The sequence below is a fragment of the Plantibacter sp. VKM Ac-2880 genome (assembly GCF_015351235.1).
GTDB lineage: Bacteria > Actinomycetota > Actinomycetes > Actinomycetales > Microbacteriaceae > Plantibacter.
In genome coordinates this window covers 1557557-1613897 of the sequence record NZ_JADKSJ010000001.1, presented here as the reverse complement: position 1 = coordinate 1613897, position 56341 = coordinate 1557557, and the positions used below count along the sequence as shown (strand labels likewise).

At 70.1% G+C, this 56341-nt stretch carries 54 protein-coding genes and 1 tRNA gene (2 of these 55 cut by a window edge); 21 read left to right on the top strand and 34 right to left on the bottom strand.

Translation table 11 applies throughout. The features are described 5' to 3' along the window. Positions 1-314, top strand: partial view of a LysR family transcriptional regulator gene (locus ITJ57_RS07790; RefSeq protein ID WP_056007356.1) — the 3' portion only. The gene continues 34 nt to the left of window position 1, outside the view; 314 of the gene's 348 nt are visible here — the last part of the coding sequence; its start codon lies beyond the left edge, outside the window; its stop codon occupies positions 312-314. 42 nt (positions 315-356) lie between these two features. Here ITJ57_RS07790 and ITJ57_RS07785 read toward each other — a convergent pair whose 3' ends face one another. Next, a complete protein-coding gene (locus ITJ57_RS07785; protein WP_194669542.1) occupies positions 357-1526 on the bottom strand; it encodes a hypothetical protein in 1170 nt (389 codons plus the stop codon). A 121-nt stretch (positions 1527-1647) separates the two neighbouring features. Between ITJ57_RS07785 and ITJ57_RS07780 the strand changes: the two genes are divergently transcribed. From ITJ57_RS07780 to ITJ57_RS07765, 4 genes are all read left to right on the top strand, one after another. Next, complete coding sequence (locus tag ITJ57_RS07780; RefSeq protein WP_194669541.1) at positions 1648-2166, top strand: hypothetical protein; 519 nt, start codon at positions 1648-1650, stop codon at positions 2164-2166. A 56-nt stretch (positions 2167-2222) separates the two neighbouring features. Next, complete coding sequence (locus ITJ57_RS07775) at positions 2223-3074, top strand: hypothetical protein (RefSeq protein WP_194669540.1); 852 nt, start codon at positions 2223-2225, stop codon at positions 3072-3074. 203 nt (positions 3075-3277) lie between these two features. Beyond that, the gene (locus ITJ57_RS07770; protein WP_194669539.1) at positions 3278-3616 is read left to right on the top strand and encodes a hypothetical protein; all 339 of its coding nucleotides are present in this window, start codon (positions 3278-3280) and stop codon (positions 3614-3616) included. 121 nt (positions 3617-3737) lie between these two features. Beyond that, positions 3738-4451: a hypothetical protein gene (locus tag ITJ57_RS07765; protein ID WP_194669538.1), complete on the top strand. Its 714-nt coding sequence runs from the start codon at positions 3738-3740 to the stop codon at positions 4449-4451. Between the two features lie 175 nt (positions 4452-4626). Here the strand turns inward: ITJ57_RS07765 and ychF are convergent, their stop codons facing one another. Beyond that, the gene (ychF, locus tag ITJ57_RS07760) at positions 4627-5700 is read right to left on the bottom strand and encodes a redox-regulated ATPase YchF (RefSeq protein ID WP_056778371.1); all 1074 of its coding nucleotides are present in this window, start codon (positions 5698-5700) and stop codon (positions 4627-4629) included. Positions 5701-5832: 132 nt separating this feature from the next. On the opposite strand from ychF, the gene ITJ57_RS07755 reads away from it, so the two are divergent. Both ITJ57_RS07755 and rmuC read left to right on the top strand, forming a co-directional pair. Beyond that, complete coding sequence (locus tag ITJ57_RS07755) at positions 5833-6414, top strand: exonuclease domain-containing protein (RefSeq protein ID WP_194669537.1); 582 nt, start codon at positions 5833-5835, stop codon at positions 6412-6414. A gap of 58 nt (positions 6415-6472) precedes the next feature. Further along, positions 6473-7852, top strand: a complete 1380-nt coding sequence (rmuC, locus tag ITJ57_RS07750; protein ID WP_194669536.1) for a DNA recombination protein RmuC — start codon at positions 6473-6475, stop codon at positions 7850-7852. Positions 7853-7932: 80 nt separating this feature from the next. Here the strand turns inward: rmuC and glpX are convergent, their stop codons facing one another. Continuing rightward, complete coding sequence (gene glpX, locus ITJ57_RS07745; protein WP_194669535.1) at positions 7933-8931, bottom strand: class II fructose-bisphosphatase; 999 nt, start codon at positions 8929-8931, stop codon at positions 7933-7935. 74 nt (positions 8932-9005) lie between these two features. Beyond that, entirely contained in the window at positions 9006-9977 is a 972-nt protein-coding gene (locus tag ITJ57_RS07740) for a fructose-bisphosphatase class II (protein ID WP_194669534.1), read from the bottom strand. A gap of 76 nt (positions 9978-10053) precedes the next feature. Between ITJ57_RS07740 and fbaA the strand changes: the two genes are divergently transcribed. After that, a complete protein-coding gene (fbaA, locus tag ITJ57_RS07735) occupies positions 10054-11079 on the top strand; it encodes a class II fructose-bisphosphate aldolase (RefSeq protein ID WP_056007380.1) in 1026 nt (341 codons plus the stop codon). A gap of 63 nt (positions 11080-11142) precedes the next feature. On the opposite strand, the gene ITJ57_RS07730 is transcribed toward fbaA, so the two are convergent. Then, positions 11143-11745, bottom strand: coding sequence for a DUF6264 family protein (locus tag ITJ57_RS07730; RefSeq protein WP_194669533.1), 603 nt, complete (start codon positions 11743-11745; stop codon positions 11143-11145). After that, on the bottom strand, positions 11742-12773 hold the full coding sequence (locus ITJ57_RS07725) for a 4-hydroxy-3-methylbut-2-enyl diphosphate reductase (protein ID WP_056011366.1): 1032 nt from the start codon (positions 12771-12773) through the stop codon (positions 11742-11744). Before ITJ57_RS07725 ends, ITJ57_RS07730 begins: the two co-directional genes overlap by 4 nt. 134 nt (positions 12774-12907) lie before the next feature. Between ITJ57_RS07725 and xseA the strand changes: the two genes are divergently transcribed. The 5 genes from xseA (at position 12908) to ITJ57_RS07700 (ending at position 17214) form a co-directional block, all read left to right on the top strand. Then, entirely contained in the window at positions 12908-14167 is a 1260-nt protein-coding gene (xseA, locus tag ITJ57_RS07720) for an exodeoxyribonuclease VII large subunit (protein WP_194669532.1), read from the top strand. A gap of 9 nt (positions 14168-14176) precedes the next feature. Next, positions 14177-14413, top strand: coding sequence for an exodeoxyribonuclease VII small subunit (locus ITJ57_RS07715; protein WP_194669531.1), 237 nt, complete (start codon positions 14177-14179; stop codon positions 14411-14413). Beyond that, the gene (locus ITJ57_RS07710) at positions 14410-15105 is read left to right on the top strand and encodes a DUF4245 domain-containing protein (RefSeq protein ID WP_194669530.1); all 696 of its coding nucleotides are present in this window, start codon (positions 14410-14412) and stop codon (positions 15103-15105) included. The genes ITJ57_RS07715 and ITJ57_RS07710 overlap by 4 nt, the downstream gene beginning before the upstream one ends. Further along, positions 15102-15743, top strand: coding sequence for a carbonic anhydrase (locus ITJ57_RS07705; RefSeq protein WP_194669529.1), 642 nt, complete (start codon positions 15102-15104; stop codon positions 15741-15743). The genes ITJ57_RS07710 and ITJ57_RS07705 overlap by 4 nt, the downstream gene beginning before the upstream one ends. 67 nt (positions 15744-15810) lie before the next feature. Further along, positions 15811-17214, top strand: coding sequence for an aspartate ammonia-lyase (locus ITJ57_RS07700; protein ID WP_082455866.1), 1404 nt, complete (start codon positions 15811-15813; stop codon positions 17212-17214). Positions 17215-17284: 70 nt separating this feature from the next. Here the strand turns inward: ITJ57_RS07700 and ITJ57_RS07695 are convergent, their stop codons facing one another. The 4 genes from ITJ57_RS07695 to ITJ57_RS07680 all read right to left on the bottom strand — a co-directional run bounded on the left by ITJ57_RS07695 (position 17285) and on the right by ITJ57_RS07680 (position 21544). Continuing rightward, on the bottom strand, positions 17285-17875 hold the full coding sequence (locus ITJ57_RS07695) for a prepilin peptidase (RefSeq protein WP_194669528.1): 591 nt from the start codon (positions 17873-17875) through the stop codon (positions 17285-17287). Between the two features lie 98 nt (positions 17876-17973). Then, a complete protein-coding gene (locus ITJ57_RS07690; RefSeq protein WP_370582263.1) occupies positions 17974-19377 on the bottom strand; it encodes a PhoH family protein in 1404 nt (467 codons plus the stop codon). A gap of 221 nt (positions 19378-19598) precedes the next feature. Further along, positions 19599-20765 carry an aminotransferase class V-fold PLP-dependent enzyme gene (locus tag ITJ57_RS07685; protein ID WP_194669526.1) on the bottom strand — a complete coding sequence of 389 codons (1167 nt, stop codon included), beginning with the start codon at positions 20763-20765 and terminating at the stop codon, positions 19599-19601. Then, a complete protein-coding gene (locus ITJ57_RS07680) occupies positions 20762-21544 on the bottom strand; it encodes an isoprenyl transferase (protein ID WP_056007401.1) in 783 nt (260 codons plus the stop codon). Before ITJ57_RS07680 ends, ITJ57_RS07685 begins: the two co-directional genes overlap by 4 nt. A gap of 73 nt (positions 21545-21617) precedes the next feature. Between ITJ57_RS07680 and ITJ57_RS07675 the strand changes: the two genes are divergently transcribed. After that, positions 21618-22334, top strand: a complete 717-nt coding sequence (locus tag ITJ57_RS07675; protein WP_194669525.1) for a hemolysin III family protein — start codon at positions 21618-21620, stop codon at positions 22332-22334. Positions 22335-22379: 45 nt separating this feature from the next. On the opposite strand, the gene ITJ57_RS07670 is transcribed toward ITJ57_RS07675, so the two are convergent. Further along, entirely contained in the window at positions 22380-22700 is a 321-nt protein-coding gene (locus tag ITJ57_RS07670) for a hypothetical protein (RefSeq protein WP_194669524.1), read from the bottom strand. Then, positions 22697-23572 carry a mycothiol conjugate amidase Mca gene (mca, locus tag ITJ57_RS07665; protein ID WP_194669523.1) on the bottom strand — a complete coding sequence of 292 codons (876 nt, stop codon included), beginning with the start codon at positions 23570-23572 and terminating at the stop codon, positions 22697-22699. Before mca ends, ITJ57_RS07670 begins: the two co-directional genes overlap by 4 nt. A gap of 167 nt (positions 23573-23739) precedes the next feature. On the opposite strand from mca, the gene ITJ57_RS07660 reads away from it, so the two are divergent. Next, positions 23740-24219: a DUF4307 domain-containing protein gene (locus ITJ57_RS07660; RefSeq protein ID WP_194669522.1), complete on the top strand. Its 480-nt coding sequence runs from the start codon at positions 23740-23742 to the stop codon at positions 24217-24219. A gap of 152 nt (positions 24220-24371) precedes the next feature. Then, positions 24372-24863, top strand: coding sequence for a transcription elongation factor GreA (greA, locus tag ITJ57_RS07655; protein ID WP_285040615.1), 492 nt, complete (start codon positions 24372-24374; stop codon positions 24861-24863). 92 nt (positions 24864-24955) lie between these two features. Here greA and ilvA read toward each other — a convergent pair whose 3' ends face one another. After that, on the bottom strand, positions 24956-26212 hold the full coding sequence (ilvA, locus tag ITJ57_RS07650) for a threonine ammonia-lyase (RefSeq protein WP_194669520.1): 1257 nt from the start codon (positions 26210-26212) through the stop codon (positions 24956-24958). Further along, positions 26209-27531 carry an AI-2E family transporter gene (locus ITJ57_RS07645; protein ID WP_194669519.1) on the bottom strand — a complete coding sequence of 441 codons (1323 nt, stop codon included), beginning with the start codon at positions 27529-27531 and terminating at the stop codon, positions 26209-26211. The genes ilvA and ITJ57_RS07645 overlap by 4 nt, the downstream gene beginning before the upstream one ends. Before the next feature lie 106 nt (positions 27532-27637). Here ITJ57_RS07645 and ITJ57_RS07640 point away from each other — a divergent pair, with 106 nt between their 5' ends. Further along, positions 27638-28912: a DNA glycosylase AlkZ-like family protein gene (locus ITJ57_RS07640; protein WP_194669518.1), complete on the top strand. Its 1275-nt coding sequence runs from the start codon at positions 27638-27640 to the stop codon at positions 28910-28912. Between the two features lie 109 nt (positions 28913-29021). Then, positions 29022-30566: a hypothetical protein gene (locus ITJ57_RS07635; protein ID WP_194670413.1), complete on the top strand. Its 1545-nt coding sequence runs from the start codon at positions 29022-29024 to the stop codon at positions 30564-30566. Between the two features lie 71 nt (positions 30567-30637). Here ITJ57_RS07635 and ITJ57_RS07630 read toward each other — a convergent pair whose 3' ends face one another. From ITJ57_RS07630 to ITJ57_RS07610, 5 genes are all read right to left on the bottom strand, one after another. Continuing rightward, on the bottom strand, positions 30638-31522 hold the full coding sequence (locus tag ITJ57_RS07630) for a M48 family metalloprotease (RefSeq protein ID WP_194669517.1): 885 nt from the start codon (positions 31520-31522) through the stop codon (positions 30638-30640). An 18-nt stretch (positions 31523-31540) separates the two neighbouring features. Further along, positions 31541-32107, bottom strand: a complete 567-nt coding sequence (locus ITJ57_RS07625) for a LemA family protein (RefSeq protein ID WP_056007430.1) — start codon at positions 32105-32107, stop codon at positions 31541-31543. Between the two features lie 134 nt (positions 32108-32241). After that, positions 32242-33552: a D-arabinono-1,4-lactone oxidase gene (locus tag ITJ57_RS07620; RefSeq protein WP_194669516.1), complete on the bottom strand. Its 1311-nt coding sequence runs from the start codon at positions 33550-33552 to the stop codon at positions 32242-32244. Next, positions 33552-34796: an alanine racemase gene (locus tag ITJ57_RS07615; protein ID WP_194669515.1), complete on the bottom strand. Its 1245-nt coding sequence runs from the start codon at positions 34794-34796 to the stop codon at positions 33552-33554. Before ITJ57_RS07615 ends, ITJ57_RS07620 begins: the two co-directional genes overlap by 1 nt. Further along, positions 34796-36040, bottom strand: a complete 1245-nt coding sequence (locus ITJ57_RS07610) for an MFS transporter (protein WP_194669514.1) — start codon at positions 36038-36040, stop codon at positions 34796-34798. Before ITJ57_RS07610 ends, ITJ57_RS07615 begins: the two co-directional genes overlap by 1 nt. A 287-nt stretch (positions 36041-36327) precedes the next feature. Between ITJ57_RS07610 and ITJ57_RS07605 the strand changes: the two genes are divergently transcribed. After that, positions 36328-38544, top strand: a complete 2217-nt coding sequence (locus ITJ57_RS07605) for an Ig-like domain repeat protein (protein ID WP_194669513.1) — start codon at positions 36328-36330, stop codon at positions 38542-38544. Between the two features lie 66 nt (positions 38545-38610). Here ITJ57_RS07605 and ITJ57_RS07600 read toward each other — a convergent pair whose 3' ends face one another. The 15 genes from ITJ57_RS07600 to mfd form a co-directional block, all read right to left on the bottom strand. Further along, positions 38611-38922 carry a rhodanese-like domain-containing protein gene (locus ITJ57_RS07600; RefSeq protein ID WP_194669512.1) on the bottom strand — a complete coding sequence of 104 codons (312 nt, stop codon included), beginning with the start codon at positions 38920-38922 and terminating at the stop codon, positions 38611-38613. Positions 38923-39195: 273 nt separating this feature from the next. Next, positions 39196-39444, bottom strand: coding sequence for a hypothetical protein (locus ITJ57_RS07595; RefSeq protein ID WP_194669511.1), 249 nt, complete (start codon positions 39442-39444; stop codon positions 39196-39198). A gap of 104 nt (positions 39445-39548) precedes the next feature. Beyond that, complete coding sequence (locus ITJ57_RS07590) at positions 39549-39764, bottom strand: Lsr2 family protein (protein WP_194669510.1); 216 nt, start codon at positions 39762-39764, stop codon at positions 39549-39551. 36 nt (positions 39765-39800) lie between these two features. Then, positions 39801-39874: transfer RNA gene (locus tag ITJ57_RS07585), tRNA-Leu, on the bottom strand. A 102-nt stretch (positions 39875-39976) separates the two neighbouring features. Continuing rightward, the gene (locus ITJ57_RS07580; RefSeq protein WP_194669509.1) at positions 39977-41515 is read right to left on the bottom strand and encodes an NAD(P)/FAD-dependent oxidoreductase; all 1539 of its coding nucleotides are present in this window, start codon (positions 41513-41515) and stop codon (positions 39977-39979) included. Positions 41516-41581: 66 nt separating this feature from the next. Beyond that, complete coding sequence (locus ITJ57_RS07575) at positions 41582-42808, bottom strand: S8 family serine peptidase (RefSeq protein ID WP_370582261.1); 1227 nt, start codon at positions 42806-42808, stop codon at positions 41582-41584. Between the two features lie 101 nt (positions 42809-42909). After that, positions 42910-43431, bottom strand: a complete 522-nt coding sequence (locus ITJ57_RS07570; protein WP_194669507.1) for a DUF501 domain-containing protein — start codon at positions 43429-43431, stop codon at positions 42910-42912. Positions 43432-43469: 38 nt separating this feature from the next. Next, positions 43470-44279, bottom strand: a complete 810-nt coding sequence (locus ITJ57_RS07565) for a septum formation initiator family protein (protein ID WP_194669506.1) — start codon at positions 44277-44279, stop codon at positions 43470-43472. Between the two features lie 74 nt (positions 44280-44353). Continuing rightward, the gene (gene eno / locus ITJ57_RS07560) at positions 44354-45634 is read right to left on the bottom strand and encodes a phosphopyruvate hydratase (protein ID WP_056007454.1); all 1281 of its coding nucleotides are present in this window, start codon (positions 45632-45634) and stop codon (positions 44354-44356) included. Between the two features lie 116 nt (positions 45635-45750). Then, the gene (locus ITJ57_RS07555; protein WP_194669505.1) at positions 45751-46749 is read right to left on the bottom strand and encodes an endonuclease/exonuclease/phosphatase family protein; all 999 of its coding nucleotides are present in this window, start codon (positions 46747-46749) and stop codon (positions 45751-45753) included. 143 nt (positions 46750-46892) lie between these two features. Further along, positions 46893-48200 carry a histidine--tRNA ligase gene (hisS, locus tag ITJ57_RS07550; protein WP_194669504.1) on the bottom strand — a complete coding sequence of 436 codons (1308 nt, stop codon included), beginning with the start codon at positions 48198-48200 and terminating at the stop codon, positions 46893-46895. Between the two features lie 52 nt (positions 48201-48252). Beyond that, complete coding sequence (locus ITJ57_RS07545; RefSeq protein ID WP_194669503.1) at positions 48253-48933, bottom strand: MazG family protein; 681 nt, start codon at positions 48931-48933, stop codon at positions 48253-48255. Then, positions 48930-50381: an aldehyde dehydrogenase family protein gene (locus ITJ57_RS07540; RefSeq protein ID WP_194669502.1), complete on the bottom strand. Its 1452-nt coding sequence runs from the start codon at positions 50379-50381 to the stop codon at positions 48930-48932. Before ITJ57_RS07540 ends, ITJ57_RS07545 begins: the two co-directional genes overlap by 4 nt. A gap of 53 nt (positions 50382-50434) precedes the next feature. Next, the gene (locus ITJ57_RS07535) at positions 50435-51403 is read right to left on the bottom strand and encodes an alpha/beta hydrolase (protein WP_194669501.1); all 969 of its coding nucleotides are present in this window, start codon (positions 51401-51403) and stop codon (positions 50435-50437) included. A 72-nt stretch (positions 51404-51475) separates the two neighbouring features. Continuing rightward, positions 51476-55099: a transcription-repair coupling factor gene (gene mfd / locus ITJ57_RS07530; protein ID WP_194669500.1), complete on the bottom strand. Its 3624-nt coding sequence runs from the start codon at positions 55097-55099 to the stop codon at positions 51476-51478. 125 nt (positions 55100-55224) lie between these two features. Here mfd and folP point away from each other — a divergent pair, with 125 nt between their 5' ends. Beyond that, positions 55225-56163, top strand: coding sequence for a dihydropteroate synthase (gene folP, locus ITJ57_RS07525; RefSeq protein WP_194669499.1), 939 nt, complete (start codon positions 55225-55227; stop codon positions 56161-56163). Positions 56164-56186: 23 nt separating this feature from the next. Continuing rightward, positions 56187-56341, top strand: partial view of a pyrimidine reductase family protein gene (locus ITJ57_RS07520; RefSeq protein WP_194669498.1) — the 5' end (the start) only. Its footprint extends 631 nt past the window's final position; 155 of the gene's 786 nt are visible here — the first part of the coding sequence; its start codon is at positions 56187-56189; its stop codon lies off the right edge, out of view.

Genomic DNA, 56341 nt, shown 5'->3' with positions numbered 1-56341 from the left:
CCGCGGAAACGCTCCACTTCGCAAAGGCGGCGAAGGAGCTCGGTGTGCCACGCAGCACCGTCGTCGCCGACGTCCGGAAGCTGGAGGAGATCCTCGGCGCGGAGCTGTTCGCCCGCGACGTCGAATCCACCCAGCTGACCGATGCCGGCTCCGCGTTCCTCATCGACGCCCGGCGTCAGCTCGACGCCTCGGCCGCGGCCGCCGCGAAGTCGGCTCCCGCTCCGGGCGGCAAGGCCAAGGCCAACAAGGGCAAGGGTCGGGCTCCGAAGGTCAAGGGTGAGCCCCTGCCGTACAAGAAGCGCCAGGGTCGCTGAACCGGACCTCGCGCGACAATCCTCCGCTGCGAGGGTGCTCGGTCAGCGGTCGAGCGACTCGGACTCCGTGTGTGCGAGCCGCAGCAGCTCGCCACGCCGCTCCGCCTCGTCCCTCGCCGATCGTGCAGCGGCCGTGAGCCTGGCGACGTGGACCGGCGGTTCAGGATCGATCGCGGCGCCGAGTTTCGCGGCGCCGGCGAACCCGTCGAGTTGCACGACGACCGCCTCCCGGTACCCGGCTGCGATCCCGGCGGAGAGGTCACGCAGGCCCGCCACACCGACGGGCCCGTCCTCGACCGCCATCGCGACGAGCACGATTCCCCCGCGCACGCGCGTGCAGACGGCGCCGGACGGGATCTCACGGAACACGGCCTCGGCGAGCAGCGCTTCGAGTTCTCCGGCCGAAGCCAGACCGTAGGCACGCCGCAGGTCCCCGTACCCGTCGATGGCCACCTCGACGACGGCGAGCCGTTCGCCCGGCTCGAGCCTCGTCCGGAGCGCGGTCGCCTCGACCTCGAAGGCCCGGCGACCCACGGTGCGGATGCCCTCGCGTTCGGAGGCGAGCCGCTCCTTGCGTTCCCATGAGCGGAGCAGGACGAGGCCGACGGCGACCAGGATCACGAACACGAGGTTCATGTAGGTCACGAATGCGGTGCCGAAGATCCGCTCGAACGCCGCCGAATGCGGACCCGCAACGATGTACACCACCAGGCGGACCGCGGTGAACGCCGCATGCAGGCTGAGGACGATCACGAGCACGAGCGACGCCGAGGCCGTTCGCATCCGACCGCGTCGGGCCTCGAACACCACCAGCAGCGACAGGACGATCAGCGAGCCGAGCCGGGCGATCGTGCCGGCCCATTCGGGGTCGTCGGTGGGGTCCAGGACGGCCGAGAGCGCCGTCACACCGACGATGAGCGTTCCGAGGAGCACGAGGCTGCGTCGTCCGTTGAACAGCCGACAGCCCACCCACAGGGCGGCGATTGCGGCGACCATCGAGGCGTTGGCGATGGCGACGATCCACACGGAGTCACCGTTGAGGGTGGCGGCGAGGTAGCTGACCGCCGAGAGGAGCGTCGTGGCGAACCCGGACATCCAGGCAGCCATGTGGCGGCCGGCGAGGGTGCGCGCGCTGTCGAGCGCGTAGAAGATCCCGCACGCGGCGCAGACGATCACCGCGACGACCAGCATGCTCGCCAGATCGATCGTCACCCGTGGCCCCCCGAGGCGCCCGTTCGGGTGGCGCCTCATCGAGCGTAGCGCCCGTTTCGACCGTCGGCGCGGCAATGCGGGGCCGTCGCGGTGTGCAGGTGTGACGTGCCACCATCGATCCATGCGTGCATCGTCTGTCCGACCGGTCGCCGTCCGTGCGACGGCGTTCCGCGGCACGTCCAGATGGCGTGGGCGGCCGGTGCGGGTCGTCGGCTACGACGCGCTCCTGCCGGACGGATCCGTCCGCTTCGACGTGGATCTCGCGTGGGCGATGCCCGCGCACCCGGCGGATGCCTCCACCCGCGAGGCGAACGTCCATGACCGCTGCCCCGAGCTCGGCGCCGGACCGTGGGTGGACGAGTTCGGGCGAGCCGTCGACGGGCCCGACGACGCCGGACCGCCGCTCAGCGCACGGCGCCGGGCGCGCCCGCGACCCAGCGACCTGCACCGTCGCCACGCATCGGCGAAGTCCGCACGCCGCTGGCGCGCCGGAATCGGCGTGGCCGCGCTCGGCCTCGGAGTGGTGCTCATCGTCGGCCCGGAACAGAACGGCATCGTCGGGGCACTCGGCGTGCTGTGCCTCGTGGCGGGCGTCTCGACCCTCGCCGGACTGGTCCCCCGTGACCGCCAGTGGTGGTGACCGGGCGCGTTCCTGCTAACCTCCGCGTACCCCAACCGGAAGTGAGAGCTACAGCCATGCTCCGACGCTCGACCACGAAACTCTCCCTCGCCCTGCTGGCGAGCGCCTCGTTCGCCCTCACGGGGTGCGCCGGTGCCGCCAACGAAGAAGCTTCCCCGGCGAGCGCCGCCAGCGCTGGTCCGGAGCGCGGCACGTTCGAATTCCAGACGCCGCGGTACGGGTCCGAGAGCGATCTCGTCATCCGGATCCCGGCTGCGCTCCTGGATGCAGCCGAGCAAGACGACAGAGAACTGCTCGTCACGTCTGTGACCGCGAAGGCCCGTGACCTGGACTCCTCGGACTACTGCGCCGTCGATCTCGCGGTCAGCTATGCGGCCAAGGGCGCGGACTCGCTTGCAGCGTCGACCGTTGAAGACCCCGAGGCCACCACGTCGGAGGAGCTGACGTACATCCTGCAGAGCAACTTCGGCGTCGACACGATGGCTGAGTTCGAGGAGCAGTACGCCGACGATCCCGAGGCTCAGGCACGACTCGAAGAGCTCACCGCCGGGCTGGAGGATTACGTCGACACCACCGCCGGCAAAACCGCTTGGCAGAACGTCGCCTCGCGCATCGCGGGCGACTCGTCGGCCTCGGCGCTCATCGACGAACTGGACGATGCGGACCCCAAGGCCGGAGTGTTCATCTCTGAGAACCTGAAGACACTCACCTTCGTCCAGCGGTGTGCATCATCCGAGATGGACGACGACCACACGCGATCCTTCATGTTCCCGGTGAAGACCGACGATGACACAGCCACCTTCGCCGCTGTGGACATCAGCGTCATGAAGAGCGGGACGCTGACGATCACCGAGGCGACCGTCTCGGACTACGAGCTCGATTCGAACGGCGACTGGATCGGCCGCTGAGCAGCAGGCCGGGTCCGGTCGGCGCAGCCCGTCCTCTGATGAGGATCATCGCAGCCGGTTGGACGCTGATCCCGCACGGCCTCCGCCCCTCGTGATCGGTGGCGCCCCTGCGGGCCACACGTTGAAAACGTCCATACCGCTGCCCCGAGGTCGGCGCCAGACGCTGGTGGTGACCGACGAACGACGGCCGTCATACTCGACTGATGGAGATGCGCTACGTCGATCACGAGCCCGGCACCTGGTTCCTCGTCGAGGACGAGCACGCTCACTACCTGGACGCGCGGTACAGCTACAGCGCCATCATCGACGACTCCGCGTTGATTCAGCTCGACGAGGTCGAGCTCGCGGCGTACCGCGCAGGCGGCCACGACGCACTGACGGACCTGGCTCGGAGGGTCCACAACAGCGCACCGTACCGGCCTGAGTCGCCGTTCTTCACGCGGAACCTGTACCGGGGAGCAGACGGCGAGGCCTACCGATCAGCGGTCGCGACTGCCATCGCCAAGCACACCTGGCTCGCGGAGCAGCGCCGCAAACGCTGAGCCATGGGTTCGACGCTGCGTGCGCCCGCCGACAGCGAGCGGCGCACCGTCTTGAAGGGTTCAAGCCGTCCTCCGAGCAGGCACGCCTCCGCTTGTCGGCGTCGGGCAGGAGGATAGGTGTATGACAGATCCGAATGAGGAGTTCCGTTTCATCGAGGACGCCCTTCGACTCCTCGGCAACGATGTGCAGTCCGACCTCGCGTCACGAGGATGGGCGGTCGCCGACCTCGGGGTCCCCGACGGCGACCCTCTCGAGTGGTTCTGGCCTCCGACGGCACCGGTCGGTTACGGCGGGCTGCCGGACTGGAGCGACGAGGCCATGCAGCACCGGCCACAGATGCACGGACCGCGACACACCCCGTGGCGGGTACCGACCAGGATCACGAAAGCGCAGGGCGGATGGCGCGTCGAGTACGGCGAGGCGATCGCTCAGGAACCGGATGCGGTGGCGGGATACGCGGATGACGCGTCGCTGCTCGCAGACCTCGAACGCATCGAGTGCTGGCCGATGGACCTCGACGAGGCTCGCCTGATCCGGAGCGAACGCCTCTTCGCCGTCACCACGGCGCTCGCGCAGGATGCCCACTACCAGGGCTTCACGGTGACCGAGCCGTACAGCAGCCGCATCAACGCCATCCGACCTCACCTGATGTTCGAACGGAGTCGCGCCGTCGGACTCGCTGACACCGCCGCTCCTTCAACTCCTCGCCCGCGAGGTGACCTTGCCGCGCAAATGAACCTGGTCGACGCCGAGGCGTGGGCGTCCGCAGTGCGCACGGCGCGCGCCGGCGGCGAGGGGTGGGGCGTCAGCGGTCCCGAAAGACCGCGCGTGTAGATCTCATCTGGCAACCTGAACGCGGGACGCATCCAGAACGCTGACCGGCTCGCATGTTGACGCAGTCGTGATCGTCCAGCCGCTTCACCTCACGCTTCGCCTGCTCGGCTGTACCGCGGAGCGGTTCTGGCTCACGGCAGCCGACCGACCGAGGGACGCGTCTTGCAGCCCTCACCTACACGTTGAAGCGGAACTCCACGACGTCGCCGTCCTGCATGACGTAGTCCTTGCCCTCCATGCGGGCCTTGCCCTTGGAGCGGGCCTCGGCGACGGAGCCGGTCTCGACGAGGTCGTCGAACGAGATGACCTCCGCCTTGATGAAGCCCTTCTCGAAGTCCGTGTGGATCACCCCGGCAGCCTGCGGGGCCTTCGCACCCTGCGGGATCGTCCACGCACGCGATTCCTTGGGGCCGGCGGTGAGGTAGGTCTGCAGGCCGAGCGTCGCGAAGCCGATGCGGGCGAGCTGGTCGAGGCCGGACTCGGTCTGGCCGGTCGACTCGAGCATCTCGCGGGCGTCGTCCTCATCGAGGTCGACGAGCTCCGACTCGAGCTTCGCGTCGAGGAAGACGGCCTTCGCCGGCGCGACGAGCGCGGCGAGTTCGTCGAGCTTGCCCTGGTCCTGGAGGACGTCCTCGTCGACGTTGAACACGTAGATGAACGGCTTGGCCGTGAGGAGGCCGAGCTCCTTGATGGGCGCGAGGTCGATCTTCGTCGCCGAGAGCGGGGTGCCGGCGTTCAGCGCGTCCTGCGCCTCCTTGGCGGCCGTGAGCACGGAGGGGTCGAGCTTCTTGCCCTTGACCTCCTTCTCGAACCGGGTGACGGCCTTCTCGAGGGTCTCGAGGTCGGCGAGGATCAGCTCCGTGTTGATCGTCTCCATGTCGGAGGCCGGGTTCACATCGCCGTCGACGTGCACGACGTCGGGATCGGCGAAGCCGCGAACGACCTGCGCGATGGCGTCGGCCTCACGGATGTTCGCGAGGAACTTGTTGCCGAGCCCCTCCCCCTCGCTCGCGCCCTTGACGATGCCGGCGATGTCGACGAAGGACACCGCGGCGGGCAGGATGCGCTCGCTGCCGAAGATCTCGGCGAGCTTGCCGAGCCGGGCGTCGGGGAGTTCGACCACGCCGACGTTCGGCTCGATCGTCGCGAACGGATAGTTCGCCGCGAGCACGTTGTTGCGCGTGAGCGCGTTGAACAGGGTGGACTTGCCGACGTTGGGCAGGCCGACGATGCCGAGAGTAAGAGCCACGAGGGTCTATCGTACGCGGCCGGGGAGGCCCGTGCGTCGCCGCTCGCATCGGGCGACGGATCGGGCCGGTCGATCGGGCGCGATGCGGCGAGCCGACCGGTCGGTGTCGGACCCTGGTGCGAGGGTGAGGACGTGCCACTGGATTTCACCGCCATCGACTTCGAGACCGCGAACTCGTCATCCGCCTCCGCCTGCAGCGTGGGCCTCGTCCGAGTCCGCGACGGCATCGTCGTCGACCGCGCGGGCTGGCTCATCCAGCCCCCTGCCGGACACGACGCGTTCCTCGAGTGGAACACCCGCATCCACGGGATCGTCGCGTCCGACGTCCTCGGGGCGCCGGGCTGGGCTGACCAGCTCGACACGCTGCTCGACTTCGCGCAGGACGACGCCCTCGTCGCGCACAACGCCGGCTTCGACATGGGCGTGATCCGGGGCGGATGCGCCGCCACCGGACTCGACTGCCCCGAGCTCAGCTACCTCTGCAGCCTCAACGTGGCCCGCAAGACCTACCAGCTCGACTCCTACCGGCTCCCCGTCGCGGCGCTCGCGGCCGGGTTCGACGACTTCCAGCACCACGACGCCACGGGCGACGCCGAGGCCTCCGCACACATCATCATCCACGCCGCCGCCCGCCACGGCGCCACATCGATCGCCGAACTCGCCCAGCTCACGAGCGTGAAGATCGGGCGGATCGGCACGGCCGTCGCCGCCTGACGGTACAGTCGCCGCGCGGCCTCCGATCGATGTCGGTGGCCCACGACACACTGAGGGCATGGACAGCGCACTCGCCCTCGGGATCGGCCTCCTCATCGGACTCGTCATCGGCGCGGCCGTCATGGTGATCCTGCTGCAACGCCGGAACGGCGGAGCGACGATCGACCCCGCGCTCCTGGAGGCGAGACATGCCGCCCAGCTGGCCGACGTCCGTGGTCAGCAGGCCCAGCTCCTCGCCGAGTCCTCAGCGCGGGAGGCCGACATCCGCGCCGCCCTCCGCGCTGAGCTGGCCGCGCTCGACGCCACGGCCGACGGACTGGGGCGCGAACTGCAGGCCCAGCGCGAGCAGTACCGCGAGCTCGTCGACCGCCAGCGGGCCGACGCGGAGCGACGGTCGCGCCAAGAGCACGAGGAGAGCCAGGTGCTCCAGGCCCTCGCCCCCGTCCAGCACAGCCTCGAACACATGCAGGCGAAGGTCGCGGAACTCGAACAGCAGCGCAGCCGCCAGCACGGCGAACTCGCCCAGCAGCTGAAGACGGCTTCGGAGTCGGAGGAACGCCTGCGCTCGACGACGGAGTCGCTCGCCTCCGCGCTCCGCAACAACGCGACGCGTGGCGTCTGGGGTGAGACCCAGCTCCGGAACGTCGTGGAGGCCGCGGGGCTCACCCAGCGCGTCGACTTCGACCTCCAGTCGAGCATCACCTCCGGCACCGGCACCGGCCGACCCGACATGGTCGTGCGGCTCCCCGGCGGCAAGTCAATCGCCGTGGACGCGAAGGTCCCGTTCGCGCAGTACCTCGAGGCCAGCACCATTCCGGTGACGGCGACGGGCGAGGAGGCCGCTCGGCGCACCGCGCTCCTCGCGCAGCACGTGAAGGCGGTGCGGTCGCACGTGGACGCCCTGTCGGCCAAGGGGTACTGGCGCGGTCTCGAGTCGAGCCCGGAGTTCGTCATCTGCTTCATCCCGAGCGAGTCACTCCTCGCGGCCGCCCTCGAGGCCGACGCGAGTCTGCTCGACTACGCCTTCGGCAAGCGGGTGGCGCTCGCCTCCCCCGTCAACCTCTGGGCGGTGCTCAAGACGGTCGCGTTCACCTGGCAGCAGGACGTCCTCACAGAGGACGCCAAGCGGTTGTTCGACCTCGGCAAGGAGCTGTACCAGCGGCTGTCCACGCTGTCGGACCACGCAGACCGCTTGCGCCGCTCCATCGAGAGCACCGTCACCAACTACAACCAGTTCGCGTCGTCCTTCGAGACCCGGGTGCTCGTCACGGCCCGCAAGCTCGACGCCCTCGACGAGGCGACGGTCATCGGGCAGGTCAGCCAGAGCGACGCGTCGCCGAAACGCCTCACCGCACCGGAGGCACAGCCGTCACCGGAGCCGTCCAGCCCCGAGCCCAGCGAACTCGAGGCGCGCCTGGCCCACCGGCTGCAGGACTGACCGGGCCTGCCCGGAACGACGAAGCGCCCGTCACCACCCTCGGGGTCGTGACGGGCGCTTCATGCCGTCGGACGGAGCGGCTACAGCCACTTCGCCGCGAGGTGGTCGGCCTCGACGCGGCGGATGGTGCCGGAGCGCGACCGCAGGACGAGGCTCTCCGTGCGGATGATCGGGCCCTTGCGCTGCACGCCGTCCACGAGCTCGCCGTGGGTGACGCCGGTCGCGACGAAGTAGGTGTTGTCGCCACGGACGAGGTCGTTCGCGCCGAGGACACGGTCGAGGTCGTGACCGGCCGCGAGGGCGCGCTCCCGCTCCGCGTCGTCCTTCGGCATGAGCTTGCCCTGGATGAGCCCGCCGAGCGCCTTCACGGCGCACGCGGTGATGATGCCCTCGGGGGTGCCGCCGATACCCACGCACATGTCGATGCGCGAGTCGTACCGTGCGGCGTTGATGCCGCCCGCGACGTCGCCGTCGAGGAGGAGACGCGTCCCGGCGCCGGCGGCCCGGATCTCCTCGATGAGCTCCGCGTGTCGCGGCCGGTCGAGGACGGCGACGCGGATGTCCTCGGGCTGCTTGCCCTTGGCCTTGGCGAGCTCACGGATGTTGTCGCCGATGGACTGGCTGATGTCGACGACGCCGATGCCGTCGGAACCCGTGACGATCTTGTCCATGTAGAACACGGCCGAGGGGTCGAACATGCTGCCGCGGTCGGACACCGCGATGACCGAGAGCGCATTCTGACGTCCGGCAGCCGTGAGGCTCGTCCCGTCGATCGGATCGACCGCGATGTCGCAGGACGGGCCGCGGCCGTTGCCGACGTGTTCGCCGTTGAACAGCATGGGCGCTTCGTCCTTCTCGCCCTCACCGATCACGACCACGCCGTCGAAGTTGACGGTGCCGAGGAAGGCGCGCATCGCGTCCACGGCGGCACCGTCGGCGGCGTTCTTGTCGCCGCGACCGATGAACGGCGCCGCACGGATGGCGGCCGCCTCCGTCGCTCGGACGAGCTCCATGGCGAGGTTGCGGTCGGGCTGCAGATAGTGGGAGCCGGTTTCAGGCTGGGTCACTGGATCCTCCATGGATCGCTCGCCTCGTGGGACACGACGCTTCGGTGGATGAGGGTTTCAGCCTAGCGAACGGGGCTGGGAAGGCCTCAGGGCGACTCGGGATCGAGGCGCTTCCGTGACCTCGTGAGCGGGCTGCCCGGTCCGACGACGACCGACTCCACCGTGACACCGCCGTCCGCGTCGAGGCTCACCCCGGCGAGTTCGGCCCCGGCGGCGAGCGCGGTGGAGGTGACGGCGCTGAGCAGCAACCACGCGTCGGCGGTGCAGAGTTCGTCGAGCGGCACCTCGCGGGCGAGGTCGACGCCGACCTCGACGAGTCGCGCGTGCTCCTCCGGTGACTGCGGGGCGAACCGCGCCGTCATCCAGCCGCCGAGCGCTCGGACCGCGGCGGCCGTCAGGATGCCTTCGGGAGCTCCGCCGATCCCGAGGAGCAGGTCGAGGTCGCCGTCGGCCGCCGCGGCACGGAGGGACAGCGCGACGTCGCCGTCCGCGAAGCCGACGAGCTCCGCCCCGGCGGCCTGGATGGCCTGCGCGGTCGCGGCGTTCCGCGGACGGTCCTGGACGGCGACCCGCAGTGTCGACACCGGGCGTCCGAGGTTGGCGGCGAGCCGGTCGAGCGTCACTGCGATGGGATCCGCGAGGGACAGGCCACGACCGGCGTGTGCCGTGACGAGCTTCTCGAGGTAGTAGGCGGGTCCGATGTCGAACATGGCGCCGCGCGGGGCGACCGCGATGACTGCCACGGAGTCGGGCCTGCCGGCGGCCGCGAGCTTGGTGCCGTCCACGGGGTCGACGGCGAGGTCGATCGCAGGGCCGGCGCCCGTCCCGAACCGCTCGCCGACGAAGAGCATGGGCGCCTGGTCCTTCTCGCCCTCCCCCACCACGACGCGGCCGTCGACGGCCAACGGCTCGAGCGCCCGACGGAGCGCGTCGACGGCCACCCCGTCGATCCGCATGCCGTCGCCGCCACCCACGAGACCCACGACCGCGGCCGCCGCGGCCCGCGTCGCATCGAGGAAGCCGTCGAGGAGGTCGGTGTCCGGAGTGTGCTCGGTCATGTCCTCATCGTGCCCTATGCCGCCTGGCCCGATTCACTAGACTTCTAGGCGAATCGTCCCCACGCAAGGAGAAGACATGCCCGTCGCCACCCCGGAACAGTACGCAGCGATGCTCGACAAGGCGAAGTCGAACGGGTTCGCGTACCCCGCGTTCAACGTCTCGAGCAGCCAGACCATCAACTCCGTCCTCCAGGGCCTCACCGAGGCCGGTTCCGACGGCATCATCCAGGTGACCACGGGCGGCGCCGACTACTTCGCCGGCCACACGGTCAAGAACCGCGCCGCGGGCGCCATCGCCTTCGCGAAGTTCGCCACCGAGGTCGCCAAGAACTACCCGGTCACCGTGGCGCTCCACACCGACCACTGCCCGAAGGACGCGCTCGACGGTTTCGTCATGCCGCTCATCGCCGCATCCGAGGAAGAGGTCAAGGCCGGCCGCAACCCGATCTTCCAGTCCCACATGTGGGACGGCTCGGCGGTGCCGCTCACCGAGAACCTCGAGATCGCGACCGAGATGCTCAAGCGCACCAAGGCCATCAACGCCATCCTCGAGGTCGAGATCGGCGTCGTCGGCGGCGAGGAGGACGGTGTCAGCCACGACATCAACGAGCACCTGTACACGACGCTCGACGACGCCATCGCGACCGTCGAGGCACTCGGGCTCGGCGAGCAGGGCCGCTACATGGCCGCCCTCACCTTCGGCAACGTCCACGGCGTCTACAAGCCCGGCAACGTCAAGCTCCAGCCCGAGCTGCTGAAGACCATCCAGGACGGCCTCACCGCGAAGTACGGCCACGGCCCGAAGCCCCTCGACCTCGTCTTCCACGGCGGATCCGGTTCGACCGACGCCGAGATCGCCGAGGCCGTCGCGAACGGTGTCGTCAAGATGAACATCGACACCGACACGCAGTACGCGTTCACCCGCTCGATCGCCGGCTACATGCTCTCCAACTACGAGGGTGTGCTGAAGGTCGACGGCGAGGTCGGCAACAAGAAGCTCTACGACCCGCGCGCCTGGGGCAAGGTCGCCGAGTCGGCCATGGCCGCACGCGTCGCCGAGGCGACCAAGCAGCTCGGCTCGTACGGCACCAGCACCTCCTAAGCAGTCGCACCACGAGAACGGGCCCGGCATCGCTGCCGGGCCCGTTCTGCGTGTGGTGCGCGACTACGGCTGCTGCGAGCGGACGTACTCCATGAACGCGGGGTCGGCGCCCATGGCGATGGCCAGGCAGATCACCACGACGATGTTCGCGGCGACGCCGGCGACGAGTGGGATCCAGAACGTCAGTCGTCCGGCGCGCAGCGAGCGCCCCGAGAGGATGATCGCCCCGACCCACAGGGCGATCTGGAGCCCGAGCGCCAGGACGCCCATGGCACTCGCCAGGCCGTCGGAGGAGTAGCCGGAGACGCCCATCTGCACGAGCGCCGGACGGATGAGACCGGGGAGGTCGAGCAGCCCGGGCATCATCACGATGAGGCTGACGAGGCCGAGACCGAGCAGGATCGAGGTCGCGAGCCGGTCGCCGGTCACCGGGCGTCGAGTGGTCCGTCCGGCCGATGGAGCCGGAGTCGTCACCGGCGGCGCGTCGGCCGTGTGACGGGTCTGTTCACGCAGGGTCGGCTGCGCCGGTCCGTGATCCGCCGGGACGACGGGTGCCACACCGAGCTCTTCGGCTCGCTGCGCGTCGATCGGCTCGGCGATGCTCGCGCGTTGCTCCTCGGGGGTCGCGTACTCGCCGAACTGCGGACGGGGGCGGGGTTCGCTCATGTTCTGCGCCCTCCCAGGGCGCGCGGATCGGTCGTGCCCGCAAGGTCTTTGCGGAGCTCCTTCGGCAGGGAGAACATGAGGTCCTCCTCGGCCGTCTTGACTTCCTGCACGGTGCCGTAGCCGGCCCCGGCCAGTTCTTCGAGCACTTCGTCCACCAGGACCTCCGGAACCGAGGCGCCACTCGTCACCCCGACCGTGCCGACGCCCTCGAGCCAGGCCTGCTGGATCTCGTGCGCGTAGTCGACGCGGTAGGCGGCCTTCGCGCCGTACTCGAGGGCCACCTCGACGAGGCGGACCGAGTTCGAGGAGTTCGCCGATCCGACGACGATCACGAGGTCGGCGTCCTGCGCGACCTTCTTGATGGCCACCTGGCGGTTCTGCGTCGCGTAACAGATGTCGTCGCTCGGCGGATCCTGCAACTTCGGGAAGCGCTCACGCAGGCGACGGACCGTCTCCATGGTCTCGTCCACCGACAGCGTCGTCTGGGACAACCAGACGACCTTCTCGGGGTCGGCGACGACGAGTCCGTCCACCGCCTCGGGACTCGTCACGAGGGTGACGTGGTCGGGTGCCTCGCCAGCGGTACCCTCGACCTCTTCGTGCCCCTCGTGTCCGATGAGCAGGATCTCATAGTCGTCGCGAGCGAAGCGCACGGCCTCCCGGTGCACCTTGGTGACGAGCGGGCAGGTCGCATCGATCGCGAGCAGGCCGCGCTCGGCCGCGGCGTCGACCACGGCGGGCGAGACCCCGTGCGCGCTGAACACGATGTGCGCACCGGAGGGGACCTCGTCGACCTCCTCCACGAAGACAGCACCCTGCGCCTCGAGCTGGTCGACGACGTGGACGTTGTGGACGATCTGCTTCCGGACGTACACGGGCGCACCGTAGTGCTCGAGCGCCTTCTCGACGGCGATCACGGCTCGGTCGACACCCGCGCAGTAGCCGCGCGGGGCGGCGAGCAGCACGCGCTTCTCACCGGCGACGGGCAGGTCGACGAGGCGTCCGGCGACGCGTCGGAGCCTCGGCATGCCGAGGCCGATGGCTGGGGCGTCGCGGAGATCGGTCACGAGTGGATTCTACGCGGCAGCGCTCGGGAGTCGGCCGTGAGCGGACCGCCGTCGCCCGGCCGCGTCGCGTCGGTGCCCGCGGCTAGGCTGGAGGGATGAGCGATGCACCGGCCACGATGGAAGCCCCCTGGCCGGTCGCGCTCCTCGGAACGAAGCTCCGCGACTACATCGACCGCCTCGGGACGGTCTGGGTCGAGGGAGAGCTGACGCAGTGGGGCGCCTCCGGCGGCAACGTGTACGGCAAGCTGAAGGACCTCGAGGTCGACGCGACCGTCGGCTTCACCGTCTGGTCGTCCGTTCGGGCGAAGATCCCGGCCGACCTCAAGCAGGGCGACCACGTGGTCGCGCTCGTCAAGCCGAACTACTGGCTCAAGGGCGGCACCCTCACCATGCAGGTGATGGCCATGAAGCACGTCGGCATCGGCGACCTCCTCGAGCGCCTCGAGCGGCTCCGGCGGCAGCTCGCCGACGAAGGGCTCTTCGACGCCTCCCGGAAGCGCGCGCTCCCCTTCCTGCCGCAGTGCATCGGCCTCGTCACCGGCAAGGACTCCGACGCCGAGAAGGACGTCCTCCGGAACGCCGAGCTGCGCTGGCCGTCCGTCCGGTTCCGCGTCGTCCACGCCGCGGTCCAGGGCGACCGCACGCCCGCCGAAGTCGTGAACGCTCTGCAGACGCTCGACGCCGATCCCGAGGTCGACGTGATCATCGTCGCGCGCGGTGGCGGCGACTTCCAGAACCTCCTCGGCTTCAGCGACGAGCGGGTGGTCCGGGCGGCCGCAGCGTGCAGCACCCCGCTCGTGAGCGCGATCGGCCACGAGGCCGACCGCCCCCTGCTCGACGACGTGGCCGACCTCCGGGCCTCCACGCCGACGGACGCCGCCAAACGGGTCGTCCCCGACGTCGCGGAGGAGTTCTCCCGAGTGCAGCAGGCGCGCACCCGGCTGTCGTCCCGGGTGACGTCGATGATCGGTCACGAGATCGACCGCCTCGCCACCCTCCGGACTCGTCCGGTCCTCGCCGACCCGTCGTGGATCGTCGACTCCCGCGCCGACGAGCTCACGCGCACCGTCGCGCGCGGCGCGGAGCTCGTCGACCGGGCGGTCGAGCGCGCCCAGCGGGAGGTCACGGAACTCCGCGCCCACCTCCGCGCACTGTCACCGCAGCGCACGCTCGACCGCGGGTACGCCATCGTCCAGCGGGCCGACCCGCAGGGCGACGTGCCCGGCGGCGCGGTCATCCGTGCCGACGGCGACGCCCCGGCGGGCACCGAACTCCTCATCACCCTCGCCTCCGGCGCGATCGGCGCCGCCAGCACCGGCCCGGCCACGGCTGCCGTCGTGACCGACGACGAATAGGATGGAAGCATGCCAACCCCCTCCGATGTCCAGGAGCTCAGCTATGAGCAGGCACGCGACGAACTCGTCCGTGTCGTGTCCGAGCTGGAACAGGGCTCGGCCTCGCTCGAGGACTCCCTCCGGCTCTGGGAACGCGGCGAACAGCTCGCCCAGCGCTGCGAGGAATGGCTGATCGGCGCGAAGGCCCGGCTGGACGCCGCCCGCGCGGCACAGCTCGGATCCGCACCCACGGACGCCACACGGTGAAGGACACCAAGCCGCCACGCGTCGTCGCCGAGCTCGGCCGCCCCGAGACGCCGCAGGAGACCGCCGACCGCAAGGCCGAGAACTCCCGGCTCTACCGGTCCCGCAAGACCGTCAACAACCTCGTCCTCTCGCTCCTGGCCACGGTCGGGCTCGTCGTCGTGATCGTGCTCGCCGTCCCTCGCGGCGAAGCGCCGGAGCGTCCGACCGTCGACTACGCGCAGCTGGCCGGCCAAGCACAGCCCGACCTCCCCGTCCCGCTGCTCACCCCGGAGCTCGGTGACGACTGGGGCAGCAACTACGCGGAGGTGCGCACCGGCAGCTCACCCGTCGCCGGCACCCCCGACATCCGCTCCTGGAACGTCGGCCTGATCTCCCCTGACGACGAGTTCGTCGGGCTCGTGCAGGGCGTCGACGCGAACGACACCTGGCTGGTGGCCGAACTGGACGACGCCCGCCCGACCGGCACCGTCACGATCGACGGCGTCGACTGGGTCGAATACGCGAACGGCAGCGGTGCCGAGGAGGGCAACGTCGGTTACGCCCTCTCGACCGTCGCCGGGCGCAGCACCATCGCCGTGTTCGGCACCGCGAAGCCCGAGTACGTCCTCGACGTCGCACGCTCCGTGCGCGCCGGGGTCACCGCCAACCTCGACGCCCCATCGGGCGCCCCTGCAGAAACGGACTCCGAATGACCCAGAAGCGCCCCGGTGCCGTCTGGCGCGAGATGCAGCGTGGCAACGCGCGGTTCGTCGCCGGCCAGCCAGCCCACCCCCGCCAGGACGTCGAGCGCCGGGCGACCCTCGCGCATTCGCAGGCTCCGGAGGCCGTCATCTTCGGGTGCTCGGACTCCCGGCTCGCTGCTGAGATCATCTTCGACAAGGGCCTCGGCGACCTCTTCGTGGTGCGCAACGCCGGCCAGATCGTCTCCGACTCGGTGCTCGGCACCCTCGAGTACGCGGTCGGCGTCCTGCAGGTCCCGCTCATCCTCGTGCTGGCGCACGACGAGTGCGGCGCGGTCCGCGCAGCGATCGACTCGCAGATCGAGGACGCCGTCCCGCTGCCGCCCTACATCGACCAGCTCATCCAGCAGATCGTCCCCGCCGTGAGTGCGGTCGCCGGCCCCGCGCCGATCGACGCCGCCTCTGTGGACACCTCCGAGGTCGGACGACGCCACCTCCGCCGCACGGTGATGGAGGTCGTCTCGCGATCCGAACTCATCAGCGACGCGGTCGCCGCCGGGACCGTCGCGATCATCGGCGCGAACTACAAACTCCTCGAGGGCACCGCCGTCGCCGACATCGTGATCGGCGACGTCACCGTCCCCGAATGACCTCCACCCCGCGCGCCGACCGGCGCTGCGCAGCACCACCGCAATCGCACGAAGGAGAACGAACAGCGTGGTAGACACCTCAGCAACCGAGTACCGCATCGAACACGACACCATGGGTGAGGTCCGCGTCCCCGCGAACGCACTCTACGGCGCCCAAACGCAGCGGGCCGTCGAGAACTTCCCGATCTCGGGCAGCGGACTCGAGTCGGCGCAGATCGCCTCGCTGGCACGGATCAAGAAGTCCGCGGCGCTCGCCAACGCGAAGCTCGGCGTCCTCGACCAGGGCGTCGCCGACGCGATCGCAGCGGCGGCCGACGAGGTCATCACGGGCGCCCACGACGCCCAGTTCCCCGTCGACACCTACCAGACCGGCAGCGGCACCTCGTCGAACATGAACATGAACGAGGTCCTGGCGACGCTCGCGAGTGCGCGTCTCGGCAGCCCCGTGCACCCCAACGACCACGTCAACGCCTCGCAGTCCTCCAACGACGTGTTCCCGACCTCGGTGCACATCGCGGTGACGAGCGCGCTCATCGACGACCTGATCCCCGCGCTCGACCACCTCGCCGTGTCGCTGGAACGCAAGGCCGAGCTCTGGAAGACCGCCGTGAAGCCCGGCCGGACGCACCTCATGGACGCCACCCCGGTGACGCTCGGCCAGGAGTTCGGTGGGTACGCGCGGCAGATGCGCCTCGGGATCGAGCGCGTCCGCACAGCACTCCCCCGGGTCGCCGAGGTCCCGCTCGGTGGCACCGCGACGGGCACCGGCATCAACACGCCGAAGGGCTTCCCGCAGCTCGTGATCGAGCTGCTGGCGCAGGAGACCGAGCTGCCCATCACCGAGGCACAGGACCACTTCGAGGCCCAGGGCGCTCGCGACGGTCTCGTCGACGCCTCCGGAGCCCTCCGCGTCATCGCGGTGAGCCTCACGAAGATCTGCAACGACCTCCGGTGGATGGGTTCCGGACCCAACACCGGCCTCGGCGAACTCCACATCCCCGACCTCCAGCCCGGCTCCTCGATCATGCCGGGCAAGGTCAACCCCGTGATCCCCGAAGCCGTCCTCATGGTCGGTGCCCGGGTCATCGGGAACGACGCGACGATCGCCTGGGCCGGTGCCTCCGGTTCCTTCGAGCTCAACGTCGCGATCCCCGTGATGGGGACGGCACTCCTCGAGAGCATCCGGCTCCTGTCGAACGCCACGCGAGTCCTCGCCGACAAGACCGTCGACGGGCTCGAAGCGAACCTCGACCGCGCGGCGGCCCTCGCCGGCTCATCGCCGTCGATCGTCACCCCGCTCAACAAGATCATCGGGTACGAGTCGGCGGCGAAGATCGCGAAGCACTCGGTCGCGAAGGGCCTGACCGTTCGTGAGGCCGTCGTCGACCTCGGCTTCGTCGAGCGCGGCGAGATCACCGAGGAGCAGTTGGACACCGCCCTCGACGTGCTCTCGATGACGCACCCCGGCTGAGCCTCGACGCTTCGCCCAGACGCACCGTTTCGGCCCCGGATCCCCTCGGATCCGGGGCCGTTCCGTCGCCCTAGCCGGTGATGACGGCCAGGGCGACCGCGCTCCAGCAGCCGAGCAGGAGGAAGGGACCGAACGGGATCCGGGTTCTCCAGCCTGCACAACCGCTGGCGGACCGCGTCACGACCACGACGATCGCGCCGACCACACCGGCGGAGCAGATCGACACCACGGCGAACGGCAGCACCGCCGACACGCCGAAGCACCCGACCGTCGTGCCGAGCAGGGCACCGAGCTTCACGTCGCCCATGCCGAGCCCGCCGAAGACTGCGCACGCGTACAACGCCCCGCCGACGAGCAGGCCGGCGAGGAGCGGCTCACCGGGCATCCGCCCGACGACCAGCGCGTCGAAGACGCCGAGCGGAACAGCGACCGCGAGCGCCGGCAGCACGATGCGGTTCGGCAGACGATGCTCGGCGAGGTCGATGCGGACGAGTGACGGCGTGATGCAGGCGAGCCACACCAGCAGGATGGCCACCGGGCGGAGGTGCAGCCCCTCACTCGACACCGTGCCAGCGATGAGCGCGGCAGCCATCGGCACCATCCAGACGGCCGAGGAGAGCCTGCGGCGCGAGCGACGACGGCTTCTCGGACGTGTCGGCATGCCGTCAGGATAGGTCGGCCGCCAGGACCGCCGCGGGAGTTCTCCACAGCCCCGGGTGGAGCCGAGGTCGATCGACCCCGACTCCGCCCGGGCCAGGGCTAGGCGAGCTCGTTGCCCTCGAGCATCTCCGTGACGAGTGCAGCGATCGCGGAGCGCTCGGAGCGCGTCAGCGTCACGTGGGCGAACAGGGGGTGTCCCTTGAGCGTCTCGATCACCGACGCGACGCCGTCGTGACGGCCGACCCGGAGGTTGTCGCGCTGCGCGACGTCGTGCGTGAGCACCACCCGCGAGTTCTGGCCGATCCGACTGAGCACCGTCAGCAGGACGTTGCGTTCGAGCGACTGCGCCTCGTCGACGATCACGAACGCGTCGTGCAGCGATCGGCCACGGATGTGGGTCAGCGGGAGCACCTCGAGGATGCCGCGCTCCACCACCTCGTCCAGGACGTTCTGCGACACGACGGCGCCGAGGGTGTCGAAGATGGCCTGTCCCCAGGGGTTCATCTTCTCGCCCTGGTCGCCGGGCAGGTACCCGAGCTCCTGACCGCCGACCGCGTACAGCGGACGGAAGACCATGATCTTCTTGTGCGCCTGGCGCTCGAGGACCGCTTCGAGACCCGCGCAGAGCGCGAGCGCGGACTTCCCCGTCCCTGCTCGACCTCCCAGCGACAGGATCCCGATCTCGGGGTCGAGCAACAGGTCGATCGCGAGGCGCTGCTCGGCCGAGCGACCGTGCAGGCCGAAGACGTCGCGGTCGCCCCGGACGAGCTTGTAGCTCCGCTTGCCGGTCACCCGCCCGAGCGCCGAGCCGCGATCCGAGTGGATGACGAGTCCGGTGTTGACGGGCATGTCCTCGACGAGCGGGGTGGTCCCCTCCTCGCGCTCGTACAGGACGCTCATGTCGTCGGCTCCGAGGGTGATCTCCGACATCCCCGTCCAACCGGAGTCGACCGCCAACTCGGCGCGGTACTCCTCCGCTTGCAGACCGATGGACGCCGCCTTGACCCGGAGCGGAAGGTCCTTGGAGACGACCGTGACGGCCAGGCCGTCGTTGGCGAGGTTCAGGGCCACCGCGAGGATGCGCGAGTCGTTGTCGCCCAGCTGGAGCCCCGACGGCAGGGCCGCCATGCTCGAGTGGTTGAGCTCGACGCGCAGCGAGCCGCCGTCACCGACGGGGATCGGGAAGTCGAGTCGTTCGTGCTCGATCCGCAGCTCGTCGAGGATGCGGAGCGCCTGACGCGCGAAGTACCCGATCTCCGGGTCGTTGCGCTTGCCCTCGAGCTCGCTGATGACCACGACCGGGATGACGACGGCGTGCTCGGCGAAGCGGAAGAGCGCCTTCGGGTCCGACAGCAGCACGGAGGTGTCGAGCACGTAGGTGATCTCGGCCTGCGCCTGATCCCCTCGGCTCGCCGTGCGGTCTGCGGGTCGTCGGCGTGTGTCCGTCGACGCGGTCCGCGTCTCGGTGTCAGCTGACGTGTGCTGGATGTCTCGCGAGGCCACAACCACTCCCACCCCGAGCAACTGATGCTCGGATCACTGTGCGAAACGGCCGCCTGCAGGGTTTCGAGCCGAACTTGTGTGGCCGTCTCGACCGGGCTCCATGCCCGATGAGATGAACGTACGTCCGGCCACCGACATCGATGCGACGACACGCCCCGTGTCCTGTTACAGGAAGGTGAACAGATGGGGGTCGCCGCAGGAACCAGCGGTGGAGTTGAGGATCAGTAGCTCGCTGCGGTCGCGAACGACACCAGCGCCCCGCGGAGCAGCTCCAGCGTCTCGCGCGTGGTGCCGGCGTGCACGCTGAGCCGCACGGTCGCACCACGGGTGGTCGCGGTGACGCCGTGGTTCGCCAGCGAGGCCGAGAGGGTCTCGAGGACCTCCTCCTCGGGCTCCAGTGCGACGATCCCGGCCCGTTCACGCTCGTCGCGCGAGGTGAGCACGGGGATGCCGAACTCGTCGGCCAGCTCGATGGCCTCGCTCACGAGCCCCGCGATGGCACGCTGGATCACCGGCGTCCCCACGGCCAGGGTCGCCTCCAGGGACGCGGCGAAGCGTGCAGCCGCGAACGGGTCGGCGCGGGTGATCGAGTACGCGCTCGCGGTCCGGCTCGGTTCGGGCGTCTCGGCGTACGGCCAGGGTTCCTCCGTTCCGGTGACCCCGGAGAGGACCGGCTCGAGCCGGTCCAGGGCCCGGTCGCTCAGGGCGAGGAACCCGGTGCCCCAGCCGGCGCGCATCCACTTCTGTCCGCCGCTGGCGACGACGTCGGCCGCTTCGAACGGCGCGTCGACCACGCCGAAGCCCTGGATGGCGTCCACGATCAGCAGGCGGTCCCCGATCACCTCGCGGATCGCGTGCAGATCGGCCACGAACCCCGTCCGGTAGTCGACGAGGCTGACGGCGACCGCGGTCACCTCGTCGTCGAGCTGCGAGCGGATGCGGTCTGCGGTCACGTGGCCGCGATCGGTCTCCAACCAGCGGGGGGTGAGGACGCCCCGGTGCTGCGACGCCCGTTCCGCCGCCAACGGGAGCGAGGGGTACTCGGCCGCCGAGAGGAGGACGACCCCGCTCAGTCCGAACATCGTGTGGACGAGGCCCTGCGAGGTGTTCGGCTGGGCCACGATCTGATCGGGCCGGAACCCCGTGAGCGCACCGACGGTGGCGCGCATCCGTGCGTCCAGCGCGTCGACGTCGGCGAGCCCGCCGAACACCGCACGACCGAGCACCTCGTTCCACCGGGCAGCCTCCGCCTCCGCCCTCCGGGACAGCGGCCCGACGCTGCCGTAGTTGAGATAGCCGGTGTCCTCACCGAAGTCGGCCTGGAAGGCGGACAGACGGTCGTCAGCGTCGCCCGGGTCCGCGGTCTGCTTGTCGGGGTGCCGGCTCATCCGCCGAACCGCCGCTGCCGCCTGGAGAAGTCGCGGAGGGCCCGCAGGAAGTCGACCTCGCGGAGGTCGGGACCGAGCGCCTCCACGAAGTAGAACTCACTGTGCGCGCTCTGCCACAGCATGAAGTCGCTCATCCGCTGCTCCCCGCTCGTGCGGATCACGAGGTCAGGGTCCGGCTGGCCACCCGTGTAGAGGTGCTCACCGATGAGGTCGGGGGTGAGCAGGGCAGCGAGGTCCTCGAGACTCCGCCCCTCGAGATGGTGCTTGGCGACGATCGCCCGCATGGCGTCGACGATCTCCGTCCGTCCGCCGTACCCGACGGCGAGGTTGATGTGCATCCCCGCGCGATCGGCCGTGCGCTCCTCGGCGCTCTCCAGCGCGGTGCGCAGCGACTCGGGGAGCCCCGCGCTCGACCCGACGTGCTTCACCCGCCAGTCGCGATAGTGCGACAGCCCCTCCGCCAGATCGGCGATGATGTCGACGAGGTCGTCGAGTTCGTCCGGGGCCCGGTTCACGAGGTTGTCGCTGGACAGCAGGTACAGGGTGACCACGCCGATGCCGAGGTCGTCGCACCAGGTGAGGAACTCCCGCATCTTCGCCGCGCCCGCACGGTGGCCGTGGGCCGCCGTCTCGTAGCCGAGCTGCTTGGCCCACCGCCGGTTGCCGTCGATGATCATCGCGACATGGTGCGGCAGTGTCTGCGGACTGAACGTCTTCCGCAGGCGTCTCGCGTAGAGGCCGTACAGGAAGCCGTCCACCGGTGCGGAGTGCCTCGTCATCACCCTGTAACGCTAGTGCAGATTCCTCCAGCGCTCCCAGGAGGAGTTCCGCGCCACCCCGTATCCTGAGCACATGACGACCGGAGAGCCCGAGCTGCCGAACCTGCCCTTGCTCGAGGTCGCCGCCGTCGACGCCGCCACACCGGACGAGGTCAAACCGAGCTGGCGCGGCTGGCTCCACGCCGGGATCTTCCCCGTCTCCATCATCGCCGGGATCGTCCTCGTGGCGCTGGCGCAGGGGGCCGCGGCGAAGTGGAGCTCGACGGTGTTCGTGCTCACCTCGATGCTGTTGTTCGGCAACTCGGCGTTGTACCACCGGTTCTCCTGGCGGCCCCGCATGAGGCTGCTCCTCAAGCGGATCGACCACGCCAACATCTTCCTGCTGATCGCGGGCACCTACACCCCGCTCGCGGTCCTCGCCCTCCCGCCGGAACAGGGCACCCTCCTGCTCGTCCTCGTCTGGGGTGGCGCACTCCTCGGCATCGGGTTCCGCGTGTTCTGGATCGGTGCTCCGCGCTGGCTCTACGTCCCGCTCTACCTCGCGCTCGGGTGGGGCGCCGTCGCCTACCTGGGCGAGATCGCCCGCGGCAATTTCGCGACGATGGTGCTGATCGCGACCGGCGGCCTGTTCTACACGGTCGGGGCGATCATGTACGCCATGAAGCGGCCGAACCCCTGGCCCGGACGGTTCGGGTTCCACGAACTGTTCCACCTGTGCACGGTGCTCGCGTTCCTGTGCCACTGGACCGGCGTCCTGCTGATCGCGATCGACCCGGTGTACCACCGCTGACCATCGCGGCGTCGGGTGTGCGCCGGGCGGCGCGACCTCGTCCGCTCAGCGCCGCGGGTCGTCCGGCTTCCGCAGTGGATCGGTCGACTCGCCGCCGGGGGCGATCGGAGCGTCAGGATCGTCGGCGCGTGCCGCGTCCCGCTCGGCGACCTCCGCCTGGAGGCGCTCGTCGATCTCAGCGCGATAGTTCACCCGGCGCACGCGGCGCACCATGTCGATCACGAGGAAGACCACGATGCCGGCGATGGCGAAGGTGATGACGAAGCCCCAGGGGCCCGGCGTAACCTGGTTCTCGTCGAACTGCGGTGAGGGTGACGGCGACGGGGTGACCGCCAGGACGAGCTCGGTGAGTAGGTGGTGCATCATGCGGTTCCTTCACTGGTGTCGACGCCGTCGAACAGGTCCGACTCCGGGGTGGCCGACGCGACGTGCGAGGTGACCAGCTGGTAGTCCTCGAACGGCCACGCGACGCGTAGGACGTCGTTCGGCCAGAAGAAGAACGGTGAGTCCGGTGGTACCTGGCTGCCGTGAGCGCGGAGCGCGTCGTCGCGCGCCTCGAAGAAGTCGCTGACACGGACGTGCGTCGTCGCGAGGTCGGGCCGACCGGCCATCCACTCGCGCAACTCCGCGAGGCGCTCGACCGCCGGGTCGTCCGGGTGGTGCTCGACGAGATAGGCGTACACCGCCTCGAGCCGGGCAGGGCTGAACGAGCGGTCGTAGTAGAGCTTGTCCACGCGCCAGGGTTCGCCGGCATCCGGGTAGCGCTCGGCGTCCGCCGCGGCGTCGAACGCGGCGACGCTCACCTCGTGGCTCCGGATGTGGTCGGGGTGCGGGTACCCGCCGTTCTCGTCGTAGGTGACGATGACCTGCGGGCGGAACGACCGGACGATCCGCACGAGCACGCCGGTCGAGACCTCGAGCGGGATGTCCGCGAAGCTCGCCGGCGGGACCGTGCCGTCGTCGCGGGCCATGCCGCTGTCCTGGTAGCCGAGCCAGCGGTGCTCGATGTCGAGGATCCCCTGAGCCGCGGCCATCTCGAGGCGGCGGTAGCCGGGGAGGTCGCGCTCGATCATCGCGACGTCGGCGAGTCCGGGGTTCTGGAGGTCACCGCGTTCGCCACCCGTGCAGCTGACGACCATGACCTCGGCGCCGAGGCTGCGGTAGTACGCGAGGGTCGCGGCCCCCTTGCTGGACTCGTCGTCGGGGTGGGCGTGCACCGCGAGCAGTCTCATGGTCATGGTGCTCCGCCTTCCGGCTGGTCTGCGCGAGGAACGACCTCGCGACTCGTGACGTGGCGACGCGGTCGGGACGCCGCATCCAGGAAGAGGCAATACGCTTGAGGTGTCGACCTCGAGCCGTCTCGCGCTCCTGGTCAAGCTTAACCGTTCGAACCGGAGCCCGTGACGTGACCCCCTCCCCTCGGAACGCCGCCCCACACGCGGCCGACTCCCAGGACACCGCAGAGCCGACCGCGGTCCTGCCGGACGCCATCGCGGCCCGGTACGGACGCACTTCCCGGAACCGGGCTCGGGACCGCCGCCTGATCTGGTCCGCAGCGGCCGCGTTCGCCGTGGTCTTCGTCGCCTGGGTCGTCTGGGCCGGCCTCGACGGCAGCCGCCCGAGCATCGAGTCCCGCAACACCGCGCACGAGATCGTCGATGACACCCTCGTCAGCGTCTCGTTCGAGGTCACCGGCCCGCAGGACACCCCGATGGCCTGCTCGGTGCAGGCGCTCAACGAGCAGTTCGCGGTGGTCGGGTGGAAGGTCGTCGAGCTGCCGCCGTCGGAGCAGCGCACCCGGAACCTCACCGAACTCGTGCGCACGACGGAGCTCAGCAACACCGGCGTCGTCGACACCTGCTGGGTGGTCGAGGACGGTTCCTGATCCGGAGCACCCCGGGCCGCGCCGCACTCCTGCGGTGATCGTGCGATACTCGATGGACGTACTTCACACGCCCCGGCATTCCGCCGGGGCGTCTGGCATATGACGGGCGTTTCGGCCGTCGTGTGCGACCCACCATGCAAAGGAGTTCCATCGTGTCCGAGCAGATCCAGGAGACGTTCCTCACCCAGCAGGCCTTCGACCGGCTGCAGGCAGAACTCGAGCACCTCAGCACCACGGGCCGCGAGGAGATCGCCAAGCGCATCGAAGCGGCTCGCGAAGAGGGCGACCTCAAGGAGAACGGCGGTTACCACGCCGCCAAGGACGAGCAGGGCAAGCAGGAGGCGCGTATCCGCACGCTCACGCAGATGCTGCGTGACGCCAAGGTGAGCGAGGCTCCCGAGTCGAACGGTGTCGTCGAGTCCGGCACCGTCATCACCGCGGTCGTGGCGGGCGGCGAAGAGCGCTTCCTGCTCGGTAGCCGTGAAATCGCGGGCAACACCGACCTCGACGTCTACAGCGAGGGCAGCCCGCTCGGGGCGGCCATCCTCGGGCTGAAGATCGGCGAGACGACCACCTACGAGGCGCCCAACGGCAAGGAGATCACCGTGTCGATCACCGCGGTGGAGACCTACACCGGTTCCTGATCCCGGCGGCCGTGCCGCGGCCGCCCGAAGCTGACGAAGGGCCCCACCGATGTGGTGGGGCCCTTCGTCGTCGAGCGCGGTGTCGTCCTGACTCAGTCGTCGACGATCTGCGGATCGTACCCCGCCTCACGGAGGGTCTGCACCACCAGGTCGCGGTGGTCGGGGCCGCGCGTCTCGATGCTGAGCTCGAGCTCGACGTCGCTGATCTGGAGTCCGTGACCGTGCCGGGTGTGGAGCACCTCGATGACGTTGGCGTTCGCCTGCGCCACGAGTTCCGCCGTCCGCGCGAGCTGTCCGGGACGGTCGGGCAGCGGGATGCGCAGGGTCAGGTAGCGGTCCGAGGCGGCGAGCCCGTGGCTCACGACGCGCTGCAGCAGGAGCGGGTCGATGTTCCCACCCGAGAGGATCGTGACCGTCGTCCCGGTCGGCTCGATCTTGCCGGCCAGGATCGCGGCGACACCCGCCGCCCCGGCCGGCTCGACGACGAGTTTCGCGCGTTCGAGGAGGACGACGATCGCGCGGGCCAGGTCGTCCTCGGAGACGGTGACGACCTCGTCGACGAGCGCACTGATCATTTCGAAGTTCAACTCGCCGGGACGGGCCACGGCGATGCCGTCGGCGATCGTGGGCTGCACCGTGATCGTCGTCGGCGTTCCTGCCTCCAGGGACACCGGGTACGCGGCGGCGTTGGCCGCCTGCACGCCGATCACCCGGATGGTCCGGTCTTCGAGTGCCGCTCGCTGCTTCATGACCCCGGCCACCCCGGAGATGAGCCCGCCTCCGCCGATCGGGACGATGACCGTCTCGACGTCTGGCACCTCCTCGAGGATCTCGAGGCCGAGCGTGCCCTGCCCCGTGATGACGTCGGGGTGGTCGAACGGCGGGATGAGGATCGCGCCCGTCTCCGCAGCGAATTCGGCGGCCGCGATGAGCGGCTCGGCGACCGTGTGGCCGCGCAGGATGACGTGGGCTCCGTAGTCGCGCGTGGCGGCGAGCTTGGGCAGCGGGACGCCGACCGGCATGAAGATGGTCGCGGCGATGCCGAGCTCGCGAGCGGCGAACGCGACCCCCTGCGCGTGGTTGCCGGCGGAGGCCGCGACCACGCCCCGAGCGCGTTCCTCCGGCGTCAGACTCGACATCCGGTTGTACGCACCACGGATCTTGTAGGAGCCGGTGCGCTGGAGGTTCTCGCACTTCAAGTGCACCGGGACGCCGAGGACGTCGGCCAGGTAGCGGGAGCTCTCCATCGGGGTGCGTTGGACGGTGCCGACGAGGGTGTCCCTGGCGCGCTCGAACGCGGCGAGCGACGGGCCGGGGATCACAGGTGCGGTGGTCGTTGAATCGGTCATGGTGTGCGGGGTCCTGGACTTTCTGGGGACGGGGTCGCTGGGAGGTCGTCGCTGGGGTGCTGGGGCTCCTGATCGCCTGGGCGATCCATGGGCTCGTGGGACGAGCGGGAGCCCGGACGGATTCGCCGGGGGCTCGGGACGGTCTGCCAGATCGCGCCGTCGGTGGCCGGTTCCGGCGGAGGGGTGCCGCCGGTCCGCCAGGTGCCGCTGGCGATGGTGTGGACCATCACGTTGATGACGGCCACCACGGGCACCGCGAACAGGGCACCGGGGATGCCCGCGACGAGCGTGCCGCCGGCCACCGCGAGCACCACGGCCAGGGGGTGCACCTTCACGGCGGTCCCCATGATGAGTGGCTGGAGGACATGCCCCTCGAGCTGCTGCACGAGCAGGACGACGCCAAGCATCAGCAGCGCGATCAACGGACCGTTGTAGACGAGCGCGAGGAAGACGGCGACGGCCCCGGTGACGACGGCGCCGACGATCGGCACGAACGAACCCAGGAAGACGAGGACGGCGACCGGGATGGCGAGGGGGACCCCGAGGATGAACGCGCCGAGTCCGATGCCGACCGCGTCGATCGAGGCCACGAGGATCTGCGTGCGGACGTAGTTGCCGAGCGTCCGCCAGCCTGCACGGCCGGCGCTGTCGACGGCGGGACGTGCCCGCTGCGGGAAGACGCGCACCGTCCAGCGCCAGATCGTCCGACCGTCGATGAGCATGAACAGCAGGCAGAAGAGGGTCAGGAAGACACCCGTGGCGACATGTCCCAGCGTCGAGCCGATCGACAGCGCTCCGGAGAGCAGCACCTGGCTGTCCTGTTGCAGGGAGGAGAAGGCCTGGGCGATGAAGTCGTTGAGCTGCGCTTCGGTGACGTGCAACGGGCTGGCGAGCAGGAACGCCTTGAAGTCGCCGTAGGCGGTCATGGTGCGGGCCTGCACGGAGGCGAACTGCGAGGTGATCTGCGAGATGGCGAGGAAGATCAGTCCGCTGACCACGGCGAGCGTTCCGACCATCGCGAGCGCGATGGCGAGCCCCTTCGGCCATCGGTGTCGGACGAGGACGTCGACGACGGGCTTCAGCAGCGCCGAGACGAGGACGGCGATGAGCAGCGGGATGACGATGAGGCGGAGCTGCACGACGAGGAAGACGAGCAGTGCGACGACCGCGGCCACGAGGAGGATCCGCCAGGACCACGCTGCCGCCACGCGCATCCCTCGCGGAACGCTGCTCGAGCCGCTCGGATCGGGTTCGCGCACAGGCGAGGCCGCTTCGGGAAGGAAGCGTCCCCACCAGGTCTTCGGAGTGTCGTCCGCCATTGCTCAAGTGTAGGGCTGGCACATGCCGGTGCGAGCATGCGGACGACGGGCGCCGGGCCCTCGCCGGGGCCGCTCGGGTGTCGGCGGCCGGTGCTACCGTCGGGCCGTGCCCGCTTCCCTCTCCCCCGCTCTCGCCCGCCGGATCGCGCTCGGTGCGCAGGGCCTCGGCGGGCCACCACGGACGTCCCCGGCCGGGACCCGCACGCTCCGCTCCACGATCGACCGACTCGGCCTCCTGCAGATCGACTCCGTCAACGTCTTCGAGCGCAGTCACTACCTCCCGCTCTTCGCTCGGCTGGGCGGGTACGACAAGGCTCTCCTCGACCGCCTGACCCTCGCCGCCGACTCGCCCTACCTGGAGTACTGGGCGCACGAGGCGGCGTTCATCCCCCGGGAATCGTGGCCGCTGTTCCGTTGGCGGATGGAGGCGAACCGCGCGAAGCATGCGGGCGACGACACCACCTGGGCGAGCCGGAACACGGAGATGCTGGACTGGGTGCGGGCACTGCTGCGCGCCGAGGGGCCGCTCAAGGCGAGCGAGATCGAGCACGATGCGAACGTCCGACGCGGACCCTGGTGGGGATGGTCCGACGTGAAGCGGGCGTTGGAGGTCCTGTTCCTCTATGGCGAGGTGGTCACGGCCGGCCGCGACCGGTTCGAGCGCCGGTACGCACTCGCCGAGCAGGTGCTGCCGCGGCACCTCCTCGACCTCGACGTCGCCCGGCCCGACGCGATCCGTGCGCTCGTCGAACAGGCCGCCGCGGCGCAGGGCGTCGCGACCCTCGCCGACCTGGCCGACTACTTCCGGATCAAGCCGCAGACCGCAGTCCGCCAGGCGGTCGACGAGCTTGTGGACGCCGGCGTCGTCGAGCCGGTGACCGTGGCGGGGTGGGACCGACGCGGCGGGCCGCAGGAGGCGTGGGTGCACCGCGATGCCCGACGACCGCGACGCATCGAGGGGGCGGCGCTGCTCAGCCCGTTCGACCCCGTCGTCTGGTTCCGCGAACGCGCGCTGCGGATGTTCGGACTCCACTACCGGATCGAGATCTACACGCCGGAGCCCAAGCGGGTCTACGGGTACTACGTCCTGCCGGTCCTCATCGACGGCGAGATCGTCGCGCGCGTCGATCTGAAGAGCGACCGCCAGGCGGGGGTCCTCCGTGTCCAGTCCGCGTGGTTCGAGCGTGGGCATGAGGATGACGTCGCCCGGGGGCTCCATCCCATCGCCGACGACGCGATCGCGGGGCGCCTCGCGGAGCTGCTCGAGCAGACGGCCCACTGGCAGGGACTCGACGCCGTGGTCGTCGTCGACCGAGGGACGCTCGCGGCTCCCCTGGCCCATGCGGTCGGCACCACGCTCGTCTCCCGTCCACCCGCGTAGGCATGGGCACTACTCCCCATGCTCAGAGGGCGCAATCACTCTCAGGGGATGCACACCGACTGCTAAGTTGATGAGCACCTTCATGGTCCGAAACGAGGGGAACCCGCCCATGAGCAACGACGACACCACACCCGCACAACCCGGCCGACCGAACCCGGACGAGCAGCCGAACCAGCCGTATCAGGGGCAGCAGCAGCAGTCCCCGTACCAGCAGGGTCAGCAGCCTTCCGACAACCCGTACCAGTCGGGCCAGCAGCAGACGCCGAACCCCTACCAGCAGGGCCAGCAGACGCCGCAGAACCCCTACCAGTCGGGCCAGCAGCAGACGCCGAACCAGTCACCTCCGGCTCCGTACGGTCAGCAGTCGACCGGCCAGCAGACTGGCGGCCAGAACCCGTACCAGCAGGGCCAGCAGCCGAACGGCCAGCAGACCGGTGCGCAGAACCCGTACCAGCAGGGCCAGCAGCCGAACGGCCAGTACGCGACGGCGCAGAACCCCTACGCGACGGGTGCCCCCAAGCAGCCGATGGATCCGAAGCAGAAGAAGCGGATCATCATGTGGTCCTCGATCGCCGGTGGAGCGCTCGTCCTCATCGCGGCGGCCGCCATCACGATCGGTGTCTTGAACACCACGGCGTTCGGACCGCAGGCGAAGGTCGAGGAGTACCTCAAGGCCATCGCCGCGGGCGACGCCAAGCTCGCCAACAGCCTCGTGGCACCCGACCCGTCCATCGTCGGCAGCTCGGACGATGCCACGGACGAGCCCACGGCGGAACCTGAAGCCACCCCCGACCCCGACGAGTCGGCAGCTCCCGACGATGACGCGGACGCGGATGCTGCAGCCCCCACCGCGGTGAAGCCGACGGCGCTACTCACGAACGAGGTCCTCAAGGCCGCGGACGAGCGCATCAAGGACCCGAAGGTCGGACGCGTCTACAACCGCAACGGCGAGGCCCGCGTGCAGGTCACGTACGAACTCGGCGGCAAGAAGTATGAGGACACGGTCACGCTCGAGAGCGAAGGCAAGCAGTTCCTGTTCTTCGACCAGTGGAAGCTCGCGAGCTCGCTGGTCGGCAGCATCAACGTGTACACCGGTGTCGGTGGCACCGCGTTCAGCGTCAACGGCGTCAACTTCGACGGCGCGGCCGATGAGAGCCTGTTCGCCTACCCGGCCGTCTACACCATCGCGCCGCCGGAGAGCAAGTTCCTGCAGGGCGACGCCCAGACCGTCACGCTGACCTCGTACACCGCCGGTGAGGGTTCCGCCTTCATCGACATCGACGTGACGGCCACGGAGGCGCTCACCACCGAAGTGACCAAGCAGGTCGTCGCGATGATCGAGAAGTGCCTCGGCGCCACCACGCTCGACACCGAGTGCGGCGTCATGCCCGACTGGCAGCAGAAGCAGTTCTCGAGCGTCGGTCCGGTGACGTGGACGCTCACCTCTCCCCCGACCGTCGAGGTCGATGAGAGCGGTTCGTACTTCTACACCTCGGCCGGCCGCATCGACGGCTCGTTCGACGCCTCCTGGTACGGCAGCGCCGTCACCGGGCAGCAGGTGTGGGACACGTACCTGAACTTCCCGGGCAAGATCACGATCGACGCCGATGACAAGGTCACGGTGACGTTCGACTCCGACGAGCAGACCGAATAGCGGTCCTCGCCTGAACGCCGAATGGGGCGGCACCTCCGGGTGCCGCCCCATTCGTGTGTCCGGGTTCCCCGCTAGAACCCGTCGCCGATGGTGCTGAGTCGCTTGATCCGCTCGACGAGGGGCGGGTGCGTGCTGAAGAGCCGAGCGACGGCCCCGGGCTTCAACGGGTCGGAGATCCACAGGTGCGCCATGGACGAGTTCTGCTTCGCCATGGGTCGACCGTAGGCGGCCAACTTGCCGAGCGCGCTCGCGAGGGCCTCAGGATGACGGGTGGTGAGCGCGCCCGTCGCATCCGCGAGGTACTCGCGCTGCCGCGAGATCGACAGCTGGACGAGCGTGGCCAGCAGTGGCGCCACGAGCATGGCGACGATCCCGATGATGAGCATGACCGGGTTGCCGCCGTTGTTGTTGTTGCGGTTGCCGCCGCCCCAGATCGTCATCCGGAGGAGCATGTCCGAGAGGAACCCGATCGCGACCACGAGACCGAACACGACCATCGAGACGCGGATGTCGTAGTTGCGGACGTGGCCGAGTTCGTGCGCCATGACGCCCTCGAGTTCGGCGTCGTTGAGGATCTCGAGGAGGCCGGTGGTCGCAGCCACCATGGCGTGCTCCGGATCGCGTCCCGTCGCGAAGGCGTTCGGTGCAGGATCGACGATGAGGTAGACCTCGGGCATCGGTGTGCCGGTGGTGATCGCGAGGTTCTCCACGATGCGATACAGCCGCGGATGGTCGGCGAGCTCGATGCGCTGCGCGCCCGTCATCGCGATCGCCTGGCGTCCGGCGAAGAAGTACTGGATGAGGGCGTAGACGACGGCGACGACCAGGACGACGATCGTGATCGTGAGGTTCCGGTACAGGTATCCGGCCAGCCACCCGAGCCCGCCGATGATCGCCAGGAAGACGATGAAGATCAGGACGGTGTTGCGCTTGTTCCGCGCGATCGCTCGGTACACCGGAGGGCGCTCAGGCGATCAGAACTGGACGCGCGGCGGTTCGGCGATCGCTGCGTTGTCGGTGACCTCGAAGAAGTCGCTCTCGGAGAAGCCGAGGCCCTTCGCGAAGAGGTTGTTCGGGAACACCTTGATCTTCGTGTTGAGTTCCCGGACCCCACCGTTGTAGAAGCGGCGTGACGCCTGGATCTTGTCCTCGGTGTCAACGATCTCCGATTGCAACTGCAGGAAGTTCTGGCTCGCCTGCAGCTGCGGGTAGGCCTCCGCGACGGCGAAGATGCTCTTCAGCGCCTGCTGCATGTGCGTCTCCGCCTCGCTCACCGCGGCCGGCCCCTGCGCCGTCAAGGTCTCGGCACGGGCCTTCGTGACGTTCTCGAACACCGCCTTCTCGTGGGCGGCGTAGCCCTTCACCGCCTCGATGAGGTTGGGGATGAGGTCGGCACGGCGCTTCAGCTGCACCGTGATGTCGCTCCAAGCCTCCTCGACGCGGACGTTCAGCGTCACGAGCGAGTTGTACGTCACCCAGAAGTAGATGCCGACGATGACGACCAGGGCGACGACGATGAGGACTGGGATCAGCCATTCCATGAGGATGGGCTCCTTGCGAATCGATGGAGAGCGGGTCAGTCCATTCTATCCGCGAGGCGCTGCAACCCTTGGGGACTTCGCAGGAAGCACGCAGCCGCCGTGCAGACAGCTCGCCTGCAGACGCCGCTCCGCCGTCAATCGCCGAGGACGCGCGCGAGGTACGGGTTGCCGAACACCCGGCCCGGGTCGAGACGGTCGCGAAGGGCGGCGAACTCGTCGAAGCGGGGGTACGCGCCTCGGAGGGAGGAGGCGTCCCGACGGTGCAGCTTGCCCCAGTGGGGCCGACCCCCGAGCTCCGTCATGATCGCCTCGACGGCCCGGAAGTACTCCCCCGGATCCTCTCGGAAGAACCGGTGGACGGCGACATACCCGGTCGCACGGCCCGAGGCCGTGGACAGCCAGAGCTCGTCGGAGGCAGCGACCCGCACCTCGATCGGGAACGAGATCCGCCACCCGCGTTCCTCGATGAGGGCTCGAACCCGCGCGAAGGCGGTCGGCAGATGCTCGAGCGGGACGGCGTACTCCATCTCGACGAACCGCACGGTCCGGCTGGTCGTGAACACCGCCGTCGACCGGTCGATGAACTCCCGATCGCCGACCAGCCGGTCGGCGAGCCGGTTCACGCGCGGGACCACGGCCGGCGCCACGACGCCGACGTTGCACAGCACGCGGTACACGCCGTTCGCGAGCAGGGTGTCGTCGACCCACCGTTCGACCGGACGGAGCGGGCGCACCGCGGAGTCACCCGGGAGCCGCACGTTCGTCTTCGTCAGGGCGGTCCCGGTGTGCGGGAACCAGTAGAACTCGAAGTGGTCGACGGCGGCGGCCCGAGCGAGCAACTCCGATAGCAGCCCGTCCAGCGGCTCGGGTCGCTCGACCGCATGCAGGACGAAGCCTGGGACGCACTGCAGGGTGACCTCGACCAGGATGCCGAGCGCACCGAGACCGAGCGCCAGCGCGGGCAGCAGCGCGGTCTCCTGCCCCTCGTCGGCGGTCAGCAGCTCACCGTCGGCGGTCACCATCACCACGCCGACCACCTGCGTGGCGATCCCGCCGAACGACGACCCCGTCCCGTGGGTCCCGGTGGAGATCGCGCCGGCGATGGACTGCCGGTCGATGTCGCCGAGGTTGGGCATCGCGAGCCCGTAGGGTTCGAGCAGTCGCGGGACGTCGTGGAGACGGGTCCCCGCCAGCAGCGTCACACGGCGGCGCTCCCGATCGACCCGCACCACACCGGACAGGGCGTCGAGTTCGAGCAGCACCCCGGGTGCCACGGCGATCCCGGTGAAACTGTGACCGGCGCCCACCGCCTTGATCGGCAGGCCGGCACCGGCTGCCGCACGGACGAGGCGCTGCACCGCGACGATCGACGCCGGGCGTTCGACGCGCACCGGTCGGACCCGTTCGGTGCGCGCCCAGTTCGTCCACACAACCGGACCGCGCATCAGATGAACCCCCGCCCTTCACCGCGGTACGTCGGAAGGACGGCCTCGACCCCGTCGTCACCGATCACGTGGAACGCGTCGACCCGCTCGCTGAGCTCGCCCGACTTGGTGTGTCGCAACCAGACGCGGTCGCCGAGTCGCAGTCCCGCCGCCGCCGCGCCGGCGACCGGAGTCTGGACCTCCCCCGCCATCTCGCGCGGGAGCATCCGCAGCCCCTCGGGCCAGGCGATCACCGGAAGCCGGTCCAGCCCGGGTGGCCCGGACGCGACCCAGCCGCCACCGAGGATGGTCGCGAGCTCGGCCGACGGCTTGCGGACCACGGACAGGCCGAAGGCAGCGGCGGGAGCCGGCGTGAAGGCGCGGTAGTGGTCGAAGAGGTGTCCGCCGAAGACGCCGCTGCCGGCGGCGATCTCCGTCACGGCGTCATCGGACGCGGTCAGTTCGAGCGACCCGGTCCCGCCGCCGTTCACGAACTCGAGGTCCGTCACCGCGCGCACCTCGGCGACGACGGCGGCGCGCCGCTCCCGGAGTTCCGCCCACGATCGCCGTTGGATCGCGCGGAGCGCAGCAGACCAGGCGGGCCGTCCTGCCAGGTCGTCGCCCTGCCCGGCGATCTGCGCCTCGTAGGCCATCACACCCACCAGTCGGAATCCCGGCCGTCGCTCGACGACCTCGGCGAGCGCCCGGACCGCGTCGGGGGTGCGGAGCGGCGAGCGGCGGACCCCGATGTGACCGAGCGCCGGCGTGCGGAAGGAGGCGTCCAGCTCGATGCAGACCCGGATCTCGGCGCGCCGCGCCGGCGGTACGACGCTGTCGACGAGGTCGAGGTGTTCGACGGAGTCGATCATGAGGGTGACGCTCCGAGCCGCCCGCTCGTCGGCGCCGAGCCGCTCGATCGCGCCGCGTTCCGCGGTCGGGTACCCGACCACGACGTCGTCGACGGTCTCCGCGAGCCAGAGCGCCTCCGCCAGGGAGTACGCGAGGACGCCCTCGTAGCCGGGCTGGCGGAGGAGGGCGTCGATGACGCCGCGCACGCGGATCGACTTGCTGGCGATGCGGATGGGTTTCCCTGCGGCCCGCCGGAGCAGGTCGTGGGTGTTGTACCGGAGCGCGCCGAGGTGCAGGACGGCCGCTGGCGAGTCGACGTGGGAGACCGCGCGTTCGATACCGCCCCAGTATCGCCTCGGGTCGAGCCACGGCGTCGGTTCGGTCACACGACCGCCCGCGGTCAGTTCAATTGACATCAGCGCACTCCTCTGACTCGGGTGACGGCGATCGCCCCGGCGACGGCACACGCCGCCGAGACGAGGTACAGCCCGGCGAATCCGCCGAGCCACGCGACGAGACCGGCGCCGATGAGCGGTGCGACGGCCTGCGGCACGGCCTGCGCGATGTTCATGATGCCGAGGTCCTTGCCGTGCGACGCGGGGTCCGGGAGCACCTGCGTGGCGAGCGCCTGGTCGACCGACATGAAGCAGCCGTAGCCGAGTCCGATCAACGCGGACGACACGAAGCCCATCGGGAGCGACGGCCAGATCGCGAGCAGGAGCGCGGCGAGGGCCTGCGACACGGACGCGGCGACGACGAAGGCCCGGCGGCGACCGAGCCGGTCGGAGAGGCGGCCGAGCAGGATCGAGGACGCGACCACGAACACGGTGTAGACGATCGTGACGAGCAGGAGGTCCGTCTCAGCATCGGCGTCACCGAGCCCGTACAGCAGGAAGTAGAAGAGCAGGGAGGTGCTGAACGCGTTGCCGAGGTTGACGAGCACGCGGCTGAGCATCGTCCAGGCGAAGTCCGGGTGCCGACGCGGTGAGACCCAGAGGCTCTCCAGGAGCGTCCGCGGGGTGAGCGGCGCGAGCCGCTCCCCCGCCGGGATCGGATCGGGCAGACGGAGGAAGGGCACGACGAGCGCGACGAGGATCACCGCGAGCGCGAGGTAGCCGACGAACGGCTGGGTGTCGAGGAGGAGCAGCAGGGCGATGCCGAGGATGACGCCCACGGCCTGGGGTGCGGAGATCCACCCGGAGACGAACCCGCGTCGCTCCACGGGGACCTGGTCGGAGATGGTCGCGGTGAGTGCCGCACCGAGCACGCAGAACCCGATGATCGCGAGGCACCAGCAGACGCCGATACCGACGACGTCGGTCTGCAGACCGAGCAGCACGAGTCCGAGGGCGAACAGGAGCGTCCCGGCGGCGATCCACGGTCGCCGCCGGCCGTACCGCGACCTGGTGCGGTCGGAGAGGGCGCCCGTCAGCGGGTAGACGACGATGGAGCAGAGCCCGGCGGCGCCCGCGACCAGCCCGAAGGCCACGACGCTGTCCACCCAGTGCTCGGGGGCGAGCCTGGCGTCGATCTGCGCGGGGAGCAGGAGCTGCAGGGGCGCGAGCTGGGCCATCCACACGCCCAACCAGGCGACGGCGAACGCGGCCACCCAGCGACCGCTGACGCGTCGGCCGGCCGTGGCGGTACCCGTGCCGCTCATCGCCGCCCTGCTTCGACCAGGTGCTCGAGACCGGGTGTCCGCATGGCGGAGAGACTCGGTGGCTCGTGCACCGCGGAGATCCTCGCCATGGCGACCCTTCCAGGTGCGCTCCCGGGTCGTACCGCTCCATCGCCACCGGCCCGCCTGGGGCAGACGACCCAGTCGGGCCAGTATGTCGGACGAGCGGTCGCGGCGCACCTGTCCGAGCCGGGCTCCGGTGCGGATCGCCCGGGAATTGTCGGCCGATCTGGCGCGGGAGGTTGACTTCGCGCGGCGATCTTGGGGGAATGGAGACGGTGACCGGGGAACACGCGCGCGCAAGAACAGGAGTCCGATCGAATCGCTCGATCGGACGCGTCGCGATCCTCCTCACCGGGTTCCTGCTCGCGGGGCTCTGGACCACGACGGTCGCCGCGCCCGCGTGGGCGACGCCCGAACCGCTTCCGGCTCCCAGCCCGAGCGACACCTCAGCCGCCCCGACGCCGCCGCCGCTCGACGGCCCCACCATCACCAGTCCGGCCACCGGTTCGTTCATCGGGAGCGGTTCCGCCATCGTCACCGGGACGAAGGACGCCGGGACCGGCATCCAACTCCGACTCGGCGACGGCATGGAACCGGCCTGCATCCTGCCGCAGGACGACGGCACGGACTGGTCCTGCTCGGTCGTCCTCCCGGACGGCGGCGGTATCTCGATCACCGCGGTCGAGGTCGGCGCCTCCGAGACCCTGTCCGCGCAGGTCTCCGTCTCCGCGCTCGGCCCGCCCACCATTACCGACGGCACCCCGAGTAACGGCGGTGTCCGCGGCACCGCCTACCCGGGCGCGACGGTGACCGTTCGTGCGGACTCCGGCGCCACGTGCAGTTTCGCGGCGGACAGCTCGGGCAGCTGGTTCTGCGTCCTGGGCGAGCCGCTGCCGGCCGGTGACCTCTCCGTCACCGCCACGCAGCAGGCGTCGTTCACGGGTGGTCGGCGTTCCGACGCCTCCGCTCCCATCGTCATCGCGATCGACCGGGACGCCCCCGCTCCCCCGGTCATGACCTCGCCGGTCGCCGGCCAGACCATGCCCTTGGCTGCGTCCACCTACGCCGGGACCGGCGAAGCGGGCGCGACCGTCACCGTGTTCGCCGACTCGACCTCCGTCTGCACGGCGGTCGTCGTCGACAGCTCCTGGACATGCTCGGGTGCCGGTGTCCCGGCCGGCGCGCACGTGGTCCTCGCCATCCAGCAGGACGCGGCGGGCAACACGAGCGGCGCGAGCACGCCCGTCACCCTCACCTTCGGGGACGCCGCCGGAGCACCAGCCACACCCGCACCCTCCTCACCGTCCCCGCTACCCACGGACGGCGCTTCGCCGTCCCCGGCCCCCGGGGGCCAGGCGCCGGGGACGCAGCAGCCGACACCGTCACCGAGCGGTGAGCCGACTCCCGGTGCCGCTCCTCCCGTCGGTGGTGGCGGTGGGCTCTGGTCCGGCTCGACCCCTTTCTCCCAGACGCTCTCCTCGACGATCGACGGCCGGGGTCAGCCCGTCTGGTGGCTCGCGGCCCTCCTCGCGCTCGCGGCGGTGGCCCTCGTCGCGGTCCCGGCGCGACTCCTCGCGACCTCGACCGCCGGTTGGCGGTCGGTGGTCGGCGAGCACCGACGCGCGCCGGTGACGGGGCGCAACCGGCCTCGGAGCGAGTTCGAGCGTCCGCCGTCCGTGCCGATGCCGAGCCGTCCGATCCTCGCCGTCGTCACCACGGTGCTCGCCGCCGGCATCCTGATGTTCGCGCACCCGGTCGTCGGACAGCCGGCCTACCTCCGGCTGTGGTTCGCGTCCGTGCTCGCGGTGGTCGCGATCAATGCAGCAGGGCTCCTCGCCCAGCTCGTCGTCGCCCGGCGCTCCGCACTGGGTCCGATGCGGGTCAGCATCCGGAGCGGTGGCCTTGTGACCGTCGGTGTCGTGACCGCGCTGTCGCGGCTCTTCGCGCTGCAACCGGCGTTGCTCTTCGCCCTCCTGGCTGATCTTCGTCCAGCCACCGGGCCGTCGTCCCAGGATGACCCGGACACGGCCTCACGCACGGTCACCCCCACTGTCGCGGTAGGCGTCTCGACGCGGACCGCCGGTCACCTCGCCCTGGCGAGAATCGCCGCCGCTGCAGGGATCGGCGCGCTCGCCTGGCTCGTGTCCGCGCTGGCCGGCGAGCCGAGCGGTGCTGTCGGCGCGATGCTCGTGGAGGCCGTGAACCTGACCGCGATCGCCGGGATCGGCTCGGCATCGATCGCGCTCCTCCCCCTGGGTCCGCTGGGCGGACGCGCCGTCCTCGACTGGTCCAAACCGGTGTGGCTCGGGAGCGCTTTCCTCGGCTTCACGCTCCTATTCGGACTCCTGGGTCCGACGGCGACGATGCCCGGCGCCACCGACACCCTCGTCGGGATCCTGCTCGGTGCGCTCGTGTTCGCGGCGATCGGTGCGGGCGCCTGGGCATGGCGTCGACACATCCGCCCGCTCCTCGACACGCACTGAGGTCGCCATAGCGTTTGCGGACGGCTCTGCTGGACGCGGTTCGGTCAGGTTGACGCGGAAGGAGCGTCAGCCCGCGTCTGCGGCTCGCTGGACGGGCAGGCCGCTGGCAGCCCACTCGGAGATGCCACCGGTGACGTTCACCGCGTCATAGCCCTGCTGTTCGAGGTACGCCGCAACCCGTGCGCTCCGGCCGCCGGAGTGACACATCACGTAGACCGTCTCCTCACGTGGGACCTCGTCGAGGTGGTCGAGGAAGGACGACATCGGCAGATGCCGTGCTCCGGCCACGCTCGCGACAGCGACCTCGTCGGCTTCACGGACATCGATGATGACGGCCTCGTCGAGCTTGCTCAGTTCGGTGGGGGTGATCTCCTGCATCGCTTCAGCCTACCCTCGCCTCGGCGCGCCGAGGCCGGATCTGACGGCGGGCAGGCGTGAGGGCGAGGTAACCCGAATACCTCGCCCTCACTTGAGGCGTCTAGCAACCGATCGACCAGGAAGCTTGCGGCTTCCGGGACCGGCTCACGGGTGACGCCCCCACTCGAAGGTAGCGGACCGCGGGCCCCTTCCGTGACGCGGACCGCCGTGTCGCGGCCCGGAAGGCGAACGTGGCGACCCCCGTTCGGGGGTGGGCAGTGACGACCGGAGGGGTCAGTGGGCGCTGTCGGGGTCGCGCGGAAGGTGGATCTCGCCCGGGTCGACGTCCACGTCGCCGACGTCGTCCGGCCCACCCGTGCCGGGGGCGACGTTGATCATGCCCGAGGCGATGTCGGGGTCACGGACGACCGGCTGCCCGTCGTCCTGCTTGGCTTCCGTCTCGGCTTCGCTCGAGGGGCTGTAGGTGCGGTCCTTGGTCGTCTGCTCTTCGTCGTTCAGGCCGGATTCGTTCGGAGTACTCATGCTCCGCACGCTACCGGCCACCGCGGTCCGCACCCGGCCCCTTGCAGGATCGCGAGGAACGTGCAGACCTCCGCGGGCCCTGGGATGGTTCCCGCTGCCCGCGATCAGTGCAAGCGGCGGAGCGACGCCGCGGCGACGACCGGCCGGGCTGCCTCGACGTACGCGGACAGCGTCTCGCGGAGCGCAGCGGCGTTGTCGTCGGTCAGATCGATCTCGTAGTTCTCGCCGTCGATGCCGAAGCGGACGGTCTCCCCCAACCCGCGCGGGATGTCGGAACCGTCGAGGTCGTCGATGAGCGTCGTGATCGTGCGGGTGGCCATGCGTCCATCCTCCCACCTCCCGCGATGGGATCGTCGTACCCCCGGTGGGGTTCGAACCCACACTGCGGCGATTTTAAGTCGCCTGCCTCTGCCAGTTGGGCTACGGGGGCGTGCCTCTCATCGTATCGAGGCGTGAGACGCCGAGAGGCGCATGTCCCGGCCGACCGGTGACATGCGCCTCTCGATGCGTGGAGCGGAACGCCCCAGCTGCACTACTTGCTCGCGCTGACGTCCTCTGCGGGCGTCGCGTAGGCCTGTGCGTCGTCGGCACCGGTCGGACCACCTGCGGCAGCGGCGGGAGCCTCGGCAGCGGGTGCTGCGGCCTCGGCCGGAGCGGCCTTGGGCTTGCGCTTGACGGGAGCCTTCCGAGCGGGCTTCTCGGCGGCTGCCGGCGCCGCCGGGGCAGCGGCTGGAGCCGCGGCGTCCGCCGGGGGCTTCGGGCGCGACGCGAACGTCTCGAACGCCTCGCGAGGCGTCTGGACGGCCTGCAGCGAGACGATGTCGCGTCCGAGCCAGAAGTTGTTCCACCAGCCACCGAAGACGCGGAACTTGCGCTCGAAGCTCGGCATGGCCAGACCGTGGTAGCCACGGTGCGCGAACCAGGCCGGGAGGCCCTTGATCGCCAGGTTGCCCGACTGGAACACACCGACGCCGATGCCGAGACCGGCGACCGCACCCATGTTCTTGTGGAAGTAGTTCTTCGGCTCCTCGCCACGGAGGACCGCGGTGATGTTCTTCGCGAGGAGCTTGCCCTGACGCACGGCGTGCTGCGCGTTCGGCACGCAGAACCCGCCGACACCGCCGCCGCTGAGGTCGGGGACCGCGGAGACGTCGCCGGCCGCCCAGGCACCCTCGACGATGTCGTCGTCGGTGCCGACGCGGAGGTCGGCGCGGGTCTTGATGCGGCCACGCTCCTCGACGGGGAGGTCGCCACCGCGGACGACACCCGGGTTCGCCATGACACCGGCGGTCCAGACGATGAGGTCGGATTCGAACGACTCACCCGTGGAGAGCTCGATCTTGCCGTCGACCGCGGACTGCAGCTGCGTGTCGAGGTGGACGAGCGCGCCGCGCTCAGCCAGGTTCTTGAGGACCCAGTGGCTCGTCTCGATCTTGACCTCGGGCATGATGCGCCCCATGGCCTCGATGAGGTGGAAGTGCGTGTCCTCGAAGGAGAGCTGCGGGTAGAACTTCAACAGCGAGCTGGCGAAGGAACGCAGCTCGGCGAAGACCTCGATACCGGCGAACCCGCCACCGACGACGGTGAACGTGAGCAGGCGGTCGCGCTCGGGACCGGCCGGCAGGTTGGCCGCCTTGTCGAAGTTGGAGAGCACGCGGTCGCGGATCGCGACGGCCTCCTCGATCGTCTTCAGACCGATCGCGGTGTCGGCGACGCCCGGGATGGGGAAGGTACGCGAGACGGCGCCGGCGGTGACGACGATGATGTCGTAGTCGACCTCCCACGGCTCGCCGATCTCGGGCGTGATCGTCGCCTTCTTCTCGGCGTGGTTGATGCCCGTGACCTTGGCGGTGATCACGTTGGTGGACTTCAGGTGACGACGCGGCGAGACGACCGCGTGACGCGGCTCGATGGAACCGGCGGCGACCTCGGGGAGGAACGGCTGGTAGGTCATGTACGGCAGCGGGTCGACCATGGTGACTTCGGCTTCGCCACGGCGAAGCTGCTTCTCGAGCTTCCAGGCGGTGTAGAACCCGGCGTAACCACCACCGACGATCAGAATTTTGGGCACGGCGAACGATCTCCTACGTCAAGACGATTGGTTCAGATCAATGTCTGAGAATATCGGAACAGAGTACTACTTCCGCAGTACCCGCTTGAAATGCCTGGTAGCGCCTATGACACCGAGCGCCACCAGGCTACCAGTTCCGAGCAGGAGCGCCAGCGGCAATGACCCGTAGAGCAGGGTGCTGGGCGTCGGTAGGAAGGGGTTCGCGCGGACCTCGACGGCCTCGCCCTCGGGGATCGCCGGTGGCTGCGGTTCCGGCGTCGGCCGGTAGAACCCGTCGGCCGGATCGGTGTCCTGCGGGGCGCGCCGGTAGAGCGTGATCCAGTCGGACAGCTGCTCCTCCGGAGACGTCGACGCCGGCCCGACGGTCGCGCTGACCGCCCGCTCGGCGTCGATGAGACCGGCACCGTAGATCGGACTCTGGGCGGAATCGCCCACCTGCTTCGCCGTGGCGGTCACCCGCTCGATGGTGTCGGCGGCGCTGAGGTCCGGCCACGCCGAGCGCACGAGCGCGACCAGCCCGGAGACGATCGGCGCCGCGCCACTCGTGCCCTGCCATTGCACGGAGGAACCGGCCGGCGTCACCCCGACGAGCTGCTCGCTCGGCGCCGCGACCGCGATCGTGATGCCCTGGCTCGAGGCGTCGAAACTCGCCGAACCCGTCCGGTCCACGCCGGCGACGGTCAGCACCCCGGGAATCGTGGCGGGGGCTCCGACCTCGACCGTCCCGCTCCCCCGGTTGCCCGCCGCGGCGACGACGACCACGTCGTGCGAGAAGGCGTACAGGAACGCGTCGTCCCAGCTCGTCGGCCAGTCGAGACTGTTGCGGGTGAGGGACATGTTGATGACGTCCGCACCGTTGTCGACGGCCCACCGGACGGCGGTGGCGATCTGCTCGTCCCAGGGCACGACCGTGGACCCCTCCGAGCCGAACCCGACGGAGACGGAGAGCAACCGGGCCTCCGGAGCGACACCGATGACGCCTGCGCCACCCGTCCGGCCGCGGCCCGCGATCATCGACGCGACGAGCGTCCCGTGCTCGCTCCCCTCGGACCCGACCGGGGTCCGTCCGTCGGCGCTGCCGAGACCGGAGACGTCGACGCCGCCCGCCACCGCACCGTTCAACTCCGTGGGACCGTCGGCGATCCCCGTGTCGATGACCGCGACGGTGACCCCGGCACCCTTCGTCGTCTCCCACGCCGTGGTGAACCCGTAGTCGCCGAGCCAGTACTGCATGTCGCGGACGGTGTCCGCTGAGGCTGGGAGTGCCGGCGTGACGACCAGGAGGACTGCCACCAGCGCACCCAGCGCGGGGCGCAGACCACGGAGACCACGCGGACCGCGTCCGTGTCGTTCCCCGACGCTCCCCCGCGTGCGACGTCCGTCGCGTGCGGGGGCTATCCCAGACCCGCCTGGCCGTCCGCGCATGCGCAGACCTCCGGGCTCCACGTCGCGCGCTCGAGCGCGAGGTCGCCGATGGGGTTGACGCCCGGACCGGCCGCGAGGGCGTGGCCGACGAGCGCGTGGAGGCACTTGACCCGGACCGGCATGCCGCCGGCGGAGATGCCATCGATCTCGGCGACCTCGGCGATGGAGGTGCGGTCGGCGAGGTAGGCGGCGTGCGCGCTCGCATACCCGCTCCGCAGCTCCTCGTCCTCGACGAGCAGCTCGGTGTACTCGTTCATGACCTGCGTCGCCTCGAGCGAGGACACCGCGGCGGTGGCCGCAGGGTGCGTCAGGTAGTAGAAGGTGGGAAACGGCGTGCCGTCGGCGAGACGCGGTGCGGTGGAGACCACGGTCGGGGCACCGCACACGCAGCGCGCGGAGATGCCGACGACGTCCCGTGCCGGACGGCCGAGTTGCGCCGACACGATCTCGACGTCGCGCTCGGAGACGGGGCCGAAGGGAGGGGTGCTCATGGTTCCATTATCGCCGGGATCACCGACGTCGCTCGACGTCAGTTTCCGGCGGGCGGCGCGGCCGGCGTCGTCTGCGCGGGGGCCGGCGTCTGCGATGGGTCGGTGGCGTCGGTCGCGGTCGGTGCCGGCGAGTACCCCGTGGCGACGAGCGAGGCCAACAGCCCGTCGAGCCAGTCCGACTTCGCATCGACGAGGGTGTCGCTCACCGGGGTCTCGGCGGTGGGCAACGACGCCGGATCGACATCGTTGATGATGATGTAGCTGACCTCGCCGGGCAGCGCGTAGAACAGGCGGTCGCGCGCCTGCGTCATGACGTAGCTCTGGTCGTTCCACCGTTCGCGCTCCGCCTGCTGGGCGTCGACCTTGGCCTGGGTGTCGGCCACCGAGGCCTGCAGGACCGCGATCTGCTGCCGCTGCTCGAGGAAGGTCTTGAGGTTCGGTGCGAGGACGACGACACCGAGGACGAGGATGCCGAGGAGGAGCACGCTGAACCCCGAGAGGCGCAGACTCCGCAGCCAGCCACCGGCCTCGGACGCTCCCGCCGGAGCCGTCCTGGTCGATCCGGTGCGCGTCCGGGGGCCCGCGGAGCCTGCAGCCGCCGATCGAGCGGCCGACGAGCGCGCGGGCTTCGCGGCCGGCCGCGAAGCCTTGCCCGCGGATCGCGCGGGCTTCGCCGTGGCCCCCGCTGCACGCTTGGACGGCGCGGCGCCCCGCGGCGTGGTCTCCTTCTCGGGCGACGGCCGCCGAGACGCCGAGGACCGCGGCTTCGTGCTACCGGCGGATGGCGTCCCGCCCGTCGGTGGCGTGCCCTTGGGCTCGCCCCCGGCCGGCATTGATGGCTTCTTCACAGGCGCCTCCCGCACACGACGAAGGCTCTCAGGGGTGCCGATCGGCACCCCTGAGAGCCTTCAGGTGACGATGCTTAGGCGGTGAACCGGGGGAAGGCGCTGCGGCCGGCGTAGACGGCTGCCTGGCCCAGCTCCTCTTCGATCCTCAGCAACTGATTGTACTTCGCGACCCGCTCGCTGCGTGCAGGCGCACCGGTCTTGATCTGGCCCGCGTTCGTGGCGACGGCGAGGTCGGCGATCGTGGTGTCCTCGGTCTCACCGGAGCGGTGCGAGAGGATCGTGGTGTAGCCGGAACGCTGTGCGAGCGAGACCGCGTCGAGCGTCTCGGTGAGCGTACCGATCTGGTTGACCTTGACGAGCAGCGAGTTCGCCGCACCCTTGGCGATGCCGTCGGCGAGACGCTTCGGGTTCGTTACGAACAGGTCGTCTCCGACGATCTGGACCTTGGAACCGAGCTCCGGCGTGAGGTGGGCGTAACCGGCCCAGTCGTCCTCGGCCAGCGGGTCCTCGATCGTGATGAGCGGGTAGTTCGCGACGAGGTCGGCGTAGTACGCGGTCATCTCGGTGCTGTTGAGCGCCTTGCCCTCGAACTGGTAGGCGCCCTCCTTGTAGAACTCGCTGGAGGCGACGTCGAGGCCGAGCGCGATGTCGGTGCCGACCGTGAAGCCGGCCTGCTCGATGGCCTCGACGATGAAGTCGAGGGCTGCACGGTTGTGCTCGAAGTCGGGGGCGAAGCCACCCTCGTCGCCGAGGCCGGTGGCGAAGCCCTTCGACTTCAGCAGGCCCTTCAGCGTGTGGTACGTCTCGGTGCCCCAGCGGAGCGCCTCGCGGAAGCTCGGAGCGCCGATCGGCAGGATCATGAACTCCTGGATGTCGACGCCGGTGTCGGCGTGCGAGCCACCGTTGATGATGTTCATCATCGGGACGGGCAGGACGTGGGCGTTGGCGCCGCCGACGTACCGGTAGAGCGAGAGGTCCGCGGAGTCGGCAGCGGCACGGGCGACCGCGAGGCTGGCGCCGAGGATGGCGTTCGCGCCGAGGCGGCTCTTGTTCTCGGTGCCGTCGAGCTCGATCATGGTGTGGTCGACGAGACGCTGGTCGTCCGCCTCGATGCCCTCGAGGGCCGGGCCGATCTCGTCGAGGACGGCGTCGACCGCCTTCTCGACACCCTTGCCGAGGTACCGTGCGGCATCGCCGTCACGCAGCTCGTACGCTTCGAACGCACCGGTCGATGCGCCGGACGGGACTGCTGCACGACTGACCGTGCCGTCCTCCAGGAGCACCTCGACCTCGACGGTCGGGTTGCCTCGGGAGTCGAGAATTTCGCGAGCGCCTACTGCCTCGATGAGTGCCACTGATGTTCTCCTTGTGGGGATTGGGACGTGGGACGGGTACGACGGCCGCCCGCGCTCAGTCTAGTGACATCGGCTGAGCGGGCGCAGGGCCCCGGTCCGCCGACGGGTGACGAGCCTCAGCGGTCGAGCCGGAAGCTCGAGACGATGCCGTGGTGGTCGCTCCCCTGTGCGTCGCCGACGGCGTTGTGGGTCGCGACCATGCCGCGCACGAACACGTGGTCGAGTCGCATGAGCGGGGCTCCCGCCGGCCAGGTGAGGCCGAACCCGCCCTCGCTCTGATTCGGTTCCGAGACCTCGCTCTGCAACGCGGCGAGCGCGCGGTCGGAGGCGGAGGCGTTGAAGTCGCCCATGACGACGACGCGGTCCCTGGTGTTCGCCGCGACGGCCTCGGCCAGCTCCTCGAGCATCACGTCGCGCTCGGCGTGCGCGCCGGGGCGGGCGGAGTCGGCGTGGATGACGTAGACGCTCACCGCACCCGACGGCGTCTCCACGACGGCGTTGATCGCCCGATACCAGTCGAGGCCCAGCTTCAGGCCGACCGAGTCCTCGATCGGGTACCGGCTCCAGAGGCCGACGGTCCCGGTGAGGACGGAGTACGGGTAGTCGGCGTCGAGGGTCGCCGCGAGGGGTTCTCGGTCCTGGTCCTCGATCTCCTGCAGCGCGATGAGGTCGGCCCCGCTCGCCGCGAGCGAGCCCGCGATGACCGCCGGGTCGCCCGCCGGGCCGAGGTTCTGGCTGGCGACGGACAGCGAAGCCGCTGCCGGGACACCCTGCCGCGCGTCGCCCAGCGGGACGACGCCCGGCCCGAACAGGAAGGCCCAGACGAGCATCGGGGCGAGCAGGCCGATGACGGCACCCGGCGTCCGCGCCACGAGCAGCAGGAGGGCGAGGACGGGGAGCACGACCCAGGTCCACGGCAGTGCGTTGTCCCACACGAGTCCCAGGCCGAGGACGTCCGGCACGAGCGCATGCGCGGCCGTGAGGAGCGCGAGCGGGACACCCACGAGCAACGCGATCGTGGTCGCCTTGCGACGGACACGACCGACGCCGCGTCGAACGGGGACGGCCGTCTCCGGCGCGCGGCGGGAGCGCGTCTGAGAGGCCGTGGCGGTCATCGGAACCAGTTCTCCGGTCGAGGGGGTCATGAGCGGGCGTCCACCTCGCGGTGCGGTTCCGTCGGAATGCTCCATCCTCCCCCGAGGAGCTGGGCAGGCGCTCGGAAGCGCGCCGTGCGTCGCGGACCTCGTCGTGCCGAGGCTCAGTCGAGCGGCTTGAACTCGAGCGATTCGCGCGTCGACTCCGCCGTCACGAAGGCGAAGGAACCGAAGCCGGCCGTCGTCACGCGGTCGAGGAGCGCGCGGAGGTTCTTCACGCGTGCCTCGAGTCGGACGCGCCGACCCTCGGCGACGAGTCCCGCCTTGAGCGCGACGAGCGTGGACGCGGAGACGTCGCGGTCGTGCACGAGGACGACCGATTCGCCGGCGGCGTCGCTCGGGAGCTCGACGAGGTCCACGATGCGCTCGAACCCGATCGAGAATCCGGCGGCTGGCACGTCCTGACCGAGGAAGCGACCGATCATCCCGTCATAGCGACCGCCACCGCCGAGCGAGTATCCGAGATCCGGGTGGGCGATCTCGAAGATCGCACCCGTGTAGTAGCCCATCCCCCGCACGAGGAACGGGTCGAAGACGAGGGGGTTCGCGAACGGGTCGGCCGGCTGGCCCTGGAGCGGGCTCGCCGCGGCGACGGCCTTGCCGAGCGCGTCGAGCTCCGCCACCACGGTGTCGTCCGCGCCGGCCGGCAGGGCCTTCCGGATCGCGCGTTCGCCGAAGGTGTTGGACTCCATCGTCTGCGGCCGGGAGAAGAAGGCTTCGAGAGCATCGACGGCGGTGGCATCGACCCCGCGTTCGCGGAGTTCGGCGACCACGCCCGCCTCGCCGATCTTGTCGAGTTTGTCGATCGTGATGAGCACCTGCGCGTGCGTGTCGGCGGGGAACCCCAGGGAGTCGAGCATGCCGATCAGCAGGCGGCGGTCGTTGATGCGCACCGTGGACCCGGTGATCCCGAGTTCGACCAGGGTCGCGAGCGTCGCCGTGATGAGTTCAGCTTCGGCGAGGTTCGAGGCCTCACCGATGATGTCGATGTCGCACTGCACGAACTGGCGGTACCGGCCCTGCTGCGGGCGCTCGCCGCGCCAGACCGGTGCGATCTGGATGGAGCGGAACACCGGCGGCAGCTCCGCCCGGTGGGAGGCGTAGAACCGCGCGAGCGGCACCGTGAGGTCGAACCGCAGCCCGAGGTCGGTGAGCTCGGTCTGGTTCTCGGCCGCGGCCACGATGGCCTCCGGCGTGAGCTTGCGCCGGAGGATGTTGAACGCCATCTTCTCGTTGTCGCCACCGAGCCCGGAGTGCAGGCGGTCATACTCCTCGACCACCGGCGTCTCGATCTCGTCGAAGCCGTGCGCCGTGAACACCCGGCGGATGGTGCCCAACGCGTGCTCCCGACGGGCCTTGTCGGCGGGGAGGAAGTCACGCATGCCGCGCGGCGGGTTCACTGGAGCAGCCATGCCTCAATTCTGGCACGGCGCCGACGGTGTCCCGTGAGCGGGTGACCGGCGGTCAGCCGTCCCGGTCGGACGTCGTCGGTTCCGCACCCGGGCGCTCGGCGTCGAGCACCCGCGCGCTGAGCCGACGGACCGCCCCGCGGAGCGCCCGCTCGGCGTCGAGCCCGTCCGCCTTCGCTGCGGCGACCACGGCGAGGAGGTGGTCACCGAGGGCGTCCTCGTCGGCGAACCGCTCCGCCTCGGGCTCCGGCCGCACGCCCAGCGGCGCGGCGCGGCCGAGCACCTTGTCGGCGAGGGCGAGCGAGGGCATCGCCTGCGGGATCCCCTCGAGGGCGCTCGCCCGCTGCGCCTTCTCGGTCGCCTTCGCCGCGTTCCAGACCCGCAGGACGTCCTCCGGGGTCGGTGCCTGCTCGTCGCCGAAGACGTGCGGGTGCCGGTGGACCATCTTGCGGGTGACCGCGTCGGCGACGTCGTCGAAGTCGAACGGCGCGTCCGGATCCCTCGACGCGATCTCCGCGTGGAAGACGACCTGCCACAGCACGTCGCCGAGTTCTTCGACGAGATCCTCGCGCGACCCCGCCTCGACCGCCTCCACGAGTTCGTAGCTCTCCTCGATCAGATACGGGACGAGCATCCGATGATCGATGCCCTGCGTCCACACGCAGCGGTCGCGGATCTGGCGCATCGCCTCGACGAGGCGCGCACCGGAGGTGTCGCCGACGGGCTCGGTGCTCATCGGCTCGGTCCACCGCGACGCTCGCCGCTCGCCCGACCGGTCCGGGAGAGCAGCCGCGCGATGCGGTCCCTGGCCTCGGTGAAGGGCGGGTAGACGAGCGACAGGGTGTCGGGCGTGAGCGGCTTCGAGAACACGGCCTTGGCGTGGCTGAACGTGTCGAAGGAGTGGCGGCCGTGGTACGCGCCCATCCCACTCCCTCCGACACCGCCGAACGGCAGCCCGGGGACCATCAGGTGGGCGGCCGGGGTGCCGAAGGCGAGGGCTCCGGAGGAGGTGTCCCTGCTGAACCGACGGCGGGTGGCCGCGTCGTCGCTGAAGACGTAGAGCGCGAGCGGCTTCTCCCCCGCCCGGATGTGGGCGATGGCCTGTTCGAGCCCGGACACGTGGAGGATCGGCAGGATCGGCCCGAAGATCTCCTCCTGCATGATCGGGGCGGACGCCTCGACACCGTTCACGACCGTCGGGGCGATGTACCGCTGTGACGCGTCCACGGCACCGCCGATGACCGGTTCCAGACCGTCGAGGAGGCCACTGACCCGTCCGAAATGTCGGTCGGAGATGATGCGACCGTAGTCGGCGTTGCCGGCCGGGTCGGCGCCGTAGAGGTTCGCGACCGCATCGCGGAGGTACGGGACCAGTCGGTCGGCCACGGACTTCGTGGCCAGCAGGTAGTCGGGGGCGACGCAGGTCTGGCCGGCGTTCATGAGTTTGCCCCACATGATCCGTCGGGCGGCGTCCGCGAGGTCGACCGTGTCGTCGATGTAGACCGGCGACTTCCCGCCGAGTTCGAGGGTGATCGGCGTCAGGTGCTCCGCCGCCGCCCGGGCGACGACCCGCCCGACGGGGGCTCCTCCCGTGTAGAAGAGGTGGTCGAACCGTTCGGCGAGAAGGGCGGCGGCGACCTCCGCGTCGCCCTCGACCACGGCGACCGCGCGGTCGTCGAGGTACTCGGGGAGCAGCCGGGCGAGCGCCGCGCTCGTCGCCGGGGCGAGCTCGCTGGGCTTCAGGACGACGGCGTTCCCCGCGGCGAGCGCTCCGATCATCGGCCCGAGACATAGTTGGACCGGGTAGTTCCATGGCCCGATCACGAGCACCACGCCGACCGGCTCCGCGACGACCGACGCGGAAGCCGGCGCGAGGGTCAGCGGTACGGCCACCCGCCGCGGCCTGACCCAGCGCTTCAGGTGCTTCAGGGTGTGGTCGAGCTCACTGATGAGCAGACCGATCTCGGTGATCTGCGCCTCCGTGCCGCTCTTACCCAGATCTGTCGCGAGCGCCCGCTCCAACTCATCCCCGCGTTCGAGCAGCAGCTGCTTCAGGGCACGGAGCTGCCGGAGGCGCCAGGCGAGGGGCTTCGTCGCCCCGCGGTCGAAGGTCTGTCGGAGCCGGGCCACGGTGTCGGCGACGACCGTCTCCGGGTCCTGGATCGTCCGGGTAGTGGTCGCCATGGGTTCCTCCGACTCGACGGGATCGTGCGCCCCAGCATACGTCCGCCGACCGATCATCCGCGGGGTGGGACGGCCGGCTCACCGACGCCCGCTACGGCGAGGAATCGCCCGACCCCGGCCGCGATCTCGGGCGATTTCGTGTGGTGCAGGTAGTGGTCGGCGTCGAGCGGGACGACCTCGCCGTGGATGACGCTCGCCGCCTGGTCCTCGTGCAGCGGGAGCCAGCCCTCCACCGTCGGGTTGTGGCGTTGCACGAAGAGCAGCACCGGCAGGTCGCTCGGGAAGGTCTTCCCTTTCGCCGCGCGGAAGTTCGCCGCGATGCGGGACATCTCGTCCGACGAGGTGGCGCTCGAAGTGTTCCGCTGCGAGATCATCCCGAGCTGCTCCCGGGTGTGCTGCTCGTAGGGCGGATCCGGATACGGGTCTCCCGACAGCGCCGTGACGAGACGGGTGATGCCGAGCGCCTTGGCCGCGCGCAGGGCGTCGACCGGCAGGGAGACGTCCATCCCGGGCTGGTCGGGGACGCTGCTGTCGATGCCGACGAACGCCGTCACCTCGTCTCGGAACCGCTCGACGTAGTCCAGCGCGTAGATCCCCGCGATGGAGTGCCCCATCAGCACGTACCGGTCGATGCCGAGCGCGGACACGGCCTCGTGGATCTCGGAGACGATGTTCGCGGTCGTGCGGGGCACGTCGGTCTGGTCGCTGAGCCCGTACCCGAGCGGCTCGACGACGACCACCCGGTACGTCGCGGCCAGCTCGTCGGTGAGCGGCGAGAAGTCGAGCACGGGCGAACCGGTACCGAAGCCCGGCAGGAGGACGATCGTCTGGTCGCCCTCCCCCGCCACCTGGACGTTCATGCGTCTGCCGTCGACCTCGACCCGCTGCCCGTAGTCCTCGATGCGCGTGGCCTCGGAAGCCGATGCGGCGGTGTTGACGATGGTTGTGGTGAGGAGCCCGGCGAGCACGAGCGCGACGAGCGCCACGACCCCGGTGAGGACGATGCGGAGGAACTTCTTCATCCCTCCACGCTAGGAATGAACGATACCTGTCGGATCAGCCGCGGGTGCCGACCTCCTCGTCCCGCGGTCCCATCAGGACCGCGGCGTCTCCCCCGCAGGTGCCTCAGGCAACGGGTAGATCGCGTTCAGGAACTGCTGCACCCACGCGATGAGATCCGTGTCTGCCAAGGCTTCGTCGCCGACCCGCGGCAACGGCACGATGACCGTGTTCGTCTGAGCGAGGTATTTGGCACCGGGGTACATGCGCCGCAACCGGGTCTGGATCGAATCCGGCAGATCCGCGGGCGTGACCCGGAGGTTCGGCCCCACGGCGATGAGGTCGCTGAGCCCGGACCGCTGCGCCCGCTGCCGCAGCCGCGAGACCGCCACGAGCGTGCTCACCTGCGCCGGCGGTTCCCCGTAGCGGTCGGTGAGCTCGTCGATGACGAGGTCGATCTGGCCGTCCTTCGCGGCGGGACCGGAGGCGGCGGACAGCTTCTGGTAGGCCTCGAGCCGCAGGCGCTCGCTGTCGACGTACTCCTCGGGGATGTGTGCGTCGACCGGCAGTTCCAGCCGGAGTTCCGTCTGGCCCTCGGCGACGTCGCCGCGGAAGGTCGACACGGCCTCGCCGATCATGCGGAGGTAGAGGTCGAACCCGACACCGGCGATGTGTCCCGCCTGCTCGCCACCGAGCATGTTGCCGGCCCCGCGGATCTCCAGGTCCTTGAGCGCGACCTGCATGCCGCTGCCGAGCTCGTTGTTGGCCGCGATCGTCGACAGGCGGTCGTGGGCGGTCTCGGAGAGGGGCTTGTGCTCGTCGTAGAGGAAGTACGCGTACGCTCGCTCGCGACCGCGCCCCACCCGCCCGCGGAGCTGGTGCAGCTGGCTCAGGCCGTACTTGTCGGCACGGTCGATGATGATCGTGTTCGCATTCGAGATGTCGAGGCCGGTCTCGATGATCGTCGTGCAGACGAGGACGTCGAAGCGGCGCTCCCAGAAGTCGACGACGACCTGTTCGAGTGCGGCCTCGCCCAGCTGGCCGTGCGCGATCGCGATCCGAGCCTCAGGAACCAGTTCGGCGAGGTCGGCCGCGACCCGGCTGATCGACGAGACGCGGTTGTGGACGAAGAAGATCTGCCCCTCACGGAGGAGCTCGCGCCGGATCGCCGCCGAGACCTGCTTGCCGTTGTACGGGCCGACGAACGACAGGATCGGGTGCCGATCCTCCGGCGGCGTCGCGAGGGTCGACATCTCCCGGATGCCGGTGACCGCCATCTCGAGCGTGCGCGGGATCGGCGTCGCGCTCATCGCCAGGATGTCGACGTTCGTCTTCAGCTTCTTGAGGGCGTCCTTGTGCTCGACGCCGAACCGCTGCTCCTCGTCGATGATCACGAGACCGAGGTCCTTGAAGTGCACCTTGTCGGTCAGCAGGCGGTGGGTCCCGATGATGACGTCGACCGTGCCGTCCGCCAGTCCGGCGAGCGCCTCCTTCGCCTCCTTGTCGCTCTGGAAGCGGCTGAGCGGCCGGAGGTGCACCGGGAATCCGGCGAAGCGCTCCTGGAAGGTCTCGAAGTGCTGCTTGACGAGCAAGGTCGTCGGCACGAGCATCGCGACCTGCTTGCCGTCCTGGACCGCCTTGAACGCCGCCCGGACGGCGACCTCCGTCTTCCCGAACCCGACGTCGCCGGACAGGAGGCGGTCCATGGGGATCTCGCGCTCCATGTCAGCCTTGACCTCGTCGATGGTCTGCAACTGGTCGGGCGTCTCCGCGAACGGGAACGCCTCCTCGAGTTCGCGCTGCCACGGGGTGTCGGGCCCGAAGGCGTGTCCCTTCGACGCCATGCGGGCCGAGTACAGCTTGACGAGCTCGACCGCGATGTCGCGGACGGCCTTGCGCGCCTTGCTCTTGGCCTGCGACCAGTCGCTACCGCCCATCTTGCTGAGCTGCGGTGCCTCGCCACCGACGTAGCGGGTGAGGAGGTCGAGCTGGTCGGTGGGGACGAGCAGTTTGTCGCCCGGGTATCCGCGCTTGGACGGCGCGTACTCGAGCACCAGGTACTCACGGGTGCTCTTCACGGGGTTGCGGCCACCGCTCGAGACCTCCCGTTGGGTCATCTCGACGAACTTGCCGATGCCGTGGGTCTGGTGCACGACGAAGTCGCCGGAGCGCAGCTGCATCGGGTCGACGACGTTCTTCCGGCGGGTGGCGAGCTTCTTGACGAGTCGAGAGTCGTAGCCGGCGGTCCGCCCGTAGAACTCGGTCTCGCCGAGCAGCATGAGCTTCGACGGCGCGAGCTCGAAGCCGCCCTCGACGTCGGCCTGCAGGAGGTAGGCGACGCCGGGTTCCGGGTCCGCGGGCAGCTCGTCGACCATGCGCGCGGCGATCTCGTGCTCGGCGAGGACGTCGGCGGCGCGCTCGACGAGACCGACCCCACGGGCGGCGACGATGACCGTCCAGCCCTCACGGACGCGGGCGGCGACGTGCTCGATGGCGCCCTCGACGTTGCCGTGGAAACTCGGCACCGTGTCGCCCTCGACCGTGACGGTGAGGAGTTCGTCGAGTTCGAGGTGTTCGGGGAGGGTCTCGACGTCGGGCCCGGCACGGAAGCCGCTGAGGGTCCACCACGGGTGGTCGGGGGCAGGAGCCCCTGGCGCACTGAACGTGACGGAGTCCTTCAGCGCCCCCAGCGACATGAAGTCGCCGGACGCGAGGTCGATCGGCGCGTTCGCCCCGACGGTCGCCGCGCTCCAGGCTGCGGCGAGGAACTCGCGGTTCGTCTCGGCGAGGCTGATCGAGCGGGTGACGACGCGTTCGGGTGAGACGACGGCGACGGCCGCGCCGTCGGGCAGGTAGTGCGTCAGCGGCACGAGGCGGTCGACGAGCGCCGGGGTGAGCGACTCCATGCCCTCGACCGCGATGCCCTCCGCGATCTTCTCGAGGATGCCCGTCAGGCTCGGGAACTCGTGCTGCATCTCCGCGGCGCGCTGCCGGACGGCGGGGCTGAGGAGCAACTCGCGTGACGGCGGCAGGCGGATCGCGTCGACCGGTTCGGGCAGCGAGCGCTGGTCGGCCACCGAGAACGCCCGGATGCCGTCGACCTCGTCGCCGAAGAACTCGACCCGGTAGGGGTGGTCCGCGACGGGCGGGAAGACATCGAGGATGCCGCCGCGCAGCGCGAATTCGCCGCGTCGGGACACCATGTCGACGCGCGTGTACGCCAACTCGACGAGCCGCAGGGCGATGGCGGCCAGATCGTGTCCGCGGCCACCCTGGACGAGCTCGATCGGGGCGGTGTCGGTCAGGTTGTCCGCCACGGGCTGGAGGGCCGCCCTGACGGACGCCACGAGGAGGAACGGACGCTCGCCGGTCCAGGCGCCGAGCCGCCGGAGCGCCTCCAGTCGTCGCCCGACGATCTCCGCGCTCGGGCTGAGGCGCTCGTGCGGCAGGGTCTCCCAGGCGGGGAACTCCACGATCTCGGCTTCGGGCATGAGGTCGCTGAGCGCGGAGCGGAGTCGCTCCGAGTCGCGGCCGGTCGCCGTCACGACGAGGGCCGCCTGGGATGCCCCCTGGCGACCGCGTTCGTCCATGAGCGCCGCGAGGAGCGGGGCACGGAGGCCGTCGATCACGGAGAAATCCGCGCTCTTGCCCGCGTACGCGAGGGCGTCGTCGATCGTTGCGGCGCGCCGAAGCGCGTGAGTCAAACCCTGAAGCGTCACCGGGACAGCCTACGCCGAGCCACCGACACCGGTGACCGGACGGACGAGCGCTGCACCGCTGTCAATCGGCTGCGGACGACGCCTCATGCGCCGTCCCGGTCCGTCGGACGCGCCATGATTGAGCCATGACCAGCACGGAGCCCCGGCCCGACCAGTACGCAGCGGTGGAGCCGGTTCGCGGCTTCCCCCTCCCGCCCATCCGTCAGCCGATCCGCCGGATCGGTGCACGGACGTTCGACTTCTCGAAGCAGGTCGCGGTCATGGCGATCATCAACCGCACTCCCGACTCCTTCTTCGACCAGGGCGCGACGTTCTCGCTCGACCGCGCCGTCGAGGCGGCGGTGACGGCCGCGGAACAGGGCGCGGACTGGGTCGACATCGGCGGCGCGAAGTTCGCCCCCGGTCCGGAGATCCCGGCGGCCGAGGAACTGGACCGGGTCCTCCCGGTGGTCGAGGCCCTCGCCGCTCGGAGCGACGTCGTCATCTCCGTCGACACCTTCCGCCCCGAGGTCGCCGCCGCCTGCATTGCGGCCGGTGCCTCCGTCATCAACGACACGACGGGCATCCACGATCCCACACTCGCCGACGTGGTCGCCGCGAGCGAGGCGACCCTCGTCATCACGCACAGCCTGGCGAAGCCCAGGCAGCCCCACCCTCGACCGCACTACGACGACGTCGCGCGCGAGGTCGCCGCGTTCCTCGCGGACCGGGTGGAGCTCGCGATCGCCCACGGTGTCCCGGAGTCCCGGCTCATCGTCGACCCAGGTCACGACCTCAACAAGACCACCGTGCAGACACTCGAACTGACCCGTCACCTGGGTGAGATCGCCGCACTCGGCTTCCCGACGCTCGCCGCCGTGTCGAACAAAGACTTCATCGGCGAGTCCCTGGACCGCCCGAAGACCGAGCGCCTCGAAGGGTCGCTCGCCGCGGCGACCGCCTGCATCCTGCTGGGTGCCCGCATCGTGCGCATGCACGCCGTGCCGGAATCCATCGCCGCCGTGCGCATGGTCGAGGCGATCCTCGGCTTCCGCGCGCCGGTCGCGCCCGTCCACAACCTCTGACCCACACCCCCTCGAGGAGCCCGATGAGCATCCCCAGCATCACCAGTCTCGTCCCCGGCCGCGACGAGCCCTTGTCGATCGACGACCTCGTGGCCGCGTACTCCGTCGACGACCGTGCCGTCACGACGGTACGCGTCAACTTCGTGGCGAGCCTCGACGGCGGCGCCACCGTCGACGG

Excerpts from the sequence above, each read along its gene's own strand:
- ITJ57_RS07780 (WP_194669541.1), top strand. The coding sequence starts at position 1,648 with ATGCGTGCATCGTCTGTCCGACCGGTCGCCGTCCGTGCGACGGCGTTC.
- ITJ57_RS07775 (WP_194669540.1), top strand. The coding sequence starts at position 2,223 with ATGCTCCGACGCTCGACCACGAAACTCTCCCTCGCCCTGCTGGCGAGC.
- ITJ57_RS07770 (WP_194669539.1), top strand. The coding sequence starts at position 3,278 with ATGGAGATGCGCTACGTCGATCACGAGCCCGGCACCTGGTTCCTCGTC.
- ITJ57_RS07765 (WP_194669538.1), top strand. The coding sequence starts at position 3,738 with ATGACAGATCCGAATGAGGAGTTCCGTTTCATCGAGGACGCCCTTCGA.
- rmuC (WP_194669536.1), top strand. The coding sequence starts at position 6,473 with ATGGACAGCGCACTCGCCCTCGGGATCGGCCTCCTCATCGGACTCGTC.
- glpX (WP_194669535.1), bottom strand. The coding sequence starts at position 8,931 with ATGGAGGATCCAGTGACCCAGCCTGAAACCGGCTCCCACTATCTGCAG.
- ITJ57_RS07740 (WP_194669534.1), bottom strand. The coding sequence starts at position 9,977 with ATGACCGAGCACACTCCGGACACCGACCTCCTCGACGGCTTCCTCGAT.
- fbaA (WP_056007380.1), top strand. The coding sequence starts at position 10,054 with ATGCCCGTCGCCACCCCGGAACAGTACGCAGCGATGCTCGACAAGGCG.
- ITJ57_RS07730 (WP_194669533.1), bottom strand. The coding sequence starts at position 11,745 with ATGAGCGAACCCCGCCCCCGTCCGCAGTTCGGCGAGTACGCGACCCCC.
- ITJ57_RS07725 (WP_056011366.1), bottom strand. The coding sequence starts at position 12,773 with ATGCCGAGGCTCCGACGCGTCGCCGGACGCCTCGTCGACCTGCCCGTC.
- xseA (WP_194669532.1), top strand. The coding sequence starts at position 12,908 with ATGAGCGATGCACCGGCCACGATGGAAGCCCCCTGGCCGGTCGCGCTC.
- ITJ57_RS07715 (WP_194669531.1), top strand. The coding sequence starts at position 14,177 with ATGCCAACCCCCTCCGATGTCCAGGAGCTCAGCTATGAGCAGGCACGC.
- ITJ57_RS07705 (WP_194669529.1), top strand. The coding sequence starts at position 15,102 with ATGACCCAGAAGCGCCCCGGTGCCGTCTGGCGCGAGATGCAGCGTGGC.
- ITJ57_RS07695 (WP_194669528.1), bottom strand. The coding sequence starts at position 17,875 with ATGCCGACACGTCCGAGAAGCCGTCGTCGCTCGCGCCGCAGGCTCTCC.
- ITJ57_RS07685 (WP_194669526.1), bottom strand. The coding sequence starts at position 20,765 with ATGAGCCGGCACCCCGACAAGCAGACCGCGGACCCGGGCGACGCTGAC.
- ITJ57_RS07680 (WP_056007401.1), bottom strand. The coding sequence starts at position 21,544 with ATGACGAGGCACTCCGCACCGGTGGACGGCTTCCTGTACGGCCTCTAC.
- ITJ57_RS07675 (WP_194669525.1), top strand. The coding sequence starts at position 21,618 with ATGACGACCGGAGAGCCCGAGCTGCCGAACCTGCCCTTGCTCGAGGTC.
- ITJ57_RS07670 (WP_194669524.1), bottom strand. The coding sequence starts at position 22,700 with ATGATGCACCACCTACTCACCGAGCTCGTCCTGGCGGTCACCCCGTCG.
- mca (WP_194669523.1), bottom strand. The coding sequence starts at position 23,572 with ATGACCATGAGACTGCTCGCGGTGCACGCCCACCCCGACGACGAGTCC.
- ilvA (WP_194669520.1), bottom strand. The coding sequence starts at position 26,212 with ATGACCGATTCAACGACCACCGCACCTGTGATCCCCGGCCCGTCGCTC.
- ITJ57_RS07645 (WP_194669519.1), bottom strand. The coding sequence starts at position 27,531 with ATGGCGGACGACACTCCGAAGACCTGGTGGGGACGCTTCCTTCCCGAA.
- ITJ57_RS07635 (WP_194670413.1), top strand. The coding sequence starts at position 29,022 with ATGAGCAACGACGACACCACACCCGCACAACCCGGCCGACCGAACCCG.
- ITJ57_RS07625 (WP_056007430.1), bottom strand. The coding sequence starts at position 32,107 with ATGGAATGGCTGATCCCAGTCCTCATCGTCGTCGCCCTGGTCGTCATC.
- ITJ57_RS07620 (WP_194669516.1), bottom strand. The coding sequence starts at position 33,552 with ATGCGCGGTCCGGTTGTGTGGACGAACTGGGCGCGCACCGAACGGGTC.
- ITJ57_RS07615 (WP_194669515.1), bottom strand. The coding sequence starts at position 34,796 with ATGTCAATTGAACTGACCGCGGGCGGTCGTGTGACCGAACCGACGCCG.
- ITJ57_RS07610 (WP_194669514.1), bottom strand. The coding sequence starts at position 36,040 with ATGAGCGGCACGGGTACCGCCACGGCCGGCCGACGCGTCAGCGGTCGC.
- ITJ57_RS07605 (WP_194669513.1), top strand. The coding sequence starts at position 36,328 with ATGGAGACGGTGACCGGGGAACACGCGCGCGCAAGAACAGGAGTCCGA.
- ITJ57_RS07600 (WP_194669512.1), bottom strand. The coding sequence starts at position 38,922 with ATGCAGGAGATCACCCCCACCGAACTGAGCAAGCTCGACGAGGCCGTC.
- ITJ57_RS07595 (WP_194669511.1), bottom strand. The coding sequence starts at position 39,444 with ATGAGTACTCCGAACGAATCCGGCCTGAACGACGAAGAGCAGACGACC.
- ITJ57_RS07590 (WP_194669510.1), bottom strand. The coding sequence starts at position 39,764 with ATGGCCACCCGCACGATCACGACGCTCATCGACGACCTCGACGGTTCC.
- ITJ57_RS07570 (WP_194669507.1), bottom strand. The coding sequence starts at position 43,431 with ATGAGCACCCCTCCCTTCGGCCCCGTCTCCGAGCGCGACGTCGAGATC.
- ITJ57_RS07555 (WP_194669505.1), bottom strand. The coding sequence starts at position 46,749 with ATGACCGCCACGGCCTCTCAGACGCGCTCCCGCCGCGCGCCGGAGACG.
- hisS (WP_194669504.1), bottom strand. The coding sequence starts at position 48,200 with ATGGCTGCTCCAGTGAACCCGCCGCGCGGCATGCGTGACTTCCTCCCC.
- ITJ57_RS07545 (WP_194669503.1), bottom strand. The coding sequence starts at position 48,933 with ATGAGCACCGAGCCCGTCGGCGACACCTCCGGTGCGCGCCTCGTCGAG.
- ITJ57_RS07540 (WP_194669502.1), bottom strand. The coding sequence starts at position 50,381 with ATGGCGACCACTACCCGGACGATCCAGGACCCGGAGACGGTCGTCGCC.
- ITJ57_RS07535 (WP_194669501.1), bottom strand. The coding sequence starts at position 51,403 with ATGAAGAAGTTCCTCCGCATCGTCCTCACCGGGGTCGTGGCGCTCGTC.
- folP (WP_194669499.1), top strand. The coding sequence starts at position 55,225 with ATGACCAGCACGGAGCCCCGGCCCGACCAGTACGCAGCGGTGGAGCCG.